This window comes from Sphaerochaeta associata, assembly GCF_022869165.1.
Taxonomy (GTDB): domain Bacteria; phylum Spirochaetota; class Spirochaetia; order Sphaerochaetales; family Sphaerochaetaceae; genus Sphaerochaeta; species Sphaerochaeta associata.
Window position 1 is genome coordinate 3,112,260 of sequence record NZ_CP094929.1, and the last position, 57,374, is coordinate 3,169,633.

Annotated in this window: 54 protein-coding genes and 1 tRNA gene (1 of these 55 only partly in view); 22 read left to right on the forward strand and 33 right to left on the reverse strand. The window is 53.1% G+C overall.

All coding sequences use genetic code 11. The annotated features are described in order from the left end of the window. Positions 1–60: 60 nt before the first annotated feature. The 11 genes from MUG09_RS14355 to MUG09_RS14405 all read right to left on the reverse strand — a co-directional run bounded on the left by MUG09_RS14355 (position 61) and on the right by MUG09_RS14405 (position 7,845). A complete protein-coding gene (locus MUG09_RS14355) occupies positions 61–1,212 on the reverse strand; it encodes a UxaA family hydrolase (protein ID WP_244772130.1) in 1,152 nt (383 codons plus the stop codon). 22 nt (positions 1,213–1,234) lie between these two features. Beyond that, a complete protein-coding gene (locus MUG09_RS14360; RefSeq protein ID WP_244772131.1) occupies positions 1,235–1,528 on the reverse strand; it encodes a UxaA family hydrolase in 294 nt (97 codons plus the stop codon). A gap of 78 nt (positions 1,529–1,606) precedes the next feature. Continuing rightward, complete coding sequence (locus MUG09_RS14365) at positions 1,607–2,272, reverse strand: rhamnogalacturonan acetylesterase (protein ID WP_244772132.1); 666 nt, start codon at positions 2,270–2,272, stop codon at positions 1,607–1,609. Further along, on the reverse strand, positions 2,269–2,454 hold the full coding sequence (locus MUG09_RS14370) for a hypothetical protein (RefSeq protein WP_244772133.1): 186 nt from the start codon (positions 2,452–2,454) through the stop codon (positions 2,269–2,271). Before MUG09_RS14370 ends, MUG09_RS14365 begins: the two co-directional genes overlap by 4 nt. Position 2,455: 1 nt before the next feature. Beyond that, on the reverse strand, positions 2,456–3,067 hold the full coding sequence (locus MUG09_RS14375; protein WP_244772134.1) for a response regulator transcription factor: 612 nt from the start codon (positions 3,065–3,067) through the stop codon (positions 2,456–2,458). 1 nt (position 3,068) lies between these two features. Then, the gene (locus MUG09_RS14380) at positions 3,069–4,160 is read right to left on the reverse strand and encodes a sensor histidine kinase (RefSeq protein ID WP_244772135.1); all 1,092 of its coding nucleotides are present in this window, start codon (positions 4,158–4,160) and stop codon (positions 3,069–3,071) included. 3 nt (positions 4,161–4,163) lie between these two features. Beyond that, the gene (locus MUG09_RS14385; protein WP_244772136.1) at positions 4,164–4,841 is read right to left on the reverse strand and encodes an ABC transporter permease; all 678 of its coding nucleotides are present in this window, start codon (positions 4,839–4,841) and stop codon (positions 4,164–4,166) included. After that, positions 4,838–5,569 (reverse strand): ABC transporter permease, encoded by a 732-nt coding sequence (locus MUG09_RS14390; RefSeq protein WP_244772137.1) that lies wholly within the window; start codon positions 5,567–5,569, stop codon positions 4,838–4,840. The genes MUG09_RS14385 and MUG09_RS14390 overlap by 4 nt, the downstream gene beginning before the upstream one ends. Next, the gene (locus tag MUG09_RS14395; RefSeq protein ID WP_244772138.1) at positions 5,566–6,504 is read right to left on the reverse strand and encodes an ABC transporter ATP-binding protein; all 939 of its coding nucleotides are present in this window, start codon (positions 6,502–6,504) and stop codon (positions 5,566–5,568) included. The genes MUG09_RS14390 and MUG09_RS14395 overlap by 4 nt, the downstream gene beginning before the upstream one ends. 68 nt (positions 6,505–6,572) lie before the next feature. Beyond that, on the reverse strand, positions 6,573–7,007 hold the full coding sequence (locus MUG09_RS14400) for an OsmC family protein (RefSeq protein WP_244772139.1): 435 nt from the start codon (positions 7,005–7,007) through the stop codon (positions 6,573–6,575). 40 nt (positions 7,008–7,047) lie between these two features. Next, positions 7,048–7,845 carry a 5-deoxy-glucuronate isomerase gene (locus MUG09_RS14405; RefSeq protein ID WP_244772140.1) on the reverse strand — a complete coding sequence of 266 codons (798 nt, stop codon included), beginning with the start codon at positions 7,843–7,845 and terminating at the stop codon, positions 7,048–7,050. A 109-nt stretch (positions 7,846–7,954) separates the two neighbouring features. Between MUG09_RS14405 and MUG09_RS14410 the strand changes: the two genes are divergently transcribed. The 3 genes from MUG09_RS14410 to MUG09_RS14420 are packed head-to-tail and all read left to right on the forward strand — an operon-like array spanning position 7,955 to position 15,960. After that, on the forward strand, positions 7,955–11,134 hold the full coding sequence (locus MUG09_RS14410; protein WP_244772141.1) for a hypothetical protein: 3,180 nt from the start codon (positions 7,955–7,957) through the stop codon (positions 11,132–11,134). Continuing rightward, positions 11,127–13,115, forward strand: coding sequence for an oxygen-binding di-iron domain-containing protein (locus MUG09_RS14415; RefSeq protein ID WP_244772142.1), 1,989 nt, complete (start codon positions 11,127–11,129; stop codon positions 13,113–13,115). Before MUG09_RS14410 ends, MUG09_RS14415 begins: the two co-directional genes overlap by 8 nt. A gap of 1 nt (position 13,116) precedes the next feature. After that, complete coding sequence (locus tag MUG09_RS14420) at positions 13,117–15,960, forward strand: glycosyltransferase family 2 protein (protein WP_244772143.1); 2,844 nt, start codon at positions 13,117–13,119, stop codon at positions 15,958–15,960. Here the strand turns inward: MUG09_RS14420 and MUG09_RS14425 are convergent. From MUG09_RS14425 to MUG09_RS14445, 5 genes are read right to left on the reverse strand one after another with little or no spacing between them, the layout of a single operon-like run. Further along, positions 15,932–16,672, reverse strand: coding sequence for a LamG domain-containing protein (locus tag MUG09_RS14425; RefSeq protein WP_244772144.1), 741 nt, complete (start codon positions 16,670–16,672; stop codon positions 15,932–15,934). The genes MUG09_RS14420 and MUG09_RS14425 overlap by 29 nt on opposite strands. A 2-nt stretch (positions 16,673–16,674) precedes the next feature. Further along, entirely contained in the window at positions 16,675–17,562 is an 888-nt protein-coding gene (locus tag MUG09_RS14430) for a polysaccharide deacetylase family protein (protein WP_244772145.1), read from the reverse strand. Next, positions 17,559–18,203 carry a carotenoid biosynthesis protein gene (locus MUG09_RS14435; RefSeq protein WP_244772146.1) on the reverse strand — a complete coding sequence of 215 codons (645 nt, stop codon included), beginning with the start codon at positions 18,201–18,203 and terminating at the stop codon, positions 17,559–17,561. Before MUG09_RS14435 ends, MUG09_RS14430 begins: the two co-directional genes overlap by 4 nt. Next, positions 18,173–19,027 (reverse strand): phytoene/squalene synthase family protein, encoded by an 855-nt coding sequence (locus tag MUG09_RS14440; RefSeq protein WP_244772147.1) that lies wholly within the window; start codon positions 19,025–19,027, stop codon positions 18,173–18,175. Before MUG09_RS14440 ends, MUG09_RS14435 begins: the two co-directional genes overlap by 31 nt. After that, complete coding sequence (locus MUG09_RS14445; RefSeq protein WP_244772148.1) at positions 19,017–20,495, reverse strand: phytoene desaturase family protein; 1,479 nt, start codon at positions 20,493–20,495, stop codon at positions 19,017–19,019. Before MUG09_RS14445 ends, MUG09_RS14440 begins: the two co-directional genes overlap by 11 nt. Positions 20,496–20,655: 160 nt before the next feature. Here MUG09_RS14445 and MUG09_RS14450 point away from each other — a divergent pair, with 160 nt between their 5' ends. From MUG09_RS14450 to MUG09_RS14505, 12 genes are all read left to right on the forward strand, one after another. Then, the gene (locus MUG09_RS14450; protein WP_244772149.1) at positions 20,656–21,111 is read left to right on the forward strand and encodes a NanQ anomerase/TabA/YiaL family protein; all 456 of its coding nucleotides are present in this window, start codon (positions 20,656–20,658) and stop codon (positions 21,109–21,111) included. Between the two features lie 27 nt (positions 21,112–21,138). Then, the gene (locus MUG09_RS14455) at positions 21,139–22,458 is read left to right on the forward strand and encodes an MATE family efflux transporter (RefSeq protein ID WP_244772150.1); all 1,320 of its coding nucleotides are present in this window, start codon (positions 21,139–21,141) and stop codon (positions 22,456–22,458) included. Positions 22,459–22,507: 49 nt separating this feature from the next. Further along, positions 22,508–23,329, forward strand: coding sequence for an acetolactate decarboxylase (budA, locus tag MUG09_RS14460; protein WP_244772151.1), 822 nt, complete (start codon positions 22,508–22,510; stop codon positions 23,327–23,329). Between the two features lie 186 nt (positions 23,330–23,515). Continuing rightward, on the forward strand, positions 23,516–24,514 hold the full coding sequence (locus MUG09_RS14465) for a sialic acid TRAP transporter substrate-binding protein SiaP (RefSeq protein WP_244772152.1): 999 nt from the start codon (positions 23,516–23,518) through the stop codon (positions 24,512–24,514). Between the two features lie 69 nt (positions 24,515–24,583). Next, positions 24,584–25,114 carry a TRAP transporter small permease gene (locus MUG09_RS14470; protein WP_013608354.1) on the forward strand — a complete coding sequence of 177 codons (531 nt, stop codon included), beginning with the start codon at positions 24,584–24,586 and terminating at the stop codon, positions 25,112–25,114. Further along, positions 25,111–26,400 (forward strand): TRAP transporter large permease, encoded by a 1,290-nt coding sequence (locus MUG09_RS14475; RefSeq protein ID WP_244772153.1) that lies wholly within the window; start codon positions 25,111–25,113, stop codon positions 26,398–26,400. Before MUG09_RS14470 ends, MUG09_RS14475 begins: the two co-directional genes overlap by 4 nt. A 12-nt stretch (positions 26,401–26,412) precedes the next feature. Then, positions 26,413–27,336 (forward strand): dihydrodipicolinate synthase family protein, encoded by a 924-nt coding sequence (locus tag MUG09_RS14480; protein ID WP_244772154.1) that lies wholly within the window; start codon positions 26,413–26,415, stop codon positions 27,334–27,336. Next, complete coding sequence (locus MUG09_RS14485) at positions 27,333–28,100, forward strand: HpcH/HpaI aldolase family protein (RefSeq protein WP_244772155.1); 768 nt, start codon at positions 27,333–27,335, stop codon at positions 28,098–28,100. The genes MUG09_RS14480 and MUG09_RS14485 overlap by 4 nt, the downstream gene beginning before the upstream one ends. A gap of 45 nt (positions 28,101–28,145) precedes the next feature. After that, positions 28,146–28,880, forward strand: a complete 735-nt coding sequence (locus MUG09_RS14490; RefSeq protein WP_244772156.1) for a FadR/GntR family transcriptional regulator — start codon at positions 28,146–28,148, stop codon at positions 28,878–28,880. A gap of 68 nt (positions 28,881–28,948) precedes the next feature. After that, positions 28,949–30,010: a cobalamin B12-binding domain-containing protein gene (locus MUG09_RS14495; RefSeq protein WP_244772157.1), complete on the forward strand. Its 1,062-nt coding sequence runs from the start codon at positions 28,949–28,951 to the stop codon at positions 30,008–30,010. 1 nt (position 30,011) lies between these two features. Beyond that, the gene (locus MUG09_RS14500; protein WP_244772158.1) at positions 30,012–31,046 is read left to right on the forward strand and encodes a GGDEF domain-containing protein; all 1,035 of its coding nucleotides are present in this window, start codon (positions 30,012–30,014) and stop codon (positions 31,044–31,046) included. 67 nt (positions 31,047–31,113) lie between these two features. Continuing rightward, positions 31,114–31,863, forward strand: a complete 750-nt coding sequence (locus MUG09_RS14505; RefSeq protein ID WP_244772159.1) for a MerR family transcriptional regulator — start codon at positions 31,114–31,116, stop codon at positions 31,861–31,863. 19 nt (positions 31,864–31,882) lie between these two features. Here the strand turns inward: MUG09_RS14505 and MUG09_RS14510 are convergent, their stop codons facing one another. The 4 genes from MUG09_RS14510 to MUG09_RS14525 all read right to left on the reverse strand — a co-directional run bounded on the left by MUG09_RS14510 (position 31,883) and on the right by MUG09_RS14525 (position 35,948). Further along, on the reverse strand, positions 31,883–33,748 hold the full coding sequence (locus MUG09_RS14510; RefSeq protein ID WP_244772160.1) for a DUF1538 domain-containing protein: 1,866 nt from the start codon (positions 33,746–33,748) through the stop codon (positions 31,883–31,885). Next, positions 33,745–34,443 carry a P-II family nitrogen regulator gene (locus tag MUG09_RS14515; RefSeq protein ID WP_244772161.1) on the reverse strand — a complete coding sequence of 233 codons (699 nt, stop codon included), beginning with the start codon at positions 34,441–34,443 and terminating at the stop codon, positions 33,745–33,747. Before MUG09_RS14515 ends, MUG09_RS14510 begins: the two co-directional genes overlap by 4 nt. A gap of 133 nt (positions 34,444–34,576) precedes the next feature. After that, on the reverse strand, positions 34,577–34,939 hold the full coding sequence (locus MUG09_RS14520) for an iron chaperone (protein ID WP_041380823.1): 363 nt from the start codon (positions 34,937–34,939) through the stop codon (positions 34,577–34,579). Between the two features lie 4 nt (positions 34,940–34,943). Next, positions 34,944–35,948, reverse strand: coding sequence for an aldo/keto reductase (locus tag MUG09_RS14525; protein ID WP_244772162.1), 1,005 nt, complete (start codon positions 35,946–35,948; stop codon positions 34,944–34,946). A gap of 63 nt (positions 35,949–36,011) precedes the next feature. Here MUG09_RS14525 and MUG09_RS14530 point away from each other — a divergent pair, with 63 nt between their 5' ends. Both MUG09_RS14530 and MUG09_RS14535 read left to right on the forward strand, forming a co-directional pair. Beyond that, positions 36,012–37,082, forward strand: coding sequence for a M20/M25/M40 family metallo-hydrolase (locus MUG09_RS14530; RefSeq protein ID WP_244772163.1), 1,071 nt, complete (start codon positions 36,012–36,014; stop codon positions 37,080–37,082). Then, positions 37,079–37,990: a ketopantoate reductase family protein gene (locus tag MUG09_RS14535; RefSeq protein ID WP_244772164.1), complete on the forward strand. Its 912-nt coding sequence runs from the start codon at positions 37,079–37,081 to the stop codon at positions 37,988–37,990. Before MUG09_RS14530 ends, MUG09_RS14535 begins: the two co-directional genes overlap by 4 nt. Here MUG09_RS14535 and MUG09_RS14540 read toward each other — a convergent pair. Further along, on the reverse strand, positions 37,980–38,864 hold the full coding sequence (locus MUG09_RS14540) for an HRDC domain-containing protein (RefSeq protein WP_244772165.1): 885 nt from the start codon (positions 38,862–38,864) through the stop codon (positions 37,980–37,982). The genes MUG09_RS14535 and MUG09_RS14540 overlap by 11 nt on opposite strands. 307 nt (positions 38,865–39,171) lie before the next feature. Here MUG09_RS14540 and MUG09_RS14545 point away from each other — a divergent pair, with 307 nt between their 5' ends. Beyond that, positions 39,172–40,326, forward strand: coding sequence for an iron-containing alcohol dehydrogenase (locus tag MUG09_RS14545; RefSeq protein WP_244772166.1), 1,155 nt, complete (start codon positions 39,172–39,174; stop codon positions 40,324–40,326). Positions 40,327–40,396: 70 nt separating this feature from the next. On the opposite strand, the gene MUG09_RS14550 is transcribed toward MUG09_RS14545, so the two are convergent. The 5 genes from MUG09_RS14550 to MUG09_RS14570 all read right to left on the reverse strand — a co-directional run bounded on the left by MUG09_RS14550 (position 40,397) and on the right by MUG09_RS14570 (position 45,128). Continuing rightward, the gene (locus tag MUG09_RS14550) at positions 40,397–41,680 is read right to left on the reverse strand and encodes a uracil-xanthine permease family protein (RefSeq protein WP_244772167.1); all 1,284 of its coding nucleotides are present in this window, start codon (positions 41,678–41,680) and stop codon (positions 40,397–40,399) included. Between the two features lie 179 nt (positions 41,681–41,859). Next, the gene (locus MUG09_RS14555; RefSeq protein WP_244772168.1) at positions 41,860–42,066 is read right to left on the reverse strand and encodes a hypothetical protein; all 207 of its coding nucleotides are present in this window, start codon (positions 42,064–42,066) and stop codon (positions 41,860–41,862) included. 1 nt (position 42,067) lies between these two features. Continuing rightward, positions 42,068–42,214 (reverse strand): hypothetical protein, encoded by a 147-nt coding sequence (locus MUG09_RS14560; RefSeq protein ID WP_244772169.1) that lies wholly within the window; start codon positions 42,212–42,214, stop codon positions 42,068–42,070. Positions 42,215–42,271: 57 nt separating this feature from the next. After that, a complete protein-coding gene (locus MUG09_RS14565) occupies positions 42,272–43,228 on the reverse strand; it encodes a helix-turn-helix transcriptional regulator (RefSeq protein WP_244772170.1) in 957 nt (318 codons plus the stop codon). A 70-nt stretch (positions 43,229–43,298) separates the two neighbouring features. After that, positions 43,299–45,128, reverse strand: coding sequence for a phosphoenolpyruvate carboxykinase (GTP) (locus tag MUG09_RS14570; RefSeq protein ID WP_244772171.1), 1,830 nt, complete (start codon positions 45,126–45,128; stop codon positions 43,299–43,301). 663 nt (positions 45,129–45,791) lie between these two features. Between MUG09_RS14570 and MUG09_RS14575 the strand changes: the two genes are divergently transcribed. Beyond that, entirely contained in the window at positions 45,792–47,687 is a 1,896-nt protein-coding gene (locus MUG09_RS14575; RefSeq protein WP_244772172.1) for a phosphoenolpyruvate carboxykinase (GTP), read from the forward strand. An 83-nt stretch (positions 47,688–47,770) separates the two neighbouring features. Here MUG09_RS14575 and MUG09_RS14580 read toward each other — a convergent pair whose 3' ends face one another. Further along, positions 47,771–48,319, reverse strand: coding sequence for a Crp/Fnr family transcriptional regulator (locus MUG09_RS14580; RefSeq protein WP_244772173.1), 549 nt, complete (start codon positions 48,317–48,319; stop codon positions 47,771–47,773). A 130-nt stretch (positions 48,320–48,449) separates the two neighbouring features. Here MUG09_RS14580 and MUG09_RS14585 point away from each other — a divergent pair, with 130 nt between their 5' ends. Further along, positions 48,450–50,678 (forward strand): peptidase U32 family protein, encoded by a 2,229-nt coding sequence (locus MUG09_RS14585; protein WP_244772174.1) that lies wholly within the window; start codon positions 48,450–48,452, stop codon positions 50,676–50,678. Here MUG09_RS14585 and MUG09_RS14590 read toward each other — a convergent pair. The 4 genes from MUG09_RS14590 to MUG09_RS14605 all read right to left on the reverse strand — a co-directional run bounded on the left by MUG09_RS14590 (position 50,656) and on the right by MUG09_RS14605 (position 54,563). Further along, complete coding sequence (locus MUG09_RS14590) at positions 50,656–51,174, reverse strand: NUDIX hydrolase (protein ID WP_244772175.1); 519 nt, start codon at positions 51,172–51,174, stop codon at positions 50,656–50,658. The genes MUG09_RS14585 and MUG09_RS14590 overlap by 23 nt on opposite strands. A gap of 93 nt (positions 51,175–51,267) precedes the next feature. After that, positions 51,268–52,287, reverse strand: coding sequence for an aspartate-semialdehyde dehydrogenase (asd, locus tag MUG09_RS14595; RefSeq protein ID WP_244772176.1), 1,020 nt, complete (start codon positions 52,285–52,287; stop codon positions 51,268–51,270). A gap of 207 nt (positions 52,288–52,494) precedes the next feature. Next, positions 52,495–53,100, reverse strand: a complete 606-nt coding sequence (locus MUG09_RS14600; RefSeq protein ID WP_244772177.1) for a P-II family nitrogen regulator — start codon at positions 53,098–53,100, stop codon at positions 52,495–52,497. Further along, entirely contained in the window at positions 53,097–54,563 is a 1,467-nt protein-coding gene (locus MUG09_RS14605; RefSeq protein ID WP_244772178.1) for a DUF1538 domain-containing protein, read from the reverse strand. The genes MUG09_RS14600 and MUG09_RS14605 overlap by 4 nt, the downstream gene beginning before the upstream one ends. A gap of 183 nt (positions 54,564–54,746) precedes the next feature. On the opposite strand from MUG09_RS14605, the gene MUG09_RS14610 reads away from it, so the two are divergent. After that, positions 54,747–54,820: transfer RNA gene (locus tag MUG09_RS14610), tRNA-Ala, on the forward strand. Positions 54,821–55,001: 181 nt separating this feature from the next. Here the strand turns inward: MUG09_RS14610 and MUG09_RS14615 are convergent. Both MUG09_RS14615 and MUG09_RS14620 read right to left on the reverse strand, forming a co-directional pair. Then, positions 55,002–55,790: an ice-binding family protein gene (locus MUG09_RS14615; protein ID WP_244772179.1), complete on the reverse strand. Its 789-nt coding sequence runs from the start codon at positions 55,788–55,790 to the stop codon at positions 55,002–55,004. Between the two features lie 463 nt (positions 55,791–56,253). Continuing rightward, positions 56,254–56,814 carry a CDP-alcohol phosphatidyltransferase family protein gene (locus MUG09_RS14620; protein ID WP_244772180.1) on the reverse strand — a complete coding sequence of 187 codons (561 nt, stop codon included), beginning with the start codon at positions 56,812–56,814 and terminating at the stop codon, positions 56,254–56,256. 149 nt (positions 56,815–56,963) lie between these two features. Here MUG09_RS14620 and MUG09_RS14625 point away from each other — a divergent pair, with 149 nt between their 5' ends. Next, a protein-coding gene (locus MUG09_RS14625; RefSeq protein ID WP_244772181.1) for a class I SAM-dependent methyltransferase crosses the window boundary here: on the forward strand, positions 56,964–57,374 show its 5' portion. It continues 300 nt past the right edge of the window; 411 of the gene's 711 nt are visible here — the first part of the coding sequence; its start codon is at positions 56,964–56,966; its stop codon lies off the right edge, out of view.

Here is a 57,374-nt window from a genome sequence, read left to right on the forward strand (position 1 = left end):
ACGAAAAGTATGGAAGAAAGGTTTTAACCCTTGCTCTCAGGGATATTTCTTGGTTTTTTTCTACACAAACCGACACACATGGTCTATGCAGACATCACTGAAGCCGAAGGCTTCCGCCTTGGTGATCTTCCCGTTGGCAACAGCAAGCATCTCATCAAAGATGGCATCAGCACCCTGCTGGAGAGATTGAGTGCCATCGATGATTGAGCTGACATCGATATCCATGTTGTCTTCCATATTCCTGTAGGTCTGCTTGTTGGCTGTGATCTTTATCACCGGAGCCAGGGCAATACCGGTGGGGGTGCCCCTCCCAGTGGTGAAGGCAACCAGCTGACAGCCGCCTGCAACCATGGAGGTGATGGAGGCGATATCATAACCCGGAGTATCCATGATGATCGCCCCATGCTTGGTAGGACGCATTGCTTCTTGAAGCACCTCGACGATGGGTCGGGAGCCGCCTTTCTTGATGCAACCCAGGCTCTTCTCCTCCAAGGTGGAAAGACCACCCTCCTTGTTACCCGGAGTAGGCTGGCCCGCCCTGCAGCTCTGACCAGCAGAAGCGAGATGCTCCTCATACTCCTTGCAAATCTGGATGATCTGGTTGTGTACAGTCTTGTCAATCGCACGCTTGGCAAGTATATGCTCAGCCCCTATGAACTCGATGGTCTCACTGAGCATCGATGAGCCGCCCTCGTCGATGAGACGGTCGCAGACCAGACCCAGAGCAGGATTGGCAGCCACCCCGCTGGTGGCATCGGAGCCACCGCACTCAAGACCTAGAAGAATATCGCCCAGGTCGCAAGGGACACGCTGCTGCATGCTCGCCTGCTGGACGAAAAGCCTTGCCTGGGCGGCAGCCTTGGCGGCAGTCTTGAGCGTCCCGCCCTCCTCCTGAATGCCAAAGGAGCAGACAGGTTTGGATGTCTCGCTCTGAATCTTTTGTTGTAGTTCTCTGTGGCCCACCGTCTCACAGCCAAGGCCGATGATGACTACGGCAAACACATTGGGGTTGAGGGCGAAACCGGTGAGCACCCGCTGGGTCAAATCGGTATTGGCTTGGACATCGGCGCAGCCGGTGTTGATGATGACATTGATCGAACCCTGCACCTGGGAAGCCACCATGCGCGCCGTCTCACTCGCACACCCACAGGTAGGAAGAATTAAGACGTGGTTGCGGATTCCGCTTCTCCCCTCAGCTCTCTTATACCCCATATAGTTCATTTGTTTATCCTTGTCAAAGCAGTTCGGTCTCGTAATCGCGCTCGAAGCCTACCAAGTTTTCGTGCCACACCAAAGCACCTTCTCTTATGACTTGGGTCGTGCGCCCGATTACTTGGCCGTACTTATAGACATCCTCATTCTCTTGCATGTCTTTGAGGGCAATCTTGTGGCACGGAGGGATGGCTTGGACGCAGAGCACCTGTCTAGAAGCTGTCCCGATGCAGGTCACCACATCGCCTTCGCCGGCACCATCCATGCAGGTCGCCACGGTATCTTTTTCATCGAGCAACAACGCCTTCACACCCATACTTGCACCTCTAGGTGGCTATCCTAGAAGAAAAAACGAGTTGAGAAAAGAAGGTTGAGCACTAAAGTTTTGCTTGTATCAGAGAAAGGGAATCTGAGGATACAAGCCCCTCAGTTGTGCAAGCGTGAGATTGGCCAGCACATTGGCTCCCCACTCATTGAGATGGGTGTCATCAGCCGCTCCGTCCGGATAGTTGGGATGCTCCTGTTTCTCCAAATGCAGAAACAGCTTCTTGGATTCTTTCGGCCCCAGGTATGCGAGCAATTGATAGGTTTTCTCCGTCATATCCAAAACCGGGTAGTTCCTGCTCTTAGCAAGAGAAATCATTGCCTTCGGATAGTCTCCATGGGTCTGAACAAGGTTGCCCTGCTCGTCAAACCGCCGCCTGCAGATCGGAGTAAGCAGCACCGGGTGTGCTTCTCTTTCCAGTACCGTATCGGTCATCAGGATCAAATTGCCTTGGTAGGTAGTCCAAGGATCGGTATGGCGCTGTTCATCGTCCTTGCTGTCATTGTGCCCGAATTGGATGAAAACCCAATCGCCTTCAGACAGCTGCCCAAGACACCGATCGAACAACCCTTCCTCCAAGAACGACTTGGTCGAACGCCCGTTCTCTGCCAGGTTGACCACCTGCCACTGTTTTTTAACCAACTGTTGGAGGACCATTCCCCACCCCGTCTCAGGATGCTTGTCCTCGCTCTTATCGGCACAGGTTGAATCGCCTAGCAGAAAGATTCGGTTCATTGTTTCGCTTCCTCTTCTTCCTTGCCCCAGCCCGGAAGCATGTCTTCAGTGGCGACCACCGTATGCGTTTCCTGTTGTATCGGGCTCTTGTTCCGAGTCTGCTTGTACAAGAAATACACTCCTGTTCCCCCAAGCAGAGCTGCCACAAGGTACACGACAATGAGAATCATACTATCGGACACGCTACCTCCCCCTGCTCTTGCGCTGCCAATAGGCGATGGCCAACTGGGTGCGGTCACGCAAATCGAGTTTGTCCAACATAACCGAGATCATATTGCGCACCGTACCCTCGCTCATGCACAGCCTAATAGCGATTTCCTTGTTGCTCAACCCCTGAGCCAACTGCATCAGCACCTCCTGCTCACGCTGGGTCAAATCACTGAACACCTGATCCTCTGAAAAACTCTTCAATGCCTGTTCGCTGATCACCGGAAGCCCTTGGTGGACTGCTTTGATCGTCAATATCTGCTTCTCTGTTGAATCGCTCTTAAGCAGAAACCCCGACGCCCCCGACTCAAGGCAGCGGTGCAGCGTCCGGTAGTCGGCAAAGGTGGTGAGCATCAGAATCTTGATATGCGGAAACTCGGCCCGTATGCGCTGAGCCGCCTCGATGCCGTCCATAACCGGCATCTGTATATCCATAAGGACCATATCGACCGGATGATGCTGTAAAAAAGACAGTGCTTCTGCACCATGGAGGGCCTTGCCTGCAACATGTAGGGAGGGATCCTCGGAGAGAAGAATCTCAAGGCTCTCGAGTACCAAGGCGTCATCGTCAACCAGCAGAAGCTTCATCCTACATCTCCTTCTTCGAAGGCAGGGTCACCAACAGGCGGAAGGTCTGATCACGCTGGATGGCCACACTGCCTCCCAACGCTTCCACACGACGGCGCATATACCGCAGGCCATTCCCTGTTTCCGGATTCTTTTGGTCATACAGACCATCATTCTCCACCATCAAGCGGGTAGTTGCACCGGTTACGGCGATATGGGCTTTCACCATCGTCGGCCTGGCATGCTTGGCCACGTTGGTCAGAGCCTCCTTGACTGCGGTATACAGCACCTGCCGCACTGCAGGGTCGAGCAGTTCCAGGTCACCGCTAAGGTGCAAGTCAACGGGATAGCTGAATTGCTCAAAAAGCTGCCTGAGTCTTTGATTCGCTGCCTCCTCGTCGCTTTGCAGCTGCCTGACGGCAAGCTTGAGCTGATCGAGACTGTTCTCCAGCCTATCAAGTGCCTTGGCCTGACTGTCCTGTGCCTTCTCAACCTCGCCGCGCACGAGCAACGAGCCCATGGCTTTGAGCGTCAGATGTGCAGCGGTCAGTTCATGGCCAAGGCTGTCATGCAAAATCTGGGCGATATGATTGCGCTCCTCAAGGCGCGAAAGCTGCTGGGCATCCTGATAGTCCAGCAACAGATGCTCCTCTTCCTCCTGAAGTCGATGCACCTTCAGGCGAAGCTCATCCGCCTCCTGCCTCATAGTATCGCGCTCTTTTTTCCATAAAGCCATCGTCAGACCCAAAAGCAGGCTGACGGCGGGAAACAAAAGCAAGGGAAACGGCAGTATTGCCAAACAGTAGAGAAAGAACGGGCTGAGGGCGAACACCTGAATGCGGGATGCGAAGGTATAGATGTACAAGGCAAGAAGCAGTGTTGCATCGACTTGGAAGAACGAAACCACCACCAAGAGCGTGGCATCGATGAGGAAAAAGAGTGGATTGAATGTAAAGCGCCAACGCAGCAACAAGGAGAAGAGAACCAGCAAAAAAACCAACATCAACGGAACATCGAGCTTCTCGTACAGCAAAAACAGCGACAAGACCAACAACAGGATGGTCATCAGTCTCGTCACTTGATCACAACCGAGAGCATATGTGCTTCGAGGCAATGGTTAGAATCTCCTTTTACTGCCGATCAACAGGAATATCCCTGCGAATATCCAGAGTACCACAGCAGAAAGCAGGATGCCAGAGCCGGATTGCTTTCCAAGCATGAGCAGGCCGTGGGCCAGATAGTAGGTGGGCAGAACTCTCACCATCGTTTGTATCGACTGGGGAAGGAGTGAAAGCGGGAAAGACAGCCCGCTGATCAGGCACATGATCGAACCGATGCCGCTGAACAAGGCGAAGCTGGTGGCATAGGAGCGGAACATGCTGTTCCAAGCCAACGAAAGAGAGAGCACCATGGCACTGTAGGAGAAGTAAAGCAGGAACAAGACCAGGTAGTTGGTTTGCTGAGGTCCGAAGTATAGAAACGAGGCGACGACAAATATCAAGCACTGTACGGATAACAACAACAATGAGGCAAGCAGATGACTGGCCAGGTAGTAGCCGTGGCTTACCGGGGAGGCTGCAATGCGTACCACAATCTTTTGCATTCTATCCTCTACAACCGGTCTGGTGAGGAGAAACGCCGAATAGAGGTTCAACAACCCGAAAAGGCTGAACCCCATGGGCAATGAACCGGACATCGAAGGGATGAACAGCAGAACGAGCGGTAGAACCAACAGCAAGAGAAGCGAGATTTTCTGCTTCAGGTTTTGTTGCAGGGCAAACATGAATATCGTCATACCGCTACCCTCCGAACCAAAGGTTTCAAAGCGACAAACAGGACGAGTATGGCCAGACAGACGGGCAGCATTGCAAGAAGCATGGAACCATAGTCGCCCTCCATCGCCCTGATGCTTGCAGTATTGGCCAGACTCATCGGCGTGCCGTAGAGACGGATGAATCGGAACAAGGCGGAACCTGGAAGTGGAAAGTACAGCCCCACCAGCATGGGAACCACCGAACCGTAGATGGTGGTCACCACATTGGCCACTTTCGGGGTACCTACGACCAAGAGCAATACCGTACCCAGCAGCTGGTTGAAGAGCACCGAGATGAGCAGTATTGCAAGCAGCAGAGCAAGCATTGAGAATTGAGCCCCCAATACGAACATGGAAAACAGGACTATGACCAACGACTGCAGGAAACTGACCACCGTACCGCTGAGCAAGACCGAAAGAACCAACGACCTGCCTTCCACCGGGGAGGCAAACAGGCGGTCGTGCATGGGGGTATAGAGGTCGGCGGCCAGGGTCTCAAAGCTCAAGGCAGCTCCATAAATCTGAAACGTGAGCGCGAAACCGATGACCAACAGCGTCAGCCGCTGCTGGCCCGCCACCTCCATGCCGGTCTGGATGTCGATGGTCTTGTACAGGTAGTCGAAGAAGAAAATCAAAACCAGGGGAAAGAGAATGAGGATGGCATGACCCAATATATCCTTCAGCGAGCGCTTGATGTGAAATGCAATCATGAGGCCACCTCGTCCCGCAGCTGCTTGCCGGTCAGGGTGAGAAACACATCCTCAAGGTTCGGCTGTTTGGTGTTTATGGTTACCAGTCCCTGCTCGGAGAGACAGAGGACCACCTTGTCCAGAATCGGGATGCCTCCGGGGACTACGATGGTGTATCGGTTCCCCTCCAAAGCCACTTCCTTCACATCTCCAAGGCCGAGAAGTTCCTTGCGCTTCTGCTCGCTGGCAAGCCGTACCTCCACCTCGATGAAGTGGTCGCCCTGGATGCGGGCGATCAAGTCGCGGAGAGTTCCATCGGCGATGATGTGCCCGTTGTCCATAATATAGATCCGGCTGGCGACAGCCTCCACCTCCTCGATGTAATGGGAGGTGTAGATGATCGTCGCCCCGCCCTTGGCGAGTTCTTTCACCGATTGGAGGATGAAGGAACGTGACTGCGGGTCGATGCCCACCGTCGGCTCATCCATGATGATCAAGGCCGGCTTGTGCATCAGGGCGCAACCGATGTTGAGCCTGCGCTTCATGCCTCCGCTATAGTGTTTGACCTTGTCGCCAAGCCTGCCTTCAAGACCTATGAGCCTGCCGACTTCGGCGATGCGAATCTGAATATCGGTCTTGCTCATCCCATACAAGGAGGCAAAGAAGGCCAGGTTGTCCTTCCCGCTCATATCCTCATACAGGGTGATTTCCTGCGTCACATACCCGATTTTGCTGCGGATGGTCTTGTTCTTTCCATCCTGGGGCATGCCGAACACCGTAATGGAACCCTCATCGATGCCGATCAGGCCGATGATCGATCGGATGCAGGTGGTCTTGCCAGCCCCGTTGGGACCAAGCAGCCCGATCACCTCGCCCTGCTCCACACGCAGCGAACAGCAATCGAGGGCGAGATTTGTGTTGAATCGTTTAATGACATCGTCTACTTGCAATACCATGACTGTATACCTCTGCATCCCAGTATAGGAACAGAGGCTGCTTGTGTGCAGTGACAATTGTCACTACGTTACTTTACCAGGACAATCGGTTCGATGGTGACTTCGGTTTTCATGGAGTTTGAGATCAAGCAGTACTTCTCGGCCTTTTCCAAGAGCTGTACTGTTTTCTCCATTTGGCTCTCATCATCGATGACAACCGTCGGCTTGATGTGGATTTTGGTCATCAGCATTCCCTTCTCCATCTTCTCAAGCGTACCCACAGCCTCGCTCTTGTAACTCTTGAAGGCAAGCTTCGCCTTTTCGGCGATGGAGAGGAAGGTGGTCATCAAGCACACTTCGGCGGCTGCCGTATAAAGGTGCTCGGGCGACCAGATGCCCTCGTGGCCGCCTGGGAACTGCGGGGGAGTCGCCACCTCGATGGTGGGAAGGAACGCAGAAGAGAGGGCCGCCCTCTTCTGCTTTGTCCACTCTACTGACGTACTATAGGTATGCGTGTCGCTCATTATCGGTATCTCCTTACTGCATAAGAAAGCCTCGACCACTCTACAGCGTTGCCGGCACCTCGGGCCAAATCTTTACGCCCTTGTCCAGCAGCCACGTATGCTCCTTTCGATAATAGCGGGTGGTGGGAAGCCACTTGTCCCCGGGAAGGTGGGGGATCAACCAAATGTAGTACATCGCATAGCCGGCCGCCGCCACCTGAGAGTGGGTGGTGTCGGGGAAAATCAAGGAGGAATCGCCGTCATGGACGACGAAGGCCTCTTCGTTGAGGACCGAAATTCCGAAACCCTGTGAGGGGAAGAATCGGTAGTGGTAGATTTCCGGATGGGGATGGTCGTGCGGCGGGTAGCTCGACCAACGGCCGGGATGATTGATCACCTCTCCCATCACCATATTCGAGTAGGGAGCACTCTCCCCGTCGAAGACGGTACGCACGGTGCGGTTGCTCGCCTCGTTCAGTACTCCGGCCCCGAAAACCTCGGTCTTCACCTCGCCCTTGGCATAGAAGCGGACCGGGAATTCTTGTTCATTGATGCACCGCTCGACGGCCAGCTCACTATCCTCAAGCGCCTCAACCATAACAGGTATCTGCCTCGGGGCGTGCAGGACCACCGGAGGCTCATCGATGCAGCTTGCTCGCTCGCCTACCGCTTCCGCATCAAGCCAGGAGAAACGGACCTTCCCCTTGATCAGCATCCAAGCCCGCTCCAAATCCAAGGAGCAGGTTGTGCAATCCCCCTTGTTGAGCTTGAGGATGCCGAAATCCAAAAGCATAGGGCCATCGAGTGTCGTAATCGTTGTATATCCAGCCTCCAGCGGCTTTTCTTTGCGAATAATCATGAAAATTCCTCCCTTTCACCCTGTAGCATACGAAACATATCCGGCTTTCGCAACCGAGGGATGTACATTCACGTGGGAAACCACAGAAGGCAAGCATATACTAGGTGTAATGAAGCGTAATAAACATCCCAAGCCCGGGCGCATGAAACCGTGGGTCCTGGTAGTGCTCTTGCTGCTCCTCAGTATTCTCCTGAGCCTGCCCTTTGTGCTGTGGCTGCTTGCGCCGACCAAGAACCTGGCGGTCACCGTCTACGATAAAAGTGTACCAACAACCAAAGCCGAACAGCACCAAAACCTGGGATGGTTTCTCAGCCACTTCAAGTATCCCACCGAGGAGGGAGCACGTTTTCGCACCCGGTCGACGTATCTGGGTTACCATCCAGGAGAGGAAAACCCGATTCGAGACCTCTCGTCCTTGGATGAGAGAACCGACCTGCTCTATATTGCCGACACCTATGGGGTATATAAAAGCGGCGAGGGTTTCTCCCGAACGCTTATGGATGGGGAAAGCAACCTTATCTGGGGGGGAAGCAGCGCATCCGATGTCCAGGCGATCAGGGCTTTCCTTAATCGGGAATCAGCCAGCACCGTCGTCGCCGAATACAACACCTTTGCAACCCCTACACCTTCCTACATACAGGCACAGCTGTACGAGGTGCTGGGAACCCGGTGGACCGGGTGGACCGGCATGTATGTCAACAACCTGTCCAAGACCGGTGAGACACCGCCTTGGATCCTCGACATCTACGGGGAGAACTGGGATTACTCGGGAAGCGGTGTGCTGCTGTACAACACCGACGATGAGGTCGTGGTGCTGAGAGAGGGTATTGAACTTGGTCCCAGCCGGATGACCTTTTCATTCACCGAAAAGGGGACCGCGGTCCTCGGACTATCGGGATCCATCGAGTACCGCCTGCTCTTTGACATCACCGAACCGCTTGGCGGCACCGAGGTGCTTGCAACCTACTCCCTCGATGTCAGTGAGAAGGGGAAGCAGCTGCTTGAGCGCTTCGGACTTCCCTCCTCCTTCCCTGCAATCCAGCTCAAGCAAACGGCTAACCATCGATCATATTACCTCGGAGGCAATTGGGCGTACAGCAAACGGTCCTTGAAGCTGTTCAGACTCAAGGGTCTGGCTTCCCTGCTGCAAGCCACAGCCACCGGGGAACGCACCTTTTACTGGAAGTATTACATGCCCATGCTCGCCTCCATATTCGAGGAGGCACAAGAACGGAACGCTCAGGTCCTCCCGCCCCTGCAACGAGAAGTTGCAACCATCAAATCAAGCAGGATGATCAGCAGGACGAACGGGAGACAGCTTGAACTCTTCAGCAAAGGATCTTGGAAGCCTTATTTCGTCTACGGTATAAATCTCGGCATCGCGATGCCGGGCCGCTGGTTCACCGAATTCCCCCAGGACAAGAGCCTGTACTACCACTGGCTTGAGCAGATGGGAGAGCTGGGAGTGAACACCGTACGCATCTACACCCTGCTCGATCCCCAGTTTTACCAAGCCTTCAGCCTCTACAACCGCATCCATCCTGACCGGCCGATCTATCTCTTGCAGGAGGTCTGGCCTGAGGAGGAACCGCCGGGACACGACTACCTCGAGCCGGCCTATCAGAAGGCCTTCGAAGAAGAGATCATCAACGTCGTCGACGCCATCCATGGCAAGGCCCGCATCCCCGAGCGAAAGGGAAGAGCCTATGGTGTCTATGACACCGACGTCTCTTCCTATGTCCTGGGATACCTGGTAGGACGCGAGCTGGAACCTCACGAAGTGGAACAGACGGACATCAACCACAGCGGCTACCGCTTTATCGGCCGATACATCAGAGCGACCGAACAAGCCACCCCCACCGAGAGCTGGCTCGCCCAAAGCTGCGACTACCTGCTCTCCTACGAACAGCAAGCCTATGGTTGGCAGCACCCCGTCTCAATCGTCAACTGGCCGACGCTGGACTACCTCACCCACGAGTCTGAACGGAATGAGGACGGAGAGAAGATCTGGGAGTACAACGACCGCACCACCGTGAACATCAACCACCTGGTGGTCGGAGAACTCAACCATGTCGGTCTGTTCGGTTCCTATCACATCTATTCCAACTACCCGGACTTCATGAACAACGAGCCATCCTTCGATGCATATGAGGATGAACAGGGTCGACTGCGTTACGGAGGCTACCTGCAGGCATTCATGGAGGGGCATACGAACTACCCGGCGGTGGTCGCCGAATTCGGCATCGCCACCGGCATGGGCAATGCCCACTCCAGCCCCGACGGCTACCACCACGGAGGTCTTACCGAAGAGCAGCAGGCCCAAGGCATCATCCGCATGTTCGAGGCGATGAAGGATCAAGGATACAGCGGGGGCATCATCTTTGAGTGGATGGACGAGTGGGCCAAGAAAACCTGGACCACCGAACCGTACATGGTCCCCTATGACCGGCAGATATTATGGCACAACGCCATCGATCCCGAGCAGAACTACGGCATCCTTGCCTATGAGGCGGTCAAGCCCAAGCGAAGCGGTGCCGCCGCTGTCGGGGACGGCTTGGTCCGGCAAATGGAAGTGCGTGCCGACGCCTCCTTCCTTCATGTGGACATCAGTCTCGCACGCCCGATCGACTTGGGAGCCGAACAGCTTTTGATCGGCATCGACACCCTCTACCGTGATCGTGGAGAACTCAAGCATGCCCCCCTTCTCGACCACCTTGCCCCTTCGGGCATGGAGTATGTTGTAGTGCTCGATTCCTTTGCAGGCTCCCGCCTGCTTGCCCTCAAGGAGGCGAACTACACCACCTACCACTTCAGCACCTCCGCCGACTTGAGAACTGACGGCCTCTTTGAGCCGATGAGCAAATTGATCAACAAGGAACGCAAACTCCTTGACGGGACGGTGATCCAGCCCAAGTACGAGGATGCCAGTCTTTTACGGTACGGCAGCCTGGAGGGAAACACCAACCATTGGAACATGGAGGGAACAGAGCTCTCGGTGCGCATCCCTTGGACGCGCATCAACGTCAGCGATGTTTCATCGGCACGAGTGCTCGACGATGAGAGGATCTACTACAGCGACCCGCTTCGTGATCAACTGGCTACGACGGCAACCGAGGGGCTTGTGCTCAGCGTGGTTGTTGCCGATAGCATCAAGCAAACCGTCCTGGATGCGCCTGAGGCGGCAACGCTTGTTCTGCCTGGATGGAACCAACCGGTTTACCAACAGAGAATGAAGGCAAGCTATGACTTGCTCAAGGCGTATTTTGCCAAGGAGAGAGCAGATGATTGACCTTACCAAACCCGTAGAGGTTGCCCAAGGACTGTGGTGGGTGGGCTCACAAAGACCCCACAACAGACTGCAATGCAACCCCTATCTTTTCATTAAGGACGGACTGGGAATTCTCTTCGACCCCGGATCGGTCCTCGACGGCCAGGTCGTATTGGAGAAAACCACGAGCCTGCTCCCCCTCTCCAACCTGAAGGCCATCGTCTGCAGTCACCAAGACCCTGATTTGTGTGCCGCCATTCCGCTCTTTGAGAAAGCCGGGTTCAAAGGAGACATCTGCTGTCATGCTCGTGCAGCGCTGTTGATTCAGTACTATGGCATCAAGAATCCGTTCTACATGGTGAATCATCTCTCCTTTTCCTACAGGTTGAGTGAAAACACCTCCATCGGCTTCATCTTCGCCCCCTATCTGCACTTCCCCGGAGCCATCATGAGCTACCTGCCCGAGCAGCAGGCTCTGATCAGCGGCGACTTGTTCGGCTCCATCACCGCCGATTGGAAGCTGTATGCCGACGAGAACTACATCGATGGGATGAAGGCGTTCCACGAGGTATACATGCCCGGCCATGAGATTCTCGCTGCAGCAATGGAAAACCTGGAAAGCTACCCCATCCGCCTGATCTGTCCGCAGCATGGCTCGATCATAGACAAGAATATTGAAGAGCATATCAACACGCTGAAGACCATGCCATGCGGACTGTTCATCCAATCCAAGCAGCTCAGGCTTCCCTTGGAGGGAGGTGTTCGCGCCCTGCTCGACCAGGTAGTGAAGCGTTTGATAACCATTTACGGGGAGCAGGAGATCAGGAAAACCTTCGAGAATTCCCCGTTCACCCTGAATGTCAAGATGAGGCATATCGCCAAGACCACGCTTGCCGAGAACCAGTTGTGGGAGAGTTTCTTCTCCACTCTTGAGGAAAGACGGGGCGTCGCCTACCTCTCATCGATCTCTTCCTTCGTGGAGCTGCTGGGAAAACAATACGGCTTGGGCATCCCGTCGGTGTTCTCCACCCTCATCGCCAGCTCCGAGCGCCAGATCAAGGAGAAGGATGCCGAACTTAAGGAGCTGGAGGAGAAACTGCAGAATCTGCAGGAGAGCATGTACCGCGATCCGGTGACCGGACTGTACAACAAGGAGTTCCATCAAGCCTTCATGCTCAAGGAGCTTGCCGGAGGCAGCCCGCTTGTTTCCGTGGTTCTGGCCATCGACAACCTTGAACGCATCAATCTCGACCATGGCAGCACCGAAGGCGACCGGACCATGCGCATTCTCTCACAGGTGGTATTGCAAAGTGTAGATCCGCATGTGCAGGTATGTCGCATCACCGGAGGGATGTTCGCCCTCTTATGCGCCTCCCTGACAAAGGAGCAGGCCATAGAACGAGCTGCTGCCTTGGGTAATCGCATTGCCGGGGAGGACCGGTTCATCGTCCCCATCACGGTTTCGATGGGAATCGCCCACTCCGACGAAGTCGCCGAATCCAGTCGCAACGATGTTTTACAGATGGCCTCCGATATCAACGCCTTGGCGGCCTTCCGCTTGCGCCTTGCACGAAAGAAAGGGGCAGGAAGCATCGTTGCCGTCTCTTCAAGCGAGGCCGGCAGTCGCTCGGCATTTGCCATCCTGCTTGTGGATGTGCCTTCCTTCTCCCGTGACCTTCTCAAGCAAACATTAGAGAAGGAGCGGTATCGGGTTCTGACGGCCGACAACGGGCTCGAAGCGAAAAAAATGCTGCTTGCGGGAGGGATTGATTTGGTCTTGTGCGAGCTGCTCGTCCCCAAGCTCGGCGCCCTGACCCTGCGCAAGGAGCTCTTGGGTAATCCAAGTACGGCAGGAATTCCCTTCCTGCTCATGTCGGCCAACAAGCAGGAGCAGACGGTCCGGAGGGCCTTTGACTTGGGCATCCAGCACTTCCTGGCCCGGCCTTTGGCCTTGTATGAGTTGACAGGCTTGGTCAACCTCATCGCTTCAAAGGAGGCCTGAGGTGTCCAGCAACTTTGCAATACTGTTGACAGGTGCGGTGATGCTTCTCAATGTTCTCGTTTTTGCAGGCATCATCATCCTGCGCCTGGTGCGTGCAGACAGAAAACGAAGGCTCGACAAGGCCCAGGCTCTCTTTCTCTCCCAACTGGAGACAGAACAGCCGGATTTCTCGCATTTCAAAGCAAAAACCCTTCTCATGCTCTACGGCAGACTCAGCGACAGCCTCCTGCTGAAGAAGGCGTTCCATGAGCAGATTCTCGGTTTTCTCTCAACTTCGAAGGTTGTCAAAACGCTGACCAAACGGCTCTATTCACCCTTTTTCGTCAGGCGGATAGAGTCGGCTGTTCACCTCAAGCCGATGCTCACGCTTCCCTCCTACCGGACGTTGTTCCTTCAGGCACTGTCTGAAGAGAAAAGTCAGGTTGTTGTGCTCTACCTGTTCCAGGCTCTTGCCTGGGTGAAGGAGAAGCGCGCCATCCTTCCCATGATCAGGCGCCTTGGCAGGGCGACTCCCTGGATGGCTGGCCGCTATCGCGCCCTCTTGATCGGCTATGAATTCATGCTGCTCCCCTACTTGAAAAAACGCCTCTCCATCGACCGAACGTATCTCGGGCTTCTTATCTGCGAGTACGCCATAGCGTATCCTTCGGATGCGCTCAAACCCTACCTGCTCCGCCGGGCGCAGGAGAAGAACATCCAAGTGCGCAAGTGTGCACTGGAGGCATTGCGTCTGCACTTTCCCCATGCGTTGCTGGAGCCCGAATTCTTGGAGAGCCCCTTCCCAAGCACGATGCTGTATGTTATCCGCGCCTATGCGCGCATTGCCGATAAGCGCAATATTGCCGCCCTGCTGTCGTACAGCAAATACTCAAGAGCGCGTGATCAATTGGTGCAAAGCCTCTCGGAGATGGCCTACAAGGACCCATCCCTGCTCAAGGAGTATCTGTCGCGTTTTGAGAAAACACGCAGTAAAAGTGAGACAGAGGTGCTGGCCAAGGTGCTGGACAACCGTCTGACCTACATCCTGACCGCCTATCAAGGGGATTTGGATGAGCAATTGACGAACTTGATCACCAGCTTGATCGAGCAGCAGCACATCAGCGGCTTGGTGCAATTCCTCAATACCAATGCAGAAATCCACAAGCAGCAACAACTTATCTCCTTGGTCAGAAAGCTTGCAAAACGAAGCAAACACCTGAGGCTCCTGTTCTTTGCCTATCTTCACCCTGCCGTCTACAAGACACTGAAGATAGCCAAACCGGAAACAGGAAAACCCTCCATGCAGGTCCATCAGGAGAAACCTCAGCGGCTGACCCTGATCCTCCTGCTCATCCTCACCCTTGCCGTCTTCCCTTTGATCATTTTCCTCTCCGAACTACCCAACCTCATCGACCTGAGTCTTGGTGAAGTCCTGTCCTTGTATGTGGTGCGCTTCAACTACCTGTTGGTCTACTATTCGGTCACAATCAACCTCATATACCTGACCATGCTGCTGATCTCCTATCGTGGGGCCGGAGTACAGAACAGGCTTTGGCATGCGAAGGACAAGCGCATGCTCTTCACCAAGGGCCTGCTTCCGTCGGTGTCCATCATCGCCCCTGCCTACAATGAGGCGGCAAACATCATCGAAAGCACCAACAGCCTGCTTAACCAACAGTATCCCGACTTTGAGCTCATTGTCGTAAACGATGGGTCCAAGGATGAGACCCTGCAGACGCTGATCACCTACTTCAACCTTGAAAAACGTGATCAATTAGTCCCCAAACGACTGAGGACGCGACCTCTCAGGGGTATTTACAAGAACAAGAACATCCCCAACCTGGTGGTGGTGGACAAGGTCAACGGAGGCAAGGCCGACTCCTTGAACCTGGGGCTGAACGTAGCGACCAAGCAGTTCTTCTGCGGCATCGACGCCGATTCGCTCTTGGAGCCCGACGCCCTGCTCAGGGCGGTCTCGGTCATGCTCGACAACAGTACCGAAACCATTGCCAGCGGCGGCAACATATGTCCGGTCAACGGCTGTGATGTCGAGCTGGGAAGCCTCGACTCGATCGGCCTGCCTTCCAAATTCCTACCCAGGCTGCAGAGCCTCGAGTACATCCGCTCCTTCATGACCGGCAGGGTCGGTTGGGCGAGGTTGAATGTACTGTTGATCATCAGCGGGGCTTTCGGCATTTTCCATCGCGACCGGACCATCGCCACCGGCGGATACCTTACCAAGAGCGGCAGGTTCCATAAGGATACAGTGGGAGAGGACATGGAACTCGTTGTACGGCTTTCACGGTACATGCGCGAACGCAAGCTGCCCTATCGGGTCCAATACGCCAGCAATGCCAACTGCTGGACCGAAGTTCCTGAGAAGTGGAAGGTGTTGCACCGCCAGCGCGACCGTTGGCACCGCGGCCTGATCGACATCCTGCTCTTTCACAGCACCATGATCGCCAATCCCCGCTATGGAAGGCTGGGTATGGTGGGTATGCTCTACTACTTTCTCTTTGAGCTGCTCGGACCGTTTGTGGAAGCGCAAGGCCTGGTCTTTGTGTTTATCGGCGCCCTGATGGGCTTGCTCAACATCCCCATCGCCTTGGCGCTTTTCACCTCGACCATTCTTTTGGGGATTCTCGTCTCTTTGTCCGCCCTGCTTATCAGCGAGTTCGACCGCCCGCTCTATGCCAAGAAGGATATGCTGCGTTTGGTGTGGATGGCGATCGTAGAGAATTTCGGGGTGCGTCAGGTCATCAGCCTGTGGCGGGTGAGCGCCTACTTCAGTGCGATGAGAAAGAACCGAGGGTGGGGAGCCCAGGTGAGAACCGGCTTTAAAGGGGCACAAACGAAAACGAAGTAAGAACCATGTGGGCGGGCCTCGCCGGTACGGCTCCTTGAAAGAGCCAGAGGTTGATGCGGAACCGCACCCGCCCCGGTGTCGGACTGCTTGGATGAGTCCAGCGCTCGATGAGCATGGCTTCACTCTCCTTGAGGTCGGGGTCGACCTTTCCATGGTAGGAGGAGAAGGAGACATCGTCCTTTGTCCAAACAATACGGTGAGTCGTAAGGTTGCCGTTCAGCTCTGGTTTGAAGACAAAAATGCGTGCTGGGTCGGTATAGGGCTGGACAACGTACTGGACTTTGGTGCCGTCACGCTCACCCCAAGCGGCAAACTCTATGTCGATCTCCCGATTATACTCCTCAGGTGCTGTATCCCAGGTGAAAAAGCCTGCAACCACATGAGCATCGTATTGCGCAATATCAGTCTCAACGGTGAAGGTATAGGTACCGTAGCCCACCCGCTCACGGGTGAAAATCTCAGTTGCCCACCACTTTCCCTGATGTTCATTTATAGTCAGGTGCAGGCCCCAGTCATCCACCCACACTGCATCCTCGGTTCCCCGAAAGTAGTTCGGGCCGGGGGCTGTCGGGGTGAGGCTGGTCTTCATCCTCCAATGTAGATTCCCGAACTCCAGCTCCCTCGGTCCGGTCTTCAATACGGGAACCGCCTCTGCATACAGGGTGCAGGATAGCAAGCTTACCAATGCCAATAAAACGACTGAAGTTTTCATCCCTACCTCCCGGTCAACGCAAGGACCTTTTGCACAAAAACATCGGTGCTGTAGTTCTCCACGTTCATCGCCCCGATGGCCCAGGCATTGATGCTCTTTGTCGGCACCACTTGGGCAACACTGGTTCTGATGGCTTGGTAGCCAAGGTCGTAGGCCTCGTTGATGATTGTACCATCCCCTGCACCGCTGCCGAACGGCAGGGCCAGGACTGTCACCTTCTCTCCAATCTGCTCTTCGATGATCTGCTTGGATGTCTCAAGCTCATGTCGGACGTCCTGGGCATCCATCTCTCCCATCATCCGATGGGTGAGCGAGTGGGATTCAAAGAAGAAGAGCTTCTTGCCCGATGCCGTCCGGTACTCACTCATCTCACGGATCTGGTCCCAGCTCATGTAGCCGACCTCGCCGATGAAGTTGGGAACCAGGAAAATGGTCGCCTCCAGCTCATACTGGCGAAAAAGCGGGTAGACAATGGCGTAGAGGGAGAGGTCACCATCGTCGAAGGTGATGATCACCTGGTCGGTTTTCGCCTGCCAACCTTGTGTCAGGACGTTCTTGAAGTTGGTGATGGTGAAATTGCGTTTGAGAAACGCCAAATCGTGTTCAAAGTTATAGAGGTCGCGGTTATAGACATTGCCCGTCCTGCCGAAAACGATGTTGTGATAGAGAACCACCAGAAGCTTGGGATCCTTCCTGAGGGGAATCTGGCTCTGGGTATCCAAGCCGGGAAGGGTTTGCACGGGAAGCAATCCCTGTTGGTGCGTGCTCCAGTACCTCACAGGAGGAGCGATGTCTCTCACAAGGGGGGCACTCTGCTGTTCGGGGAGCACTTCGGCAGACAAGTTGAACATGAGGAGGAAGAGTAGTGAAATCAGGATGAAGTGTTTCATACGGCAAAGGTCCTTAAACCGACAAAGAAGACGAACTGGACGATGACGATCAGGGTGGGGACCTTGTTGACGGCAGCCAGCTTCTGCTTGGCAAACACAAAGGCGAAGACAAAGGCGATGCAGAACCATGCGATATAGTTCTGTAGCGGGATATCCACGGCAGCCCACGTCCAATAGTCAAAGGCAATGGCCACCGGCTCCATCACATAGTCGAAGAGGACGGTCAAAGAAGCTGTGACCAAGGCTGCAGCCAGGGGGTTCGCAATCCTTGTACGTGCCACCTGTACAATGCCCAAAATGATGATGGTCCAGTTGATGCCGATCAGAAGCGGTACGCCGAGCAGCTTCAGTCCCAGCGTCGGTCCATAGGTGTAGGCACCGAAGACCAATGATGTCGCCACCCCCACAATTTCCAAGAACAGCGTTACGCCGAAGGTGACGGCCGCCCAAACAAGCAGGCCCTTATTACGCTCTTTCACCTCAAAGAAGAATCCCAAGACCGAAGTTGCCAAAATGGTATAGGGGGTGAAGGCCAGCATCATCGGCAGTGTTGCGCCTATGCTGTGCAGCACGATGCCGATGAGATAGAACGGGAGGAGCAGGAAAAGAATCAGCTTTTCTGTTTTGCTGAGAATCTGCATGGCAGGGCGACTCCTAGGGTGTGGGCTATGCCCTTTCTCAGGATCCTCGCCTTCGGCGGCTTGATCCGCTTCTTATAGACGATGAAAGGATCCTTGGCTATCTGCTGTGCGGTCCAGCAGTACATGTCCGCTGCGGTCATAATCGGGATGCGATACCGCCTGGGAATAAAACGATACCCCTTCTGTGCCTCTTTCTGCCACCGTTGATACCGTTTGAGCTCTTCCCTGATGAAAGCTGCAAACTGCTTCTCATGCGTTTGGACGTAGGATTGTTCCAAGGAGGCAAGACCGCTTGATCCAAGAGGCAGGTAGCGCCTTCCGATTGCAAGATCCTCCTTGATGTCCCTGATGAAATTAATGTACTGCATCGCCCGTCCCAGCATTGCTGCATAGCCGAAGGCCTCTTCACTCAGGTCCATGATCCTGGCCATGTAGAGACCGATGACCTCGGCCGAGCCGTAGATATAGGTGAGCACCTCGTCCAAGGTTTCACAGGTGGAGCTTGAAAGATCGTGTTCCATGGAGTCCAAAAACGCCTCGGTCCAGGCTGGGTCGAACTGCTTGCGTCTCTGAAGTTCCAAAAAGGCATCGATAATTACGTCACCGCTCGCTTTGCCTGACCTAAGAGCCTCTGTGTATGTCCTCCGAAAGGCGTGAAAAGCCGTCGGGTCGACCGGCTGGTCGTCCACCAGGTTGTCAGCCACTCTGACAAACCCGTACAATGCATAGACATCCCTGCGCACCGCAGGGGGAAAGAAACGGGAACTGAAGTAATAGGTCTTGCTCCCGCTTCTGAAAATTTGTTCATGTTTCTCAGCGACCATAGGTTTCTTGGATTTCCTTAGCAATCAATTCACTTGCAATGAGCACCATCGGGACTCCTACGCCCGGATGGGTATATTGGCCTGTATAGTACAGATTCGGTATCTGCTTGGCTTGGTGTCTGGGGCGGAACACCGCCGTTTGGAACAGCGTGTGACTCAGGCCCAAGGCCGTGCCCTTGTAGGCATGGTAGTCTTGGATGAAATCACGATGGGTGTACAGCCGCTTCACCAAAACATCCTTTCCCAAATCCTCACCGGTGACCTTCTTCACATGTTCAACCATTTTTGCAAAGTATGCCTCGCGCTGCTCGTCGGTATCAGCGAGTCCGGGAGCGACGGGAACAAGGAGAAAGACGTTCTCGCACCCCTGGGGTGCAGAGCTTGGGTCGGTTTTAGTTATGCAGCTGAGGTAGAAGCAGGGATCTTGGTCCGGCCATGCAGGCCGCTTGAAAATATCATCGAAATGACCGTTCCAATCCTTGGCGAAGTAAAGATTGTGATGCTCAAGACCCTTGAGTTCACGACCGATGCCAAGGTAGGCGATGAACATGGATGGTGCCACCACCCGCTTCTCCCAATACGTGTCGGAGTAGGTTCTTTCCTCTTTCTTGATCAATGAAGTTTCTGTGTGGTGGTAGTCAGCCGAACTGACAATGACATCGGCTGCAAAGTAGCCTTTGTTCGTTTGTACCCCGACGGCTTTCCCATCCTTGGTGACAATATTGGTCACCTCGGTATCGGTGAGCAGTTTTACTCCGAGCTCCTTGCAAAGGTTGGCAAACCCTTCGGCCGCCCCGGCCATGCCTTTCTCGGGGAAGAACACACCGAGCTTGAGGTCGACATGGCTCATGATCGAGTAGATGGCGGGAGCCTGGGAGGGATTGGTACCCAAGAACACCATGGCATACTCGAGGATCTGCTTGGCCCTGCGGTCCTGCACATAGCCTGAGACGAAGGAGTCGAGCTTGCCGAGTACACCAAGTTTCAGGCCTTCGGTCATCAGGCGTCGGTTGAAGAACTGACCTATATGCTTGTAGTCGCGATAGAGAAAATCCTCCATCGCAACCTCATACTTGTAGGTCGACTGCTCCATGTAGGCTTTCAGGGCTTCACCGCCACCCTTTTCAAAGGATTCGAAAAGTTCGATGTTCTTGTCGAAATCCGGGGTAAGCTCAACATCTCCCTGTTCACCGAAGAACACCTTGTAGTAGGGGTCCAGCGGCTTGAGTTTGAAGTACGATTCCCGCTTTTTCCCAAAGAGCGAGAAGTAGCGTTCGAACACCTCGGGCATGAGATACCATGACGGGCCCATGTCGAAGGTGAACCCGTCCTTATGCCAATAACGGGCACGGCCACCGAGCAACTCGTTCTTCTCAATCACCGTAACGGTGCATCCATCCCGTGCAAGCAAGGCTGCAGCGCTCAGGCCGCCGAAGCCTCCGCCAATGACTATCGCTTGTTTTCCCATAGGCAAATCCTATGGTGTTTACCAAGGAAAATCAAGGAAATAGCGCACCGCCATACTTAAAAAGAATCATTCCGAATAAGAAGTATCAATGCGTTTCTTCCTCCCTCCTTCTTTCCCAAAAGCAATGGTTTGGATATGCTGATGACAAGGAGAATTCGAGATGATTATTGACAAACTCAGCGACTTGCACCGCTATGCACCAGCCCTTCCCGCTTTGGAGACAGTCTGTACAATTCTGGAGAGTGGAGTATTGAAGAACCAGAGCTTCGGAAGCTATAAGACCGATAACCCCGCTGTACGCTACAACCTCTTCACCTATCATACGGAAAAGACCGAAAGCGACATCTATGAAATTCATCGCAAAGAGGTTGACGTCCAGATTCTCCTTTCAGGCTTCGAACGCATGGACATTGCATCCAAGGATGGACTGGAGACAGTACAGGAGTATGATCCGGCCAAGGAAGCCATGTTTCTAAAAGGCAGGAGGCAGGTAAGCTACCACGCCGACACCACCACCTTTGCTCTCTTCTTCCCCGGAGAACCCCATGCTCCCAATCTGGTCGATGGCAAACCAGCTGAAGTAGTGAAGGTGGTTTTCAAGATTCTCGTATCCTGATTCATCAAAGGTCGTGTATCATAGGGCATGCGTACAAACCTTGCCACCGATGCACTGCCTTCCTTGCTTGCCAAGCTGACCATACCGTCGCTTATCGCGTTGCTGGCCAGTTCGCTGTACAGCATCACCGACAGCATTTTCCTAGGAAGGGCGGTGGGAGAACTGGCTCTTGCCGGCCTGGGTTATGCATCCCCTGTCCAACTGTTTCTGGTTGCGTTCGCCCAAATGTTCGGAGCAGGCTCGGCATCTCTGATCAGCCGGGCTTTGGGAAAGCAGGACGAAAAAAGAGCCGGGTCGGCATTCAGCGCTGCCTTCATAGCCCTTATGCTGACCGTTTGCAGTCTGGCCCTTCTCTTTTTCCTGGCACCTTCATTGCTTCTGAAAGGTGACAACCCTGCCGTCAAGGGACAGGCTCTCTCGTATTTGGTTGTCCTGTTGCCCTTCACCCCGTTCTTTTGTGCTTCCACGTTCTTTGCCGCGATTCTGCGCTCCGAAGGAAAGGCAGGGAAAGCCCTGCTGCTTCTCTTGCTGGGTAATGGCGTGAACATAGTCCTGGACGCCCTTTTCATCCTGAAGTTCGGCTGGGGTATCAAGGGAGCGGCGCTGGCAACCGCCCTCGGCCATACAGGTGCATGCATCTATGCATGCTCGCTGCTGATGAATAAGAAATTGCTGCTTCGGCCGCACAAGCCTGCATTCCCACTTCTCAAGGAGATTGTTCCCCTCGGCCTTCCCTCCTTGGTCCGTCAGCTGGGAACCACGCTCATCATCGCCACCGTCAATGCCTTGCTGATCAAGACTGCAGGGCAGGCGGCTTTGGCTTCATACACGATCATCAACCAGCTGACCATGCTCGCCTACCTGCCCCTTTCCGCCTTGGTGATGGGCTTCTCCCCCATTGCAGGCTTCAGCTATGGAGCAGGGAATAGTAGGAGGCTCGCTTCTTTGATCAAGCTCTCCCTTCTGTGGCAGATAGGTATCGCAATGGTGCTGCTCGGCGTCTTCCAAGTGTTCACCCGTCCGGTGACAGTGCTCTTCAGCAGTGATGAAACTCTCATCGCCTCAACCATCCCCTTGGTTCGCATCGTGCTGGCAACCATTCCCCTCATCGGAATCCAGAGCCTGGGAGCAGCATACTTTCAGAGTATCGGCAAGAGTTTGCAGTCGTTGCTGCTGTGGACCAGCAGGCAGTTCCTTCTGCTGTTACCTCTGCTTCTCATATGCTCTTACTTGTTTGGCCCCAAGGGCCTGTGGTTCGCCTTTCCTCTCTCGGATGTGCTGGCCGGAGTGCTGACGCTTGTGCTTCTCAATCGAGAGAAAAAACACGATTTCTCGTTTCCGAAGTAGTAACTGTGATTGTATGATTATATAAGCCAAACGCCCTTGGAGGCATTCCATGCATCATTCTATTCGACGTATACGTATGTTCACTCTGATCGGTCTTTTAGTATTACTGTTCCTGCTCGCAGGATGCAGATCCCTCGATACGCAGAGTGGCCGGCTCACCCAGATTTCACTGCTCAATGCACTGTTGCTCGGAGAGTACGATGGATTTGTGAGCGTTGAAGAGGTGAAGACCATGGGGGACACCGGAATCGGGACCTTCGATACCCTGGACGGGGAGATGATCATGCTGGACACAGTGGTCTACCAGGCCAAAGCCGATGGTACGGTACTGCAGGCCTCCGATTCAATGCTTGTCCCCTTTGCCATGGCAACCCACTTTTCGCCTACCATTGATGAGCGAAAAGTCTCTTCGCTGGAGGGAATCGAGACTCTCAAAATGAATATGGATGAGGTCATTGGAGCAACAACCAATGACTTCAACCGGTTTTATGCAGCTACACTGACAGGCTTTTTCAAATTCATACGGGTACGAAGTGTTCCAGCCCAAGAAAAACCCTATCAACGACTTTCGGTGGTAGCCGCGCAGCAGAAAGAGTATATGTATGAGAATCTTGAGGGCACCATCGTAGCGATGCGCTGCCCGCCATACGTAGAAGGCATCAACATGAGCGGCTGGCATCTCCATTTCCTCTCGTCCGACAGGAGCAAGGGAGGTCATCTGCTTGAGGTGGACATTGAAAGGGCTCTTCTGGGAATTGGAGACATGCGGACTTATCACCTCATCCTCCCAGACAGTGAGAGTTTTGCCTCCCTGGACATCACCCATGATTTATCCCGGGAGACACAATCCATTGAAGGAATGCGCAAGTAGGGGATCACACTGGTTGTCCGAGCAACTGCTTTGTACTTTCATGTACTTTCCATTTGACAGACAGGAAAACCCATGCAATCATTAACCTGTAAGACAGCTTTACAGCTAAGCAGATTTATATTCCTGGCATACGCCGGGAAACGCATCGAACATTGTTAGCCGCTTTGCGGTCCTGAGGAGGAAACAATGAAGAAAGTAATCGTCACCCTGTTGCTGGCAGCCCTGGTACTTCCCATGGCATTCGCCCAAGCTTCAACTGAAGTCAAGCCCGTTGAATTGGTCTATACCATGACCGCAGTCCCCACCGATGCACACGCCGGTGCCATGCGCGTCTTCAAGGAAACCGTCGAACGCGTTTCCAATGGACAGATCAAGGTTCTTACCTACGATTCGGCATCCTTGTTCAAGCAGGAGCAGGAAGTATCGGCGGTCAAGAGCGGCCAGGCCGACATGACCGCCACTGCAGCTTCGTGGCTGACCGATGGAAGCCCCTGGGTATCCATGTTTACCGCAGGCTACATCTTCAAGAGCTACGACCACATGACCAGCGTACTCAACGGCCCCATCGGCGCTGAGGTGTTCGACCGCATCGCCAAGGAGCAGGGAATCCGCCCCCTCGGTGCACAATACCTTGGAACCCGCCAGCTCAACCTGGTTGCAGACAAGGAAATCAAGACCCCGGCTGACCTTAAGGGTGTGAACCTGAGAATGCCGAACTCCGACTCCTGGATTTTCCTGGGCAAGGCTCTGGGAGCCAACCCGACCCCGATCTCCTTCAGCGAACTGTATATGGCACTGCAGACCAAGACCGTCGACGGCCAGGACAATCCGCTTCCATCCACCAAGAACGCAAAGTTCTATGAAGTAACCAAATCCATCACCATCACCAACCATCTGGTTGACTCGGTATGGCCCGCCATCAACGAAGCAAAATGGCAGTCCCTTACCGAACAACAGAAGGCTTGGGTCATGGAAGGGGTGAAGGCCGGCATCGAGTATTGCGACAGCACCAACCTCAAGGCTGAGGCTGAACTGGTCGAGTTCTTCAAAAACGCAGGCCTGAAGGTCTACAATGCAGACCTGAATGCATTCGCCGACCACGTTCTGGCACAGTATCTGGCAAGCCCTTACGCTCAGAAATGGGACAAGGCGATGTTCGACAAAGTCGTAGCTGCTGGAAAGTAAGCAATCACTTACGAACCCGGGGCTGCCTGCCCCGGGTTTCTTCTTGTAATTGAACAGGAGACCAACCACGTGAGAAAACTAGCGTTATTTATCAGAGAGGTGCTGGAAGTCTACATTCCTACCGCCGCTTTCATCTTCTTGTTTCTGGCATTCATCCTGCAAGTATTCTTCAGGTATGTGGTCAACCATCCTCTTACTTGGACCCAGGACGTGATTGTCATCGGATTTTGCTGGTCGGTCATCCTTGGTGCCTGCTACACGATGCGTCGCAAGGGACACGTCCAGTTCACCATGCTCTATGAAGCCTACAGCCCCAAGGTTGCAGCTGTTGCACGACTGCTGGGCAATCTGCTGATCATCATCACCTTTGCAGTGATGGTAGTCCCCTCCTTCAAATACGCCTTCTTTCTGGGTTTCCAGAAAACCCCGGTCCTGCGTGTCTCCTACACCTGGATCTTTCTCCCCTTCACCTACTTCCTCCTGGCCATCATCGGCTACAGCATCAAGCCGGTCCTGGAGGACTGGAAGGTCATTACCGGAAAACTTTCCGATAGTTTCGACCACAGCTACGACCCGCTGCTCGGGGAGGTAAAGAAATGAGTTTTCCCTTATTCATCACCCTGCTCGTATTCATCCTGATCTTCGTTCTCAGGATGCCCATCGCCTTGGGCATGCTTGCTTCAGCTGCATGTTACCTGCTGGTAAAGGGCGCAGACCTGAGCCTGGTCGTCAACCAGGTCATGAACACCTATTACACCAACTACGTCATCATCGCAGTCCCGCTCTTTATCTTTACTGCAAATGTCATGAACTCAGGGAAAGTCACCGAGATGATTTATGATTTCGCCCTTGGGCTTGTGGGAAGAATGCGGGGCGCTTTGGGACAGGTGAATATTCTCGGATCGCTGATTTTCAGCGGAATGACGGGATCGGCCATTGCCGACGCGGCAGGCCTGGGCAAAATTGAAATTGAAGCTATGACGAAAAGCGGTTTCGAACCTGAGTTTGCTTGTGCCATCACCGCAGCATCGGCGACCATCGGCCCGATCTTCCCCCCGTCCATTCCCTTGGTCATCTATGCCATGCTCTCCTCAACCTCGGTGGGAGCACTGTTCATGGGCGGCATGGTTCCAGGCGTCCTGCTTGCGATTGCCTTGATGATCTATGTAGCAATCGTTTCCAAGAAACGCAACTACCCACGCGGCGAGAAGATCGTCCTAAAAACTTTTATTTCCGCCACTGTCAAGGCGATTCCCGCCCTGTTGACTCCTGTCATCCTGCTGGTAGGCATCTATACCGGAGTCATGACCCCGACCGAGGCAGGAGCAATTGCAGGCCTGTATGCCATCATCATTTCTGTGTTCGCCTATAAGGCATTGGGCTTCAAGGATCTCTTGAATGTGGTCAAGGACTCCATCAGGGATGTGGGGGCAACCAGCATCATGATCGGAGCTGCCACCATCATCAGTTACATCGTCGCCCGTGAGCAACTAGCCGCCAACATCGGCAACTGGATATTGGGAATTACCAGCAGCAAGTGGACATTCCTCTTCATCGTAAACGTAGTCATCCTGATCCTGGGAATGTTCATGGACACCTCCACCATCCAGTTGGTCTTCGTGCCCATCATGATTCCCGTGGCCAACGCCCTGGGCATCGACATGATCCACTTCGGTTTGGTAGTCACCTTCAACATGATGGTAGGACTTTCCACCCCGCCGTTCGGTATGCTGCTCTTCATCACAAGCGGTATTTCCGGCACTCCGCTGAAGGATATCATGCGTGAAATCCTTTGGCCGATTATAGTCATGCTGATCGTCCTCATCCTGATCACCTACATCCCCGAGATCACCCTCTTCCTGCCCCGTGCAGCAGGACTTATCTAAGGAGTTATGTCAATGAAAACACCCTATAACGGCTGCTGGCCGACCATGATCACCCCCTTTACCGCCGACAACAAGGTAGACTTTCCGGCAGTGAAGGCCCTTACCAACTGGTACATCGACCGTGGCGCCGACGGAATCTTCGCCGTCTGCCAGTCCAGCGAGATGTTCTTCCTCTCGCTTCAGGAGAAGCTCGATATAGCCAAGGCGGTCGTCGAGGCAGCCGAAGGCAGGATCAAGGTCATCGCAAGCGGTCATACCAGCGATGACCATCAACAACAAATAGAAGAACTGGGAGCGATGTCCCAAACGGGAGTCGATGCCGTGGTGCTGGTCTCCAACCGACTGGCAAAAGCCGATGAAGACAGCTCTGTCTTCAACGCCAACGCCCAGGACATCTTCGACCAGCTGAGCGATGTCACCTTCGGCCTGTATGAGTGCCCGTATCCCTATCTGAGACTGCTTACCGACGACTTTCTCGCCTGGGCTGCGAAGGAGGACAAGCTGGTCTTCCTCAAGGACGTCTCCTGCTCCCTGGAAATCGAGAAGCGCCGTGTCGAGCTGGTGAAGGGAACCAAACTGGCCCTGTTCAATGCCAACACAGCTACTCTTTTGGACTCCTGGATCGCAGGCTACCATGGTTACAACGGGGTTATGGCAAACTTTCACATCGACATCTACAAGTGGATGTATGAGCACTTCAGGACAGAGCCGGTTCTTGCACGCAAGGTCATGGACTTCCTTACCGTTGCTGCAGTCACCGAAGCGCGAGCCTATCCGGTCAACGCAAAATACCACTACGACCTCACCGATGTACCGATGAGTTTGGTCACCCGCTCCAAGCCGATCTCCCTGCTCAACGAGAATGCACGTCTGGAAATCCAGAGCCTGATCAGGATGGAAGCTGAGATGCGCGCGCTTCTGGGACTCAAGCTATGAACCGGGGAGCGGAGTTTCGCACCAGGCTGAAGTCGGGTTCGGTTCTGGGCGGACACGTATTTCTCAACGACCCTGCCATCACCGAGGCACTGGCCCGCTACGGCTACGACTTCATCTGGATCGACGCCGAACACGGGCCGTTTGACAAGCAGAACCTTCTGCTGCATGTCATGGCGGCCAATGCAGGCGGGGCCGCCGCCTTTGTGCGGGTGCCGGGCCAACAGATGCAAGACCTCAAGTATGTGTTGGAGATGGGCATCGACGGCATCATCATTCCCCAGGTAATGGACGAGGTTGAAGCCCGTCAGGTTTTGGAGCTTTGCCTGTATCCACCCGAGGGAACGAGGGGTTTCGGGCCAAGGCGTGCCATTGCCTACAACCAGCAGGACCTGAAGACATACCTTCAGCAGAGCAGGGAGAGCTTTGTGAGGATCATCCAGATCGAGCACATCAGTGCGGTACAGCGCATTGAGGCAATACTATCCCTGCCCGCCCTCGATGCGGTGATCATCGGACCGAACGACCTGTCGGCCTCCATCGGCCTGCTCGGCGACAGCCTGAACGAGAAGGTGCTTGAGCTCGCGCAGCGCGTCATCGATGCTGCGAAGAAGGCAGGAAAGCCGGTCGGAGTATCGATCGGACCCGATGAGAGGACGATCAGGATATACCAAGAGATGGGTGTGGATTTCATCAGCTGCGGGGATGACATCTCGTTTTTGCACCAGGGTGCAAAGCGAACCTTTGCCATGGTTGGAAGAACCTAGATACAACGGTTCGAATTGGGTAAGATGGTTCGATAGGAGGTCTGCATGGATATATCACAATTCTCACTCTCACGGGTAAACCTCAGCCAACAGATTGCAGACCATCTGGAAGAGGTCATTCTCTCCTCCCCCACCAGCAAGGTGGCTGAGAAACTACCCGGTGAGATGAAGCTTGCCAAGCAGTACAACGTCAGCCGTCCGGTCATCCGGGAGGCTCTGAAACTACTGCAGGAACGGGGCTTGATTACGCTCAAGAACGGTAGTGGAGCCTATATCACCCGACCGGAAAACGATACCGTTATGAATGCCGTCAACCGCATCATGCAGGTCGACCGCATCAAGAGCGACGACCTGACTCAAATGCGTGAGATTTTGGAGCTCAGCTCCGTCGACCGGGCGGTTAAGTGCATCACCGACGAGCAGCTGAAGGAGATGGACGAAATCCTCTCCAAATTCGAGGACAAGAGCCTTCCGCTCAAGGAACGGGTCAAGCTTGACGAACAGTTCCATATCGCCATCGCCCAAGCCACCGGCAACGAGCTGCTCAGCATGTTCGTCGGCGTGCTCACCTCCCTGCTGCGCGACTACATGGGCAAGGGCATTCTCATCGAGGGCGGCATCGAGGATGCAATCAAGCGTCATCGGGAGATTTATCAGGCGTTGCTCAATCGCGATGCAAAGGCGGTCCACCAGGCGATGGTCGAACACTTGAAGGTCTCCAGCCTCAATGTCCAGTTCTTCGACCGACAGGGTGCAACAGCTAAAAAACAGACTCCTTGACGATTCAGATATCCATCACCACCTTTTGCTGATATGCTTACACGTGAGCTCTTGGTAGGAGGTACTTCATGAGTCTGCTTCTTTCCGGCATCGAAGCCAAGCTTATCACCCTCGCCCAAAAGATCTTCGACCGCCAGTTCGAACTCGATTCCAAACTCGTCTATGAGATGGATGAGCGGCGCAAGCAGCTGATGTTCCAGGACATCCTGTACAATTTCAGCTTCCTCACCACGGCGGTGAACCTGCAGGATGAGAAGATCTTTTCCAACTACGCCCTCTGGCTCTTCGAGTTGCTGTGTAATCTCATGAAGGACATCGACCGGGACCGCATCAAGGACCAGATGGTCGACCACTACCGCATCCTTTCATCCTGTGCCGATGAGCTTTACAAGGATGAGCAGGTCGATTTGGCAAAAAGCTACTTGCAGAGGGCCATTGTCGTCACCGAGGATGCGGTGGACAACATCAAGGTGTCCGAACAGTTTCTGCAGGGTCGGCATGTGCCGATCAGGAGGGCCTACCTGAGTGCGTTGCTGCGCAGCGACACTGCGCAGGCGACCAAAATCATCCGTGATGCAGAGGCTGCCGGTATTCCCATCGAGGAGATTTACGAGGACATCATCCGCATGACCATGCTCGAGGTCGGAGAGCTTTGGCACCAGAACAAGATTACCGTGGACAAGGAGCACTACTGCACCTCCACCACCCAGATGATTCTCTCCCTCTTCTACCCCGTCATTTTCAGCCAGCCATCCAAGGAGAAGAAGATAGTGACCTGCTGCGTGGGCAGTGAACTGCATGAGATGGGAGGCAGGATGGTCAGCGACCTCTTCGAATACCATGGATGGGAGAGCATTTTCCTCGGCTCGGCAGTTCCTACAAACGCCCTGGTGCATGCAATCGGCGAACACAAGCCCGACCTTGTCGCACTTTCGGTGACCATGCCCCAGTATCTGGGGCTCTGTCATGAGGCCGTATTGGCTATCCGCAAGACCTATCCCGAAATCTTGATAGCGGTGGGAGGCAGAGCATTCAGCACCAGCAATAGAATTTATGAGCGTTGGCCGGTGGACATCCATACCGATCTGGCCACCGAGTTGATCACCTGGGCCGATAAGGTGGTGAAGTAGCGTGAGCAACTCCTTCTTCGTCCGCACCACAACCCTTGGCGTCGTGCAGGAAGCCTATTGGTCCGACCCGATTTCCTTGGCCATTCCTTACAAAACAACCTTGGCTGAACTGTTTGACGAGGATAATCGGAGAACATTCGAAAAGACCTTTACGTCGGCATTGCTGGAGAAACACAAGGTATTCTGCTCGCATGTAGTGATCGTCGAGGAGCGGCTTGAGCTTTGTTTTTTCATCCTCAGCCTGGACCAGGATGTATGGGTGCTCGCCGTCGATTATCTCATGGAGCTCCCCCCCGACCTACAGGAACGTCAGAAACACCTGCTCTTCAAAATGATTGAGCAGGTTGCGGCGATGCACTCCCGTTTTTCACTGCACAACTCGCAGGTGGTCTACAGTCATTTCGAGCAGATCCAGAAGCTGAACAACCAGCTGGTCAACACCCAACGGGAGCTTCAGCGGGCGAACAAGAAACTTGAAGCGTTGAATCTCGATCTGAACAACCGCCTGGTCAAGGACCCGCTGACCGGATTGGTCAGCCGCTACCAGTACCGCTCCGAGATGCAGCGTGTGATCAACGCCAATCCCCAAGCCCTCGGTCTGTTCGCCTTCATCGACATCGACGCCTTCAAGCACGTCAACGATACCTATGGGCACGCTGTAGGGGATGAGTACTTGGTTGCCTTTTCAAAACGTCTTGCATCCCTTCCATTCGAGAAATCCACTATTGCCATGCGCATCGCAGGCGACGAGTTCGGTCTCTATATGCACGAACTTGCATCCGTCGATGATGAAATCTTCTCATCACTTTACCGGAAGTTTGAAGTATATGTCACCGAGCGTCCACTCTCCACGTCCATAGGGGAGCTTGCAATCAGCTGCAGCGTCGGGTTTGCCGTCTATAACCGTGATACAACCAACCTGTTCGAGCTGATCGAGTATGCCGACTGGGCCATGTATCAGGCCAAACGCGGCGGGAAGCACGGATACCGGGTATTTGACAAGCTGCTGTACGACCAGCGATATTCCGAGCAGTAAAAAAAATTGGCTGCCTCTTGACCCTCACGTTACGTCAGGGTGTATAGCCATATCAGGAGGTGCAAACATGGACTACACCATTGGAGAAGTCGCACAGCTTGCCTCGATTTCCGAGCGTACGTTGCGCTATTACGACGAGCTGGGCCTTGTATGTCCCAAACGGGACAGGGGGCAGCTCTATCGGCTCTATTCGAAAGAAGATTTGAAACGACTGCAGACGGTTCTCTTCTATCGGGAGCTGGACTTCGACTTGGCAACCATCAAGGCAATCATGGAAGATCCCGGGTTTTCCACCTTGCAGGCCTTGGAGGACCAGAGGAAGCGGTTGCTGGCAAGACGCAACCGCTTGGAGAGTCTGCTTCGCACCTTGGAAACAACCATCGCAGAACAGAGAGGAGAAAGAACCATGACAGACAAAGAACGATTTGAGGGATTAAAGAGAAATTTGATTGAGGAGAATGAGAAGAAGTTCGGAAAAGAGATTCGAGCACGGTATGGAGAGGAGACGGTGGCCAAGTCGAATGCACAGATGATGGGTATGGATGAGAAGACCTACAATGAGATGAACGAATTGGGCGTCCGGTTGTTGGAAAAGCTTGTCGAGGCGGAAAAAACGGGAGACGTTTACTCGCCCCTTGCCCGGGAGGTGGCCATGATGCACAAGCAATGGCTTGCCTACACCTGGCCCTCCTACAACAAGGAGGCGCATGCAAATCTGGTTCGCATATACGTCGACGATGAGCGTTTCAACGCCTACTATCTCGGAAAGGCAGCCTTCCTGCGTGACGCGGTGCTGGCTTGTCTGAATGAGGAATAAGGAAAAATAGTTCAGCCACTCAGCCCTCTGAATTGGAGGGCTTTTCTTCATCTCGTACAGCGTAGGTCTTGATGAAAGCTTCGGTTGGAGAACCATAGACCGATAAGAAACCGTCGAAAACACTCTGCCGCTCGGCAATCAATTGCTCAGCAACACGATTGCTGATGTTCTGTGGCGTGATGAGCAATACCATCTCCCTCTCGGGCTGCAATTCCAAGTTGAAAAATGGGATTTTTGAAGCACTATTTTCTATTGAACCTCTGCCAACAAGTATAGTGGCACCGGTTGCCCCGCTTTTACGGGCAAGGCTGACTACATCATCGGCAAATCCGCGATTCACAAGTACGAGCATGCACGTATGGTCGGCGACTCGCTTCTCTTGGCCGATTGCCTTGCTCAGCATGGGTATCTCTTCGGTGATATGTATGGGTTTCTTCTGTCTGAATAGTGTGCCTAAAAGCATAATGGAAAAAACTGGAGCCATGGCAACCATGGCAATGACGCCGAATCCATCCACCAACACGTTTGCTGTCGGGATGGCCGAGGCGGCTCCTTGTGCAAAGGCCAGAACGAAGGTTGCCATCATCGGACCGGAAGCAACCCCTCCTGCATCAAATGCGATGCCGACAAACACGGGATTGCACCAAAACGACAAGAACAAAGCGAAAGCAAAACCCGGGAGCAGGAAATACCATAACTTCACTTCAGGAACAGTGATGCGAACCATGGAGAGTGAAATAGCGATGGCTGCACCCAAAGAGAGTGTCAGACGGATGAGTCCGAGAGGTATGGTACCTCCAGTGACTTCCTCGATCTGTACGCCCAGGACATGCACTGCCGGCTCCATGAGGACGACGATCAGGCCGAAGAGGAATCCTACTGCTATAAGGAGTCTCGTATCCATCGAGGCGATCTGCATACCAATCACCCTGCCCATATCCATGAAGCCTGCGTGTACACCGGATAGAAACAACACTAGACCGATAAGTACAAGCAATAGGCCTTTGATAATCCCAAGGATTTCCTTTCGCTTCAGTTTAAATTTGAATCCGTTGTACACAAAAAACAAGAGCGTGATCGGCAGGAGCGCGATCAGGGACTCCCTTAATGTTGCAGGAATACTTTCCAGAATCGGAGCGATTACCCCGACGGAAGGAATAAACACACTGGCCTCACCTTGAATGGTATGCTGCCCGGTGATGAAAGAGATGCACATGACTGCGAGGATGGGTCCGGTACTCATGATGCCAACCAAGCCAAATGAGTTTTCCTCGGCATGCCTGCCGCCTTTCGCCTGGGATAGCCCAAGTGTTAAAGCCAGTACGAAAGGAGTCGTCAAAGCTCCAGTGGTTGCTCCTGAAGCATCGAACGATATTGCAAGAAACTCCTCAGAAACTAGAAAGCCCAGTACAAGAATGACCAAGTAGGTCATCAGCAGGAAGATATTGATCGATGGCTTATCCCTGAGCAGGCGGAGAATGCCCAGTGAAATCAGCAGGCCCACCCCGCCTGACACCATATATACAATGAGCCTGCTTGAGAGGGTATGGCCCGACGCTTCCTCAATTTGTGAACCCAGGATCAAAAGATCAGGCTCGGCAACCGTAATGAGAAATCCCAACAAAAAACTTAAAATCACCACCCCTAGGAAGGTTTTGGAAGTAGCAACCTCATTGGACATGTACACGCCGATGGGGTGCATGGATAGGTCGATTCCCCATAAGAAAAGAGCAAGCCCCACCAAGAGCATCGTACTTCCAACCAAGAAGCGAATAAACATATCCGTTTCCACTTCTATGATGGTAAAACATAATGCCACCACAACCAGCACGAGAGGGACCAGTGATTGCAGGACTTCCTTGACTTTACCATAGAGAAGATTCATGACCTGACTCCCCTCTGCTCTGCAACTCTGTTCTCAAATAAACCACTGGTCCTGAGAACCGGAAGGATGAAGAGAATTCCATTACCTGGGTTCGCCAGGCTCAGTGATTCGGTAATACTCTCTTTGATCGCCTGCAGCGTATCTTTTTTGGATAGGATGATCACAATATCCTTCTGTGGTTCTATGTTCAGAGAAAAAAAGAAGTCCTTTGGTATACCCGCCCCATGTCCATGCACAATGGTGCCACCTCTCGCACCTGCTTTTCGTGCTGCGTACACGCATTCTACTCCCCTGCCCCGCTCCACAATAGTAAGAAGGGCAAAATAGTCATCCATAGGTTTTTGGCTGGGATCAGGCTTCTTTTCCACGGTATCCCAATTCTTGAATGGGATGGAGAATGCAATCCCCTTTCGTCGCTTATAAAATTTGAATGTTTGGAAGACCATCTCATGCAAGCCGACACACAGCTCATACCCTGCGCTGATGATCACAATTTCCTTGTGAGCTTGGGAAGGTCTGACTGTATTGAAGAATCTTGAGCGTGTGGTTCCTTCTGCGAGCAGAATGGTTCCCCCGATTGCTCCAAGCTCCTGGGCCTTTTGCAGCAGAATATTTGCCTTTCCTTTGTTGACAACAGCAAAAAATAAGGTATCGATGGTAAGCTCCCTTGCACCTGATGAATACTCATAACCCATGTGTGTATACTATTGTTATACCATACTTTTCCTTGAATTCCCAAAAAATGTTCAAGCTCATGCATACACTACGCCCAACCAATCCTGTTGAGGTTGGCAAAGTTGTTGCCCTCAGGATTCCAATGGAAATCGGTTATTGCTTCTCTTGCAAAAGGTTGAGTCGATACCCAATAATTATTGCAATCAGCTCCAAGGGCAGCGGAATTTCCAGCGGCAGCTGAATCGCCCCCTTGCTGGTGGGAAACCCTGCCAGTTCGGCCTTAAGCGCTTGTATTGTATCAGGCTCAGGGTAGAGTCCGATATGGCTCTTGAACGCTGCCATCTGGATGATGTTCCCACCTTCGGCAAGCCTGAAGGTGGGCATTCTCCACGAAATGCATTCGCTTACAGAAGGGACCATCCGATGCACCAATGCACGAATTGCTTGCAATCGTTGTTGCTTCTCGCCATCGAATTGCTTGATGTAGTCATCCACCTCTGTTGCATATTCATTCATTGTTTCACTTCCACCTTTTGCACAGTGCATCAATCTCCGAGAGCTCCTTATTGGTAAAGTCGGACTTATTCTCTACAGCCTTCAGATTCACCTTCAGTTGCTCGGCACTGCTGGCGCCGATGAGCACGCTGGTGACCCGCTTGTCCACCAGAAGCCAGGAAATTGCCATCTCTGACAAGTTCTGCCCACGTTCCCGGGCAATGGCGTTCAAACCGTTGAGAAGCTCCACCCGCTCCTTAGTAATCGTCTCAGGCTTGAGGAAATAGCTTTTACTCGCCCGGGAGTCGGGGGGGATGCTGCCATCGAGGTAGCGGTTGGAGAGCAGGCCTTGGGCGAGCGGTGAGAAACAGATGGTTCCCGCCTCGCCTTTCATGCCATCCAACAGATGGTCGTCCTCGACCCATCGGTCGAGCATAGAGTAACGGACCTGATTGAGTACACAGGGACACCCCATCTCCTTGAGCAATGCCATGGCCTTAAGTGCATCGGTTCTATGGTAGTTGGAGATCCCTACATACAACGCCTTTCCCTGCCTGACCAACTGGGCGAGGGCTCCCATCGTCTCCTCAAGCGGGGTGTTGGGATCGGGGCGGTGGTGATAGAAAATGTCCACATACTCAAGGCCCATGCGCTTCAGGCTTGCATCACAGCTGGCGATCAGGTACTTGCGGCTTCCCCACTCCCCGTAGGGGCCGGGCCACATGTAGTAGCCTGCCTTGGTGGAGATGATCATCTCATCGCGATAGGAGCCGAATTGGTCGGCGAGCATCCTGCCAAAGCGGGTTTCTGCACTGCCGGCCGGTGGTCCATAGTTGTTGGCAAGGTCGAAATGAGTGATCCCATGGTCGAAAGCCGTTGCGATCATCTGCCTGCACACCCCATCGTCGACGCCGTCGCCGAAGTTGTGCCAGAGTCCCAATGAGAGAACAGGAAGTTTCAAACCGCTGTGTCCTGCATAGCGGTACTGCATGCCATCGTATCGTGACTGTGCTGCTGTATAGGTGTTCATAGCTACACTATACAACACACAAGGGTGTGGTCAAAGCAAATTTGCCTGTGCTATAGTCAGAACATGCAAACACTCGTAGATACATTTCTTTCCCTGGTAGCCTTCGACTCCCCCTCTTTCGAGGAGCAGAAGATTTCCCTGCTGCTCGAGCATGCGCTGCTTGAAGCAGGGCTTTACACCGACTATGACGAGGCGGGGAACCTCTACGGCTATCTGAACGGAGAAGGAAGCACCATCCTGCTCAACGCCCATATGGACACCGTCGAGCTGGCACGCGGGGCTAAAGCGGTCGTTGAGGACGGCATCATCAGAACCGACGGTACGACAGCCCTCGGAGCCGATGACAAGGCGGCCGTCGCTGCCATCCTTTTCGCATTACGGACGATCAAGGAGAACCGGCTTGCCCATCCAAACCTGGTCATCCTCTTTACCACCGCCGAGGAGCAGGGGCTGATCGGCGCCAAGCAGCTTGAGGTGGACAAGCTTCAGGGTGTTCAGTACGGATTCACCTTCGACGCATCGCAAAAAGTAGGACTGGCCGTCACGGGCGCTCCTTCCTACGATAAAATCGAGGCCGTTTTCCATGGCAAGGGAGCCCATGCAGGCTTCAAACCCGAATCCGGCATCAGCGCCATCCAAATGGCCAGCGAGGCGATAAGCGCCATGCCGCTCTTGCGCATCGACCATGAGACGACCGCCAATGTCGGCTCGTTCATCGCCCCAGGGGCGAAGAACATCGTCTGCGACAAGGCCCGGCTCGTATTCGAGGCACGAAGCCTGGATAACGAGAAGCTCAAGAAGCAGACCGAGCGGATGAAACAAGAGCTCTTGGATGCCGCCCGAAGGCATGGAGGGAGCGTTGAGATACACCATGAGCACCTCTATGAGGTCTACCGCCACCAACAGGACAGCCCGGTGATGAAAACCTTCAAGCACGCGTGCACCAAGCTGGGACTCCCCTACCGTGAGGAGCCCACTCTGGGAGGCAGCGACGCAAATATTCTCAATGAGATGGGCATCCCCACCTTGGTATGCAGCATCGGCTACGAAGAAGCACATACGACCAATGAGTATATCCCCATTGAAGAACTGGAGCGTCTGGGCTCCTTGGTACTGGAGCTTGCAACGCTATGAAGAACATTACCCTTATAGGATGCGGGGCTGTCGGAGCCCTCTATGGACTGAGACTGCACAATCTGCTGGGAAAAGAGCATGTCTGCTTTCTGGTCGATGAGAATCGCAAACTGCGCTATGAGACAGAGGGAATCTTTCTCAACGGCGAGAAGGCTCCTTTCCGTTACTGTACGAGCGACGAGGCCGAGGCAGCCGATCTAGTCATTCTGGCAACGAAGAATCATCACTTGGCAGAGGCCATCCGGTTGATGAAGTCTTCGGTCGGTCCCGACACCACAATTCTCTCATTGCTCAACGGCATCGAAAGCGAACAGCTTCTTGCATCGGAGTTTGGGCAGGAGAAGGTGCTCTACAGTTTTGCCGTCGGGCTCAACTCTACGCATACAGGCAATACCATCACCTATACCGCAGAGGGACGTATTGTGTTTGGAGAGAAGGATAATGCAATCAGCGAGCGGATTATGGCCATCAAGGACCTCTTCGAGAAAGCGCTCATCGCCTATGTCGTTCCCGAGGACATTCAATTGCAGCTGTGGAACAAGTTCATGCTCAATACCACCTACAATACGATCAGCAGTCTTATCTATGCGACCTATGCTGATTTCGATCAACCATCAGTGCTGGATTTGGCCCGCTTGATCTGCAGGGAAGTACAGATGGTGGCAGCAAAGGAAGGAGTACTCCTTCCCGACTCCCTGATCGAACAGAACCACAGAATCGTCTGCAGCCTCGGCTCGGAGGGCAAGACCTCGATGTGTCAGGATATGGAAGCCGGGAGAAGAACGGAGAACCAGTGGTTCTGCGGTACGGTGATCAAGCTGGGTGAAAAGCACGGCGTCAGTACTCCCACCTGCCAGGCACTATCGCTATTGGTTCAGGCCAAGGAGCATATGCTGCTCAACGGCTGAGTTCAGCGAGTGCGTTGGTTTTTGCGCTCTTGAGCTTGGCTGTCAGCTCGCCAAGTTTCCTGGCGGTGCAATTGTTGCAGTACACATGGAAGTCTGCATCCGACGAGGGTACATCCTTGGCCATCTGCAACAGCACATGCTTTTCCAGTATCCTGACTGCAGGTACGTTATACTTGCGGGCCAATTCATCGCGGGCAAGGAAGAAGTGCTTGAGGAACACCTTCTCCTCACGGGAGAGGTACTTCCACGACGAGAACTTGGTCCAACCCGGTTTATCGGGTCCCTTGCTCCTGCCTGCCTGCTGCATTTCCAGATTCACTTTCTCTGTCAGGCCTTTCTCTGCAACCTCGGCATCGAGGATGTCCTTGAGCACCAAGAGGTGTTCAACATCCGAAAGTGCATACTCGATCTGGTCGGCCTTCAGCGGACGCACAAGCCAGTTAGTCATCTGATTCTTCTTCTTGCTGGAAAGATTGGGTTTTTCTGCTTCAGGAATGTAGCGCTCCACCAGCCCGGTAAGATTGCCGGTATACCCAAGGGCAAGAGCGGAAAGGCGAATGTCATAGACGCCTTCGAGCAGGATGCCGTACTGCTTGCGTACCAAGGCCGAATCGCTCGCACAGTCGAACATCACCTTCAACAAGGAGCCGTCCTCCAAGAAAGCCTTCAAGGCATCCTTGGAGATGGTAAAGGGGTCGACCAACGCATAGGCCGATCCATCAAAAAGCTGGATGAGGCAGAGATGCTCCCCGTAAATATGCAGGTTGAATTCACCTTCAAAATCCATGGCAACAATACTGATGCCCTTTTCTTTCCACTGGGACTGCAGGTCTGCCAGCTTTGCATCGGAATCAATCATGGTGTACATACGCATAGGGAGACAGCATACCAAATAGCGGAGAAAGAGAGAACCTCTTGGGACTGTGTACTTGAGAAAGCAGAGAAGCTGTATATACGATTAATATTCTAATTAACAGCTTTAAAAAGATATTATTTACATTAAAGCATCTATTTTTATACTATTTTCTTTTTATATATTCCTCTATAGATATTATTTACTACTTATTATGCAATACTTTTGCTTTTCCTGCAAATCTTTATACATTTTATACTACACTCTTAACACGATAAATAAATATCGATATCTTGTACTCATACAGAAGACCCCAAGGAGATGAGTTATGAGTACCATGAGTTTTTCCATTCCCCGAACCATCTACTACGGAGAAGGTTCCCTTGAAAAACTTTCCCTGTTGAAAGGCAAGCGCGCTGCCATTGTAACCGGCGGCAACTCCATGAAGAAATTCGGCTTCCTCGACCAAGCTGCAGCCCTGCTGCAGAAAGCCGGCATCGAGTCGATCATCATCGACGGTGTGGAGCCGAACCCCTCGGTGGAGACTGTCGTCAAGGGTGGCAAGGCCATGCTTGACTTTGGTCCTGATTGGATCGTGGCCATCGGCGGCGGGTCGGCTCTGGATGCAGCAAAAGTCATGTGGTGCTTCTATGAGCATCCCGAGCTCAGCTTCGAGGATATCATCACACCCGGAAGCATGCCTTCACTTCGTAACAAAGCACAGTTCATCGCCATTCCCTCAACCAGTGGTACCGCAAGTGAAATTACCGCCTTCAGTGTCATCACCGATACGGCCAAGCACATCAAGTACCCCATCGTCGCAGCGGACATGGTTCCTGATATCGCCATTCTCGACCCGGCCCTTCCGATGACCATGCCCAAGCATATCACCGCAAATACCGGCATGGACGTCATGGCGCATGCAGTTGAGGCACTCGCTTCCACCGCTGCAACCGCCTTCACCGATCCGTATGCCGTGCAGGCCATCAAGATGGTGCTTCAGAGCCTGCCGGTCGCTTATGCCGAACCGAAGAATCTCGCAGCTCGTGAAGCAATGCACGAAGCCTCCGCTCTTGCAGGCATGGCCTTCACCAACGCATCCCTGGGCCTGGTCCATTCGATGGCTCACAAAATCGGTGGTGAATTCGGTGTCACCCACGGACTCGCCAATGCCATCCTGCTCCCCTATGTCATCGCCTACAACCGCAAAGTCAGCGACAAGTATGCCTATGCCGAGAAGATGCTTGGCCTTGCGGACCTTTCCAAGGCAATCGAGGAGATGAACAGGAAGATGGACATTCCATCCTGCTTCAAGGACTGCACCGAGGTCGACTTCAACGAGGCCAAGTTCAAACAGGTGCTTGATAGGATGAGCAAGCATGCATGGGAGGATCCCTGCACGCTTACCAACCCTGGAAAGCCTACCGCCTTGGATGTGAAGATGCTCTTCGAGGCCGCCTACTATGGCAAGGCCGTGGAGTAACCATTGCTTGAGATTGATGAAAGACCGCTCGTTCGAGCGGTCTTTCTCTTTCCAATACTCTCAGGTGTACTTATTCCTTGGTCTTGGGCAGAACCAGGTTCAACAGGATGCCGACCAGTGTGGCAAGAGCGACACCGGCGAGAGAGAACGTAAGGTCCTTGCCCATCGCAAAGGAGAGGGTACCCCCGCCGATGCCGATCACCAGGATTACGCTGCTGATCGTCAGGTTGCGCTTGTCCTCGTAGTTGACGCCTGCATCGACCAAAGTTCTCAGGCCGCTGGAGGCGATGGTGCCGAACAGCAGCATGGATATGCCGCCAAGCACCGGATTGGGAATCGTCTGGATGAGAGCGCCGAACTTGGGGAAAAAGGAGAGGAAGACTGCTACAACGGCAGCCCCACCGGTCACCCAGACGCTGTAGACACGGGTGAGTGCCAAAACACCGATGTTCTCACCATAGGTGGTGTTCGGAGGCCCACCCCAGAACGATGCCCACAAGGTCGCAAGGCCGTCGCCGGCGATGGTCCGATCGAGACCCGGATCCTTGTAGAAATCCTTGCCTACGACCTTGGAGATGGTAAGGGTGTCGCCAAGGTGCTCGCAGATGGTTGCCAGCGACACCACGATGAAGGTTACAGCCGCAACCACATTGAATTTTGGAAGAGCAAAAGTCGGCAGACCGAACCATGCCGCATCCTTGACTGCTGTAAAGTTGATCAAGGCGTACTGGGGGAAGATGAGGCCGATGATAAGGGCGAAAAAGTATCCGCCAAGCAAGCCGAGCAGAATCGGGATGATGCTGAAAAATCCCTTGGAGAAGATGTTGGCAACGATGGTGAGGGTCAAGGTGACTGCGGCAATCGTCAACAGGAAGAGGCTGTAGTTGCCGTTTGCATCGTTCATTGCCATGCCCATCGCAGTGGGGGCAAGATTAAGACCGATGACAACGATGACCGACCCGATCACCACCGGAGGCAGGGCCTTGTTCAACCACGAGTAGCCGGCCTTCTTGATGATGAAGGCCACCAGGGTGTAGAACAAGCCTGAGACGAAGGCACCTCCCATTGCATACGCGACGCCATAGCTGCTGCTGATGGCTATCAATGCAGGAATGAAGGCAAACGAGGAACCCAGGAACGCCGGAACCTTGGCACCGGTGATCAAGATGTAGAGCAGGGTTCCCGTACCAGCGGTGAAGAGCGCCGTACTAGGGCTCAACCCGGTGAGGATGGGTACGAGAATGGTCGCACCGAACATCGCGAAGACATGTTGGATACTCAAGGGTATCCACTGTCCCAATGGCGGCTTATCGGCCGGACCATACTTTACAAAGCTGGATGGGTGGTTTGCCATCAGAGAGCTCCTTGAACCTGTGCACACAAAGAACCTAGGCTCTTGGTACAAACAACAGGCAGGGGGGGATGATGACTTGCAGGAAGTCTCTCCATCCTACCGAGAATTCAAGGAGCATGGGAAGTGCATTGTTGCATGAATATGCAAAATATGTGCAAAAACAGCACCAAGTTGCAACATCATGCCAATCTGCGTACTCCGTCCTCTTGGTCGCCTATCCGCTCCTGAGCAGGACAGAGCTCCAGCATGGCAAGCTGAACCATACGATTCAACATGGAAAACTGCTCGCTTTCGTAGAAGTCACGAAGAATCATGCGGGCGATGCGCCTGCGCTCGGCCCCGATTTTCCTACCCGGTCGTTCCGTTCTTTTTTCTTGTGTGTGCATGCTACCTCCTGAAGAGGGGGGAGAGCGCCCCGTAGAGCAGCAATATGGGTGAAGAGATCAGGACGCAAAGCACAAAGAGCACCATAAGAGGCACCGATGAGAGCATCCTGTCATACCACACTGGTAGGTTTTTTGTCTGTTCACGCATATACTCCCTCCTCGTTTCTGATTCCAGCATACGACAAGGGGTGTGACATAGAATGTCTCAGTAAGAAGATTTTGTGCGATTATGCATCGCCTCAACTGCTTGTTCGTACAAAGCAACAAACTCCGGGGGATCGATCGGTCGGGCTTGGGCCCCGAAGAAAAGAAGCGCCGAGAGAATTTCATGCAGGTTTGCAACCGGCAGCGTCACTTCAAGGACATCCTCCCCTGCTTCCTTGATGATACGCTGCTTCTGCTGTGCATGCCAGGTCTGGGTGGCCAGCGTGTGTATTGCCCAGCCGTAGGCACGAAAAGTCACATAGGTCACCTCTTTGCCCATGAATATGCCATAGCCGGAGTGAATGAAGGCATCGAGCTCGGCGTCGCTGTAACGTTGTTTCATCCTATCTCCCGCAATCTGGGCGAGCTCGATGATTCTGCTGAGGTGAAAGGTCCTGAGCTCCTTGTGCTGCAGGTCATAGGAGACCAGATACCAGCGACCGCTGTAGTTGATCAACCTCAATGGCTCGATATGCCGCTTGGAGAGCTGCCCTGCTGCATTTTTATAGTGCATGGTCATCCGCTCCCCGCTCTTCATGGCCGCACAAATCCTGTTGAAGACCTCATAGTCCGGCCAGTCCTGGACCGGGGTGATGAATACAATCTTGTCCGAGAGGGATCGATAGCTCTTTTCCAGTCCGCTGTCGATTCCTTCGCTGATCATCTCCGTCAGGGTTCCCATGAGCCCCTGCGACTGGGCGAGGCTGCGAAAGATTGCATTGAGCACCAGCATCCGCTCATTGGAGTTCGAAAAAAGAGTGAAGCTTTCGGTATATCCATACCATCGTTTTTCAGGATCATAGGCGATGGGCGCCTTGAGTTGGTCACGCATGAAGTCGATGTCCCTAAGCACCTGTCTGCGGGATAGGGAGAACTCGCTCATGATCCGGGCGGTCCGGACCCCGCCATCTTCCTCGATGGTACGGTTGATGAAAACGATGCGTTCTATCTGGCTCATACGTCCAGTATACACAAAACGGCTCTCCCGTGAAGGAGAGCCGCAGTATAAAATGCTTATGAAACGCTACTTACTTGGCAGCCTTGAGGTTTGCCTCGAGCTGATCAAGGAAGGTTGCAAGTTCCTTGGGAAGCTTGTCGCCGAACTTCGGATAGTGGTTGGCGCGGATGTCTTCGACTTCCTTCAACCAGCCATCGATGTCAACAGCCAACAGCTCCTGCATATCCTCGATGCTCACACCTTCGGGGCGATCGATTGCATCTGCGGTGGGCATGACGCCGATCGGGGTGTCGATGGTCTTTGCAGTACCTTCACAGGCCTCGAAGACCCACTTCAGGACACGGCTGTTCTCACCGAAGCCGGGCCAGAGCCACTTGCCTTCGTCAGTCTTGCGGAACCAGTTGACGTAGAAAATCTTGGGAAGCTTGCTCTGATCCTTGGCAGCCTTACCGACGTTGATCCAGTGCTGGAAATACTCGCCCATGTGGTAGCCACAGAAGGGAAGCATGGCAAACGGGTCACGTCTGATGGTGCCGACCTTGAGGTCGAGAGCGGCGGCGGTGATTTCCGAACCGACGATCGAACCAAGGAATACACCATGGTTCCAGTCATGGCTCTGGTGCACCAAGGGGATGGTCTTCGGTCGGCGTCCGCCGAACAGGATTGCACTGATGGGCACACCCTTCGGATCTTCCCACTCGGAAGCAATGCTGGGGCACTGGGCGGCCGGAGCGGTGAAACGGGCATTGGGGTGTGCTGCAGGCTTCTGGGTCTTGTCACCCTTGTTCTGCACCCACTCGTTGCCGTTCCAGTCGATCAGCTTGCCGGGAGCATCGTAGCCGATGCCTTCCCACCATACATCATTGTCCTCGGTGAGGGCGCAGTTGGTGAAAATGCTGTTCTTGGAAGCACTGACCATGGCGTTGTAGTTGGAGTCATTGGAGGTACCGGGGGCAACACCGAAGAAACCGGCTTCCGGGTTGATGGCATACAGTCTGCCGTCGGCGCCGTACTTCATCCAGGCAATGTCATCACCGACGGTCTCAACCTTCCATCCGGGGATGGTGGGTACGAGCATGGCCAGGTTGGTCTTGCCGCAAGCGGACGGGAATGCACCGGTGACGAATATGCTTCTGCCTTCGGGATTGGTAATCTTGAGAATGAGCATATGCTCGGCAAGCCAGCCTTCATCATGGGCAAGGACCGAAGCGATGCGCAGGGCAAGGCACTTCTTTCCAAGCAGTGCGTTTCCACCGTAACCGGAACCGTAGGACCAAATCTCACGGGTTTCGGGGAAGTGGGAGATGTACTTGTCCTCAAGCGGAGCGCAGGGCCACTTGCCGTTGTCGCTCTGGCCTTCGGCAAGAGGCTTGCCGACGGAGTGGTAGCAGGGAACATATTCACCGTCGGTGCCAAGAACATCGAGGACCTTCAGACCGACACGGGTCATGATCATCATGTTGATGACAACATAGGCGCTGTCGGTCAGCTCTACACCGATCTTGGCGATGGGTGAGCCGATGGGGCCCATGGAGAACGGAATGACGTACAGGGTGCGACCTTTCATGCAGCCTTTGTACAGGCCGGTCATGGTCTTCTTAAGCTCAGTGGGATCAATCCAGTTATTGGTGGGACCAGCTGCTTCCTTGGACCGGGCAGCGATGTAGGTTCTGTTCTCAACGCGTGCTACGTCTGAAGGATCAGAGTTGTAAGCAATACTACCGGGTCTCTTTTCAGGATTCAGTTCGACACAATAGCCGCCGGCAAGCTGACCAGCTACCAATTCGTCATACTGTGCGGAACTTCCGTCTGCGATCACGATCTCTTCAGGGGTCGTAAGCGCTGCAAAATCCAAGATCCATTTCTTGAGCCCAGCATGCTTGATGTCATTGACGTTCATGGGGTTCTCCTCTTAGAAAAAAATACTGCAAAATTAAAATTTATATGTTACAGTTCACCCTACACTTTTATCAGAGACGACAATTAAAATCAAGTCTATCCCTAGGTTTTGGGCATTTCCAAGCCCTGATTGTCTTCTATCGTATCTCTTTTCAAGAGAAAGGCCTGCATGAGAAATCCTGAACGGTCGGCATGTACAATCTGTACCATAAGTCACATTCTTGTGTATTCATATAATAATATATCTATTTATTGCATATACTTAGTGTAATTACTGATTATCCAAGGCAAGTCTCCCTCAAAATAAGTTGCACCCATGGTCATACAGAGGATTTAAACATGGTTTCAAACAGAGAATTGGAGGGAGGAAAAGTAAGCGATTTAATTAACTCTTATTTAATCTAGCAAAGTTCTAAGATATTTAGGAAATAATACAAATTTTAGCACTATTTTGTCATATTTTTGTATCATTTTGACACAGCCAGCTTACCTGCAAGGTACATCGAAGACATGGAGGATGCTCCTGAATTAGGTAATTATTTTTCTATAATATAAGTAATTATAAGCTTATCGATCATAATGTTGCACGCATCCATCCAACACTTGAACAATCAAAACAAAAGGAAGAGAATGGATATTGCAATATTGTCCTTGAGGAGGAGATATGACAAAGTTTGAAGCCATTCTTACAGAAAAAATGAGTGCAGAGAGCCTGACAAAGCTCATGGCCTTGCAAAATGAGAAGGTTCTGCAGTTCGTAGGAACATTCGCCGAGCACTGTGATCCCACAAGCATCTATGTATGCGATGACAGTGAGAAGGATACCCAATACGTCAGGGACAAGGCCCTCGCACTCGGTGAAGAATTCACGTTGGCACACTCCAAGCAGACCATTCACTGGGACGGCTACGGTGATCAGGCACGTGACAAGAAGAACACCCGTTTCATGGTCTACAAGGAAAACATGGCAGAAATGGCAACGCTGAACTCGGTTGAATACGAGCAGGGCTACGCTGAGATCATGAGTATTGCAAAAGGCATCATGAAGGGAAAGGAAGCAGTGGTTTTGTTCTATTCTGAAGGGCCTACCCAAAGCCCGTTCACCATCCCCTGCATCCAGTTTACCGACAGCTGGTACGTCGCCCACTCCGAGAATATTTTGTATCGCACCGCCTATACACACTTTTTGAACATGAAGAAGACGGAGAAAGGTGATTTCTTCAGGTTCATCCACTCTGCAGGCCCGCTTGATGAAAACAATTGTTCGGCCGACTTGGAAAACCGAAGAATCTACATGGATACCCGGAACAACATCGTATACTCCATGAACAACCAATACGCCGGCAATTCCGTGGGACTGAAAAAGCACTCCATGCGCCTGGCGATCAACAAGTCCGGCAAGGAAGGATGGCTGTGTGAACACATGTTCGTCATGGCAGCCCTGGACAAGGGGAAGAACCGCAAGACATATTTCTGCGGCGCCTACCCTTCTGCATGCGGCAAGACTTCCACCGCCATGATTCCCGGCGAACAAATCGTTGGTGATGACATTGCCTATTTCAGGAACATCAACGGAGAATTCAGGGCGGTCAATGTTGAGTTCGGCATGTTCGGCATCATCAAGGATGTCAACGAGCAGGACGACCCGGTCATTTTCAAGAACCTGATGATGAATCAGGAAGTGATTTTCTCCAACGTCCTGTGCGGCCCCGACAACAGACCCTATTGGCTTGGTATGGGCGTTGAGGCCCCTGAAGAGGGCCGCAACCATTTCGGACAGTGGAGAAAGGGATTGCAGGATGCAACCGGCAAGGAAGTGGGCGTCGCCCACGGCAATGCACGGTACACCATGCGCCTGGACTACCTGGACAACATCGACAAGCAGGGCTTCGAGGCAAAAGACGGCGTCAAGGTGGATGGAGTGCTCTATGGCGGAAGGGACAGCGACATCACCGTTCCGGTCGAGGAGTCACCTGACTGGAAAGACGGCATCCTCATCAAGGCAGCCACCCTTGAATCGGAAACCACCAGCGCCACCTTGGGCAAGGAAGGGGTGAGAACGCCCAGTCCCATGGCCAACATGGACTTTGTCTCCTATCCGCTTGGAACCTATACCATGAACAACATCAGGTTCGGCGAATCGGTGAAGAAGCCCCCGAGAATTTTCAGCAACAACTACTTCATGCGTGATGAGAACGGCTGTTTCATGACCAGCAAGCTTGCAAAGAAAGTGTGGCTGCATTGGGCCGAGGGCCGAATCCATGGTGAATATGAAGCCTACGACACCCCCACCGGAAAGATTCCCCGCTACGCGGACCTGAAGGTCCTCTTTGCAAAGCACCTGAACGAGGAATTCCCCAAGGAGAAGTACGACTATTTGTTTACCTTCCGCTGCACCAAGTGGATTGAGAAACTGGAGAGAACCAAGGCTTATTACCAGAAAATGGACCCCAATACCCCGAAGGAGATCTTCGACTACTGGGATGAGACCATTGCAAGAATTTCCAAGGCAAGGGATACGTATGGGGACCTGATTCTCCCCGGAGCGTTCAAGGGTTAGGCCTTGAGTTCTCTATTTGTGAATACAGCACGCAGGAACCAAATCCCGCGTGCTGTATCTATTATTGGTTGAAACCAAGCAATCTAGAACATCGTCCCGTGGAACCGCGAATTGAAGCTGATATACAGCTCGGGCGGAACATCCTGGGGTATGTCCAACAAATAATCCGAAATTTTACGAATCCGTTCCTTGAGTGTATCCTTTTTATTCGCTTGGGCCTCCTTGAGGGCCTCCAGACACTCTGCAACGATTTGGTGGCTGTTCTTCACCTCTTGGATGGCCGACTTGAAGCGTTGGCTCAAATCCAGGATGATCTGTGTCGTCTCCTCGGGATGGGCTGCAATGAATGCTGGAAAATTCTGTTGGGAAATTTCCACCAGAACACAATCGGAGAGGGCGACTGCAGTAGCGTTTCTTGGCTCCTTGTCAAACAATCCCATCTCCCCCAGGCTAGAACCGGGTTTGGATATCACAAACAGTTCGAACTGCTGTGGCGTGTGATAGTTGAGAAACAATCCGACACTCCCGCTGCGAAGCAAAAACATCGTGGAACAAGGAGAGCCCTGCTCGTAGATTACCGTCCCCTTGGGAACTTCCAATACAGGATTTCCAGCGTCATGTTTCATAGTCATAGGCTGCCTCCTTCACCTCTTTAGTATACGCTGAGGGCCGAGCTGAGAACAAGGGTAGGCCACATGCCCGGGGTTTTTACGTTGTACAGGCTGGATTGACAGAGATGCAGTGCCCCACTACCCTTAAGCCATGACAGAACTCGCTCTCCCTGCAGGTTCCCTGCAAGCCGCCCTTACGGCTTTCGCCGAAGGCGCCGATGCCGTTTACCTCGGCATGAAAAGTTTCTCCGCCCGGAAGATGGCCACCAACTTCAGTTTTGAGGACCTCGCAAAACTCAGGCAGGTTGCGCTTACTCAGGACAAGAAAATATACGTAACCGTGAACACCCTCGTCGACGACTCACAGCTTGGTGAGGTTGTGCAAACCCTCAAGCAGATTGCATTCATCGGCTGCGACGGCATCATCGTCCAGGATTTGGGGCTTGTTCAGATCATCAGGACCCTGTTTCCCTCCCTTTCTCTTCATGCAAGCACCCAGCTGGCTGTGCATACGGTCGGCGGTGTGCGTGAGTTGGTTCGTCTTGGCTTTGAGCGGGTGGTTCTCGCCCGTGAACTTACCTTCGAGGAGATCAAGTACATCCGTGAGGCCTGCCCCGATGTGCAGCTGAAGGTGTTCATCCATGGGGCCTTGTGCTACAGCTTCTCAGGCCTTTGCACGGCAAGCGAGCAACTGTGCGGACGCAGTGCAAACTGCGGCGCCTGCGCCCAAATCTGCCGCAACTACTTCTCCGTCTCTGCCGATCCTGCGGTGAGCGAAGTACTCAGCCCGATTCCCGAGGGCCAGCGAGACGGGTGGTTTTTCTCCATGAGCGACCTGAAGGCGGGACCGGTGGCAAAGCAGCTTCAGGACCTCGGCATCGAGAGCCTGAAAGTCGAGGGGAGAATGAAAAGCCCCGCCTATACCTCCCTTGCAGCCCGTTACTATCGTGCTGTCCTTGATGGTCAGAGTGATACCGAAGAGCTCGACGAGGCTTTGAGCATCGTCTTTTCCCGCAGGCAGACAGGCGGCTGGCTGGCTGGGTATGGAAGAACAAAACAGGACTTCTCCATCAGAAGAACGCCCACCTTGGGAAGCACCAGCTTCCCCTCCCACCGCGGCTTGAAGGCCGGAACTGTTCTTCTGGTCAAGGAAGGAAGGGCCTTGGTCCGACTTGAACGCAAGCTCAGCCTCCGTGACGGCCTGATGTATTTTACCAAAGGAACGCGGGAACCGATCGAGACGGTGAAGTTCGGGCTTTCCCAGCTCATCGATCAGCGAGGGAGAAGCATCACCGAAGCCTATAAGGGTGATACGGTGCAAATCAATCTGCCCGCCTCGTCTGCAGTACCGAAGGCGGGGGAGCTGATCATGGTCATAAGCCGCCACGACCAGAATACCGCCCTGCTCAGTGAAGCCCTCCCCCCTGTCAAGAAACCCATCGACATGAGTATAACCATCACCGACGAAGGCCTTACCCTCTCATCAAGCCAGGGCACCCAATTCTTCGCGCTCCAGGTCTCCAAGGCGAACAAGAAGCAGGAAACAAAGGCAAATCTTACGCAGATTTTCAGCCAGAGCGATACCTCGTACTTCACCCTGGGATCACTGACTCTGGAAAATCGTACCAAGTATGGTCTGGATGAGCTGTTCTTACCGCTCTCATCACTCAAAGCGGCCAGAAGGGCATGGTATGAGAGCCTGGACAGGAACCTTGCCCGGTTCTTCACCTCCACCGAGGAGCATAAGATTGTTGCTGACAAGCAGGAGATGGAAACCCTTCCTCCCCGCTCAGCACTGCAAACCGACGCCCCCCTCCCCTTTCTTGACCTGAAAGTATTGAGGCGCAAGGTAGAGGAGGGAGCCTCCCCCTCTTCCTTGCTCTTCACCTTTGAAGACCGATTATTCCTTCCTCTCAGTCCGGTGATGTTCGACGAGCGGCAGTTCAACGCCGACCTCGATGAGCTGATCGAGGCGCTGCGTAATGAAGGAGTACTCCAGCAGGTACGCTTCGGACTGAACAATATCGGCCAGGTTTCTTATTTCGAGGAGCGGCAGCTTGCCTGCTTCTTTGACATCTACCTCTACCTTGCCAACAGCGAAGCTGCAAACCTGGCTCTTTCGATGGGCCTCAATCTCAAGGGAGGATACCTTTGGATGGAACGGCATGAAGGCGATTTCTCCTCATGGCCGTTCATCCCTGCCATCGTGGAGGATTCTTTCAAGCCGCCGCTCTTCATCAGCCGTTCGTGTTTCCGCCGTGATTCGTTGATGCAAAGCTGCGAGCATTGCCCTCATAGGGGCTCCTGGTACGTCAAGGGGGACAAGGAGCGTTACAAGGTCCTGGTCGAGGATTGCATTACGTATTTGGTGAGAGCATAGATTCAAACAATGTCCTGAACTGCTCGAACCGATAGGCTACAGGGAAGGCAAGCTTGCCTTGCCGGTGGATGTGTTCCAGTTCAGGGAGGGTCACCCACCGGTAAGCGGTGGTTTCCCCCTGCTGCAGGCGGATTGCCGAGTCTTTCATCGTCTTTCTGACCAGATAGATATCCACGAAGGAGAACACTTTGCGTGCCGTTCCAAGGAAGACCAATTCATCCTCGGTCGCAACGATGCCGGTCTCCTCCTCAAGCTCCCTCAGGGCCGCCTGGGCGCTGGTCTCTCCGCTGACCACCGAACCGGAGGTGTTCTCCCAAAGGTTTGGGTAGAGCTCCTTCTCCTCGGAACGGAGAGTCAACAGCAGCTTGTTGTCCTGGTTGACCGTCCACACCGAGACCACCACATGGTAGGTATTCTCTGGAAGGGGGCGGCCGCGAAGGTGCGTTCTGCCCAATGCCTTGCGTTCATTGTCATACAGATCCCAGTACTCTGCCATGGATGCTCCTCGATGCATGCACTATACCCATAAAAAGCAGGGCTTCCAATCCCTGACAGAGATTGAAAGCCCCGGAGTGCATGATGGTCTTGTTTAGATGAGGCCGAACCGCTTTACAAAGGCTTCGGCATTCTGAATCGACCCGCCGGCAGCGCCCTTGACGATGTTGTTGACCAGCAGGAGGAACCCGATCTTGTTGTTTTTCTTCTTGAGGCGGCCGGTATAGACAACCATTCCGCTGGGGTTTCCCCAGAAGGCATACTTGGGCTGAGGGAAGGTGTTGTCGCTGCCATACTCGACCGGCAATTCAGGAGTGGAGGGCAGGTCGGAGACTTCCTTGAAAGACGCCCAATCGGCGATGATGTCCTCGACCTCAACGTCCTGCTCGAGATCAAGCCAGACAGCCTCAAGGTGTCCGAACATGACCGGTACGCGCACGGTGTAGCAATACACTTCCGGATTGATGGTGAGAATCTTCTTGATTTCTTTCTCGATTTTCTCTTCCTCACCCTTGATGAAAGGAATGCAGTTGTCGGTGATGTCAAAAGAGGAAAGACCAGGGTATCCTGCACCGCTGACACTCTGATAGCTGTGAAGCATAATGTTCTTGATCCCGTACTTGCGAAGCGGGGCGAGGGCCATGGCCAAGCCGGTTGTCACACAGTTGGCATTGGTAACCACGAAACCCTTATCCGGATATCCCTGGTCCTTGATCAAGTCGAGCTGTTCGACGTTGGTCTCGGGAATGAGAATGGGAACATTGCTCTCATAGCGCATGGAAGCGGCGTTGGAGAAGACATAAAAGCCGTTGTCACGCAGCTGGGGCTCGGCTTCACGTGCGACTTCTGCAGGAAGAGCAGAGAAGACGATCTTGACTCCTGCTTCCTTCATCGCTTCCATGTTGAACTCTTTCACTTCCACGTCACGTACATTCTTCGGCATCTCAAAAGGCATGACCCAATGTACGGTCGAAGCATATTTCAAGCCAACGCGGGAAGCTGAAGCTGTGGTGTATGCCAATTCAAACCAAGGATGATCGGCCAGCATCCACATAAACACCTGGCCAACTGCGCCAGTAGCACCCATTACGGCAACTTTAATTTTCTTGTCCATCTACGGTTCTCCCAAACGGCAAAAGGCCGTTCATGTACGATAAAGTATCCGTACGGTACTGTTTTTACGTGAGTTTTTCAAGTGTTTGGTAACAAATAATTGATAATTTTAACAAATTGTTATTATATTAACACAGAGTTTCATCATACTAAACTTCTTTGTGCAGCAAAAGCATAGCAAATCTGTGTGATTTTGCCTAGGAGGAGCCTATCTCCCAAGTTTTATAACTTCTTGCACTGCTAAGGTAAAGGCGATTCCACTGCCAGGATTCTGCATGCAGGAAAGCTGTGCGATGGAAGCAAGAATCCTATCGGTATGTTCCCGTTTCACGAACATCATCAAAAGTTCCTTCTCGGGTACCAAAGTCGAGCCGTAAAAGGCAATGTCATCCGATTTGGCGGTTCCCCGGCCGTTGACGATGGTTCCTCCGCTTGCTCCCGCCTTGCGGGCTGCAGTCATGATATCGTCGGCATACCCGCTGGTGCAGATTACGTTGATCAGATTCCACTCTACAGTCTTTGGTGCGGAAGAGGCCTCTCCATCCCATGAAGCCGGCACGGCGGCAAGCACCCCATGCACATGACGGTCGTTGCTTATTGCTTTGAAGACTGCATCCTTGACTGCATCATTGATTACGGTCATCAGGATTTCCTTGTGGGAATCACCAAGACCAAGGATGCACAAAAGAGAGCTGGATGCGGTACCGCGTCCGGTAAGGATGGTGCCTCCGGTACTGCCGGCTTTCTTGGCTACCTGCATCAGAACATCGGCCTTCCCTTCTTCTACAATTGCAAACAACAAGGTATTTCTCATATGCTCTTTTCTCCTTTTGAAGCGTCCATTTTCTTTTGCGTTCGTTTGTAGACAAGGCCCAGAAGCTCAACAATGACTACAGGTGTCATCGAAACAAAGATTATCACCCCGAATGCATCAGTGAGGGGATTGCCTCCCACCGACACCGAGCTGCCGATGGCGAATGCAAGAATGAACGTGGAAGCCATGGGACCCGAGGAGACGCTGCCGCTATCGAAAGAGAGTCCGACGAACAGGTCGGGCACAAAGAAGGAGAGTAATACTGCCAATGCATAGGTGGTCAATACAAAGTACCAGATGGAGAGTCCGGTTATCACCCGAATCATGGCAAGAAAGAGCGACAAACCCACCCCGATTGCAAGAGCGACAAGCATGAGAGGTTTTTTGATATGTCCCTGGGTGATCTCCTGCACCTGGTTCACCAGCACCCACACGGAGGGCTCCGAGAGGACGGTGATGGCGCCGATGACCGCCCCAACCAAGAGCAGCAGGTACTGATTGTAGGTCCCGATGGCGTATCCGATCTGATACCCCACCGGGATGAAGCCGCCGTTGCTCCCCATGAAAAAAAGGGTAAGCCCGATGAAAAGATAGACAAATCCCGTTCCCATGCGGACAAGTTGGCCAAGGGGCATTTTCAACAGAAAGATTTGATAGAAAAGACAGAGCAGGAGAAGCGGAACGAGGGCTTGGGTCGTCATTGCAAGGCTCGGCTGGATGAGTGTGAGGAAGTTTCCCGCCGCAGCAACGCTGGCATCGCCCGAAGCAGCAGCGCCTCCTCCTTTGTTGAACAGGCCAAGAATTCCAAGGGCGAACGTCGGACCGATGAGGGCGAGGGAGACATACCCAAAGTTGTCGGCGTCGTTCTGTTTCTTCTGGACACGGGCGATACCGATACCGATGGCCATGATGAAAGGCACCGACAGCGGACCGGTGGCTGCTCCACCGGCATCGAAGGCGATACCCATCATTTCAATGGGGCTGAAGATGAAAAGAATGAATAACAGGGCATAGCTGACCAGATAGACCAAGCGAAGCGAGAGGTGGAAAACAACCCTGACCATGCCGACCATGAGATAGAACCCAACCCCGATGGCTATCATGGAAACAAGGGATGTCTTGGAAATCGAAGGGTTCACCCCTTTCACCTGTTCGGCCAGGACCGCAATATTCGGCTCTGCGAGAATGATGACGACCCCTACAAGAAAGCCGGTTCCAAGCAGGACCGGCAAGTGCTTGGAGCGCGTTGCCGCTGAACCTATGCGCTCACCAATGGGCAGCAATCCAATGTCGACTCCCAGCAAAAACAGGGAGAGGCCTACGATAAGCAGGAAACCTCCGATGATGAAGGATGTCAATGAGCCCGCCGGCAGCGGAGTGATGAAAAAATGCATGAGTGCAACAAGCGCGAGAATGGGAATGATGGATGATCCAACTTCCTTTAACTTCTTGAGCAACTCCATGCAATCCTCCTTGTGCTGGGAATCGGAATTTTCCTCAGTGGAATGAGATACTTTATATTATAATTATACAAAGAATTATTACTCTGTACGAGAAAAAAGGTCAAGCAGTTGAAAGTATAATTCTTTTTGCACCTACTTGACTTATTGGTTTTCAATTCGTATGATACCTTCTGTTATTGCCTTGGGGGTGTAGCTCAGTTGGCTAGAGCGTTTGAATGGCATTCAAAAGGTCAGGGGTTCAATTCCCCTTACCTCCATTGGAAAAAGTCGTTGCGAAAGCAACGGCTTTTCTGTTTCTATTGGCTCACGTCATTCTTCAATCCAAATCCAGTGGGTCTACATAAAGCTTGGCCGCATACACGCTCTGAGGGTGCATACGGCCAAGGAGAAGGAATCACCCCGACACTGGGTGAGTTTGACTATCTGTAGCGCAACGGTTTACGGAGCGGGCTGTGTCACCGTAGCTTGGTCCAGCGCAACAGAGGTTTGGGCCAACAATCTTCCGTTCATACTGGAACTGGTTTGTATGTTGATATTCGTCATGCACAGTACGACACCCTCAAAGTGAGAGTTCGCCCCCATGGTCACCGAACCTGCCACCTGCCAGAAGATGTTCTTTGCCAATGCTCCACCGGCAAGAGTCACCTGGATTGCGCTTGCCAGGGAAAGATCGCCATCAACTTGGAAAATCCATGTGTCTGTAGCGGTGCCGCTGATGATGAGATTGGCTCCACTGATATTCACTGAACTTGTCCATTTATAGAGACCAGGAGCGAGAGTCTGCCCACCGATTGCTCCAGACATGAGGTTCAGCTCATCGGGCTCGGTTCGACCGGCTGCAAAATTGTATGCTGTCTCCATATCCGATATCGCCGTAGTCAAATTCGAAGGTGTAGGCGAAGTCATGTTGGCGGCATAGAGATTGCCGGTTACCTGCGTAGAGGTTGCATAGGTTCCAATAAGAGTTTCAGAGAATCCTGTATAATAGGTTCTGGCAGCCGGGCTAAGCCCCAGATCGCCGGTAATAGCAGAAGTGGGAGTTGTCGCAACTCCGGTTTTTGACAGGATTACAAAGTCACCTGCAGTACCCAGGTCAACTACTGTGGCCCCGATGCCAGTACTGGCTGGAGAAGAAACTCCCCCATCACAAGCTATAAACGAGCCTGCAATCACGATGATTGCAAACATTGCAACGAGAACATTTCTTACATATTTGGTTTTTTTCATTGAAATCCTCCGGATCTCTTGTTTCGATGTACGGCTTCTCGCCGTACTCTGTTGGCTGCTGATTTGAAGTGCACATGCTCACAGATGATGCATCGGTAGAAAAGCGGCTCCTCTTCGAGCACGATTTCCGATACACCTGTAAATGGGTACTTTCACTGGGGAAGAAGTTCGATGTTTTTCGGTATAAGTACCAACGTATTCCGTGCAAAGTCCTTGCATTTCCAGAAAGAATGTTGGTTGGTCCTACGCCAAGATGCGCAAGCCTACTGAGGGAGGGGCCCGATACTTCAATGACACCTTCCCTACCTATATCATCACACAAATAGGCCTTATTGTCAATCAATAAATATTAATAACCATCAATTAATATAAATATTTATCACTATTTGTTTATATTTGTCAATAAACAACAACAAGGATCAGTTTAAGTCTTTTTAGACCATAGGTGTAGGAAACGTACCGATCATTGCTGAGTCTTCCTGCCCCAAAGCATGCTTCGGATATTTACGTCGGGATTCTTATACAGGCTCATGATCAGCAACTCCTCAATGGCGCTGAGAATGCCTGTGACGACCAACACCGCCGTAAACATACCATCTCCGGTCAGCAGGATCAGGCAGATGGATACCACCACCATGATGCCGGTGAGTTTATTTCCATAGGTATGCAGTGAGTAGGTGGTATGGTTCTTGATGGTACAGACGACCAGCGAGACGGTTTTGATCAAGAATATCGCATAGACACCCAGCAGATATCTCTGGATTGCGTCCATCTGGTACCGTACGACATACAGAACCAGAGCGCTGAAGAACAGCAGATCACCCAAGGAGTCAAGGCGGGATCCCAAGTCGCTCTCACAATGCAATCGGCGAGCCAAAAATCCATCCAGTGCATCGGTGATGCCGCAGACGACGATGACCCAGAACAAGACTCGGGGCTTTTGGGCAACGAAGAACATGCCGAAAGACAATACGATTCGTGAAAGGGACAGAATATTGGGGATGTTCCTGGTACCACGTCTCATAGCGTTTGCTCCTAGTTTCATAATACCAGAAAATATCGGGCTGTCAGCAGATGCAGACCAACTTTTTGTTGTTGCCAAGCTGATACCGGAACTATACTTGATGGTGCACTATGTGCTTTGAATGCAAAAAGGAAAATCGAGGCCCGTCCATGAAAGAATCGTTTCCCCACCAAGCCTATACCAAGCTCAGCGCTGCGTATGCTGCAGCCATCGACACGAAGCCCCACAACGCTTTCTACGACCGGCCGGCGGTCAAATCCCTGGTGGGTTCTCTTGGTGGGCGGCACATCTTGGATGCTGGATGTGGAACAGGGGCCTACACCCAGTGGCTGCTGCAGGAGGGCGCACGTGTTGTTGCACTCGATGCCAATGAAGCCATGCTTGCCCATGCCCGGGACCGAATCGGGGACAAAGCCGAATTCGTGCAAGCAAATCTTGAGGAACCGATGCCCTTTCTGCAATCTTCTTCCTTTGACGGCATTCTCAGTGCCTTGACCATCACGTACTGCAAGGACCTGCTGCCGGTATTTACCGAGTTCTCACGAGTACTCAAGCCCCAA

Bases quoted from the DNA above. Each gene is read 5' to 3' on its own strand.
- MUG09_RS14405 (WP_244772140.1), bottom strand. From the start codon at position 7,845: ATGATTATTCGCAAAGAAAAGCCGCTGGAGGCTGGATATACAACGATT.
- budA (WP_244772151.1), top strand. From the start codon at position 22,508: ATGCATCATTCTATTCGACGTATACGTATGTTCACTCTGATCGGTCTT.
- MUG09_RS14360 (WP_244772131.1), bottom strand. From the start codon at position 1,528: ATGGGTGTGAAGGCGTTGTTGCTCGATGAAAAAGATACCGTGGCGACC.
- MUG09_RS14425 (WP_244772144.1), bottom strand. From the start codon at position 16,672: ATGAAAACTTCAGTCGTTTTATTGGCATTGGTAAGCTTGCTATCCTGC.
- MUG09_RS14535 (WP_244772164.1), top strand. From the start codon at position 37,079: ATGAAGAACATTACCCTTATAGGATGCGGGGCTGTCGGAGCCCTCTAT.
- MUG09_RS14415 (WP_244772142.1), top strand. From the start codon at position 11,127: ATGATTGACCTTACCAAACCCGTAGAGGTTGCCCAAGGACTGTGGTGG.
- MUG09_RS14355 (WP_244772130.1), bottom strand. From the start codon at position 1,212: ATGGGGTATAAGAGAGCTGAGGGGAGAAGCGGAATCCGCAACCACGTC.
- MUG09_RS14430 (WP_244772145.1), bottom strand. From the start codon at position 17,562: ATGAAACACTTCATCCTGATTTCACTACTCTTCCTCCTCATGTTCAAC.
- MUG09_RS14615 (WP_244772179.1), bottom strand. From the start codon at position 55,790: ATGAAAAAAACCAAATATGTAAGAAATGTTCTCGTTGCAATGTTTGCA.
- MUG09_RS14365 (WP_244772132.1), bottom strand. From the start codon at position 2,272: ATGAACCGAATCTTTCTGCTAGGCGATTCAACCTGTGCCGATAAGAGC.
- MUG09_RS14515 (WP_244772161.1), bottom strand. From the start codon at position 34,443: ATGGGTTATGAGTATTCATCAGGTGCAAGGGAGCTTACCATCGATACC.
- MUG09_RS14395 (WP_244772138.1), bottom strand. From the start codon at position 6,504: ATGGTATTGCAAGTAGACGATGTCATTAAACGATTCAACACAAATCTC.
- MUG09_RS14525 (WP_244772162.1), bottom strand. From the start codon at position 35,948: ATGAACACCTATACAGCAGCACAGTCACGATACGATGGCATGCAGTAC.
- MUG09_RS14490 (WP_244772156.1), top strand. From the start codon at position 28,146: ATGGATATATCACAATTCTCACTCTCACGGGTAAACCTCAGCCAACAG.
- MUG09_RS14570 (WP_244772171.1), bottom strand. From the start codon at position 45,128: ATGAACGTCAATGACATCAAGCATGCTGGGCTCAAGAAATGGATCTTG.
- MUG09_RS14550 (WP_244772167.1), bottom strand. From the start codon at position 41,680: ATGGCAAACCACCCATCCAGCTTTGTAAAGTATGGTCCGGCCGATAAG.
- MUG09_RS14495 (WP_244772157.1), top strand. From the start codon at position 28,949: ATGAGTCTGCTTCTTTCCGGCATCGAAGCCAAGCTTATCACCCTCGCC.
- MUG09_RS14560 (WP_244772169.1), bottom strand. From the start codon at position 42,214: ATGCGTGAACAGACAAAAAACCTACCAGTGTGGTATGACAGGATGCTC.
- MUG09_RS14450 (WP_244772149.1), top strand. From the start codon at position 20,656: ATGATTATTGACAAACTCAGCGACTTGCACCGCTATGCACCAGCCCTT.
- MUG09_RS14510 (WP_244772160.1), bottom strand. From the start codon at position 33,748: ATGAATCTTCTCTATGGTAAAGTCAAGGAAGTCCTGCAATCACTGGTC.
- MUG09_RS14530 (WP_244772163.1), top strand. From the start codon at position 36,012: ATGCAAACACTCGTAGATACATTTCTTTCCCTGGTAGCCTTCGACTCC.
- MUG09_RS14445 (WP_244772148.1), bottom strand. From the start codon at position 20,495: ATGGGAAAACAAGCGATAGTCATTGGCGGAGGCTTCGGCGGCCTGAGC.
- MUG09_RS14480 (WP_244772154.1), top strand. From the start codon at position 26,413: ATGAAAACACCCTATAACGGCTGCTGGCCGACCATGATCACCCCCTTT.
- MUG09_RS14440 (WP_244772147.1), bottom strand. From the start codon at position 19,027: ATGGTCGCTGAGAAACATGAACAAATTTTCAGAAGCGGGAGCAAGACC.
- MUG09_RS14540 (WP_244772165.1), bottom strand. From the start codon at position 38,864: ATGCGTATGTACACCATGATTGATTCCGATGCAAAGCTGGCAGACCTG.
- MUG09_RS14545 (WP_244772166.1), top strand. From the start codon at position 39,172: ATGAGTACCATGAGTTTTTCCATTCCCCGAACCATCTACTACGGAGAA.
- MUG09_RS14390 (WP_244772137.1), bottom strand. From the start codon at position 5,569: ATGATTGCATTTCACATCAAGCGCTCGCTGAAGGATATATTGGGTCAT.
- MUG09_RS14520 (WP_041380823.1), bottom strand. From the start codon at position 34,939: ATGAATGAATATGCAACAGAGGTGGATGACTACATCAAGCAATTCGAT.
- MUG09_RS14375 (WP_244772134.1), bottom strand. From the start codon at position 3,067: ATGAAGCTTCTGCTGGTTGACGATGACGCCTTGGTACTCGAGAGCCTT.
- asd (WP_244772176.1), bottom strand. From the start codon at position 52,287: ATGGACAAGAAAATTAAAGTTGCCGTAATGGGTGCTACTGGCGCAGTT.
- MUG09_RS14600 (WP_244772177.1), bottom strand. From the start codon at position 53,100: ATGAGAAATACCTTGTTGTTTGCAATTGTAGAAGAAGGGAAGGCCGAT.
- MUG09_RS14620 (WP_244772180.1), bottom strand. From the start codon at position 56,814: ATGAGACGTGGTACCAGGAACATCCCCAATATTCTGTCCCTTTCACGA.
- MUG09_RS14435 (WP_244772146.1), bottom strand. From the start codon at position 18,203: ATGCAGATTCTCAGCAAAACAGAAAAGCTGATTCTTTTCCTGCTCCTC.
- MUG09_RS14410 (WP_244772141.1), top strand. From the start codon at position 7,955: ATGAAGCGTAATAAACATCCCAAGCCCGGGCGCATGAAACCGTGGGTC.
- MUG09_RS14485 (WP_244772155.1), top strand. From the start codon at position 27,333: ATGAACCGGGGAGCGGAGTTTCGCACCAGGCTGAAGTCGGGTTCGGTT.
- MUG09_RS14575 (WP_244772172.1), top strand. From the start codon at position 45,792: ATGACAAAGTTTGAAGCCATTCTTACAGAAAAAATGAGTGCAGAGAGC.
- MUG09_RS14475 (WP_244772153.1), top strand. From the start codon at position 25,111: ATGAGTTTTCCCTTATTCATCACCCTGCTCGTATTCATCCTGATCTTC.
- MUG09_RS14590 (WP_244772175.1), bottom strand. From the start codon at position 51,174: ATGGCAGAGTACTGGGATCTGTATGACAATGAACGCAAGGCATTGGGC.
- MUG09_RS14565 (WP_244772170.1), bottom strand. From the start codon at position 43,228: ATGAGCCAGATAGAACGCATCGTTTTCATCAACCGTACCATCGAGGAA.
- MUG09_RS14585 (WP_244772174.1), top strand. From the start codon at position 48,450: ATGACAGAACTCGCTCTCCCTGCAGGTTCCCTGCAAGCCGCCCTTACG.
- MUG09_RS14505 (WP_244772159.1), top strand. From the start codon at position 31,114: ATGGACTACACCATTGGAGAAGTCGCACAGCTTGCCTCGATTTCCGAG.
- MUG09_RS14455 (WP_244772150.1), top strand. From the start codon at position 21,139: ATGCGTACAAACCTTGCCACCGATGCACTGCCTTCCTTGCTTGCCAAG.
- MUG09_RS14605 (WP_244772178.1), bottom strand. From the start codon at position 54,563: ATGGAGTTGCTCAAGAAGTTAAAGGAAGTTGGATCATCCATCATTCCC.
- MUG09_RS14465 (WP_244772152.1), top strand. From the start codon at position 23,516: ATGAAGAAAGTAATCGTCACCCTGTTGCTGGCAGCCCTGGTACTTCCC.
- MUG09_RS14555 (WP_244772168.1), bottom strand. From the start codon at position 42,066: ATGCACACACAAGAAAAAAGAACGGAACGACCGGGTAGGAAAATCGGG.
- MUG09_RS14400 (WP_244772139.1), bottom strand. From the start codon at position 7,007: ATGAGCGACACGCATACCTATAGTACGTCAGTAGAGTGGACAAAGCAG.
- MUG09_RS14580 (WP_244772173.1), bottom strand. From the start codon at position 48,319: ATGACTATGAAACATGACGCTGGAAATCCTGTATTGGAAGTTCCCAAG.
- MUG09_RS14385 (WP_244772136.1), bottom strand. From the start codon at position 4,841: ATGACGATATTCATGTTTGCCCTGCAACAAAACCTGAAGCAGAAAATC.